At 62.9% G+C, this 55079-nt stretch carries 50 protein-coding genes (1 of these 50 only partly in view); 27 read left to right on the top strand and 23 right to left on the bottom strand.

The features are described 5' to 3' along the window. Nucleotides 1–362: 362 nt before the first annotated feature. Both C8K61_RS25565 and C8K61_RS25560 read right to left on the bottom strand, forming a co-directional pair. Complete coding sequence (locus C8K61_RS25565; RefSeq protein WP_108099664.1) at nucleotides 363–1799, bottom strand: SulP family inorganic anion transporter; 1437 nt, start codon at nucleotides 1797–1799, stop codon at nucleotides 363–365. A 105-nt stretch (nucleotides 1800–1904) separates the two neighbouring features. Then, nucleotides 1905–3035: a lactonase family protein gene (locus C8K61_RS25560; protein WP_108099662.1), complete on the bottom strand. Its 1131-nt coding sequence runs from the start codon at nucleotides 3033–3035 to the stop codon at nucleotides 1905–1907. A gap of 238 nt (nucleotides 3036–3273) precedes the next feature. Here C8K61_RS25560 and C8K61_RS25555 point away from each other — a divergent pair, with 238 nt between their 5' ends. From C8K61_RS25555 to C8K61_RS25530, 5 genes are all read left to right on the top strand, one after another. Further along, nucleotides 3274–4899 (top strand): methyl-accepting chemotaxis protein, encoded by a 1626-nt coding sequence (locus C8K61_RS25555; protein ID WP_108099660.1) that lies wholly within the window; start codon nucleotides 3274–3276, stop codon nucleotides 4897–4899. Nucleotides 4900–4987: 88 nt separating this feature from the next. After that, on the top strand, nucleotides 4988–5788 hold the full coding sequence (locus tag C8K61_RS25550) for an AraC family transcriptional regulator (protein WP_108099658.1): 801 nt from the start codon (nucleotides 4988–4990) through the stop codon (nucleotides 5786–5788). Nucleotides 5789–5877: 89 nt separating this feature from the next. After that, nucleotides 5878–6249 (top strand): cupin domain-containing protein, encoded by a 372-nt coding sequence (locus C8K61_RS25545; protein ID WP_371920028.1) that lies wholly within the window; start codon nucleotides 5878–5880, stop codon nucleotides 6247–6249. 274 nt (nucleotides 6250–6523) lie between these two features. Continuing rightward, nucleotides 6524–8788, top strand: a complete 2265-nt coding sequence (gene katG, locus C8K61_RS25540) for a catalase/peroxidase HPI (RefSeq protein WP_108099656.1) — start codon at nucleotides 6524–6526, stop codon at nucleotides 8786–8788. 304 nt (nucleotides 8789–9092) lie between these two features. Continuing rightward, the gene (locus tag C8K61_RS25530) at nucleotides 9093–9497 is read left to right on the top strand and encodes a transcriptional regulator (protein WP_256589555.1); all 405 of its coding nucleotides are present in this window, start codon (nucleotides 9093–9095) and stop codon (nucleotides 9495–9497) included. Here C8K61_RS25530 and C8K61_RS25525 read toward each other — a convergent pair. Continuing rightward, the gene (locus C8K61_RS25525) at nucleotides 9409–11148 is read right to left on the bottom strand and encodes an amidohydrolase family protein (protein ID WP_108099654.1); all 1740 of its coding nucleotides are present in this window, start codon (nucleotides 11146–11148) and stop codon (nucleotides 9409–9411) included. The two genes, C8K61_RS25530 and C8K61_RS25525, sit on opposite strands and share 89 nt — an antisense overlap. Before the next feature lie 109 nt (nucleotides 11149–11257). On the opposite strand from C8K61_RS25525, the gene C8K61_RS25520 reads away from it, so the two are divergent. Further along, nucleotides 11258–12289 carry an AraC family transcriptional regulator gene (locus tag C8K61_RS25520; RefSeq protein ID WP_108099652.1) on the top strand — a complete coding sequence of 344 codons (1032 nt, stop codon included), beginning with the start codon at nucleotides 11258–11260 and terminating at the stop codon, nucleotides 12287–12289. Nucleotides 12290–12351: 62 nt separating this feature from the next. Then, nucleotides 12352–13209, top strand: a complete 858-nt coding sequence (locus C8K61_RS25515) for a LysR substrate-binding domain-containing protein (protein ID WP_108099650.1) — start codon at nucleotides 12352–12354, stop codon at nucleotides 13207–13209. A gap of 27 nt (nucleotides 13210–13236) precedes the next feature. On the opposite strand, the gene C8K61_RS25510 is transcribed toward C8K61_RS25515, so the two are convergent. Then, nucleotides 13237–14073 (bottom strand): EamA family transporter, encoded by an 837-nt coding sequence (locus C8K61_RS25510; RefSeq protein WP_108099649.1) that lies wholly within the window; start codon nucleotides 14071–14073, stop codon nucleotides 13237–13239. A 507-nt stretch (nucleotides 14074–14580) separates the two neighbouring features. Between C8K61_RS25510 and C8K61_RS25505 the strand changes: the two genes are divergently transcribed. The 3 genes from C8K61_RS25505 to C8K61_RS25495 are packed head-to-tail and all read left to right on the top strand — an operon-like array spanning nucleotide 14581 to nucleotide 18451. Beyond that, nucleotides 14581–15666, top strand: a complete 1086-nt coding sequence (locus C8K61_RS25505; protein ID WP_108099647.1) for a putative 2-aminoethylphosphonate ABC transporter ATP-binding protein — start codon at nucleotides 14581–14583, stop codon at nucleotides 15664–15666. Next, nucleotides 15663–17375: a putative 2-aminoethylphosphonate ABC transporter permease subunit gene (locus C8K61_RS25500; RefSeq protein ID WP_371920027.1), complete on the top strand. Its 1713-nt coding sequence runs from the start codon at nucleotides 15663–15665 to the stop codon at nucleotides 17373–17375. The genes C8K61_RS25505 and C8K61_RS25500 overlap by 4 nt, the downstream gene beginning before the upstream one ends. Nucleotides 17376–17431: 56 nt before the next feature. Further along, nucleotides 17432–18451 (top strand): putative 2-aminoethylphosphonate ABC transporter substrate-binding protein, encoded by a 1020-nt coding sequence (locus C8K61_RS25495; RefSeq protein ID WP_108099645.1) that lies wholly within the window; start codon nucleotides 17432–17434, stop codon nucleotides 18449–18451. Nucleotides 18452–18497: 46 nt separating this feature from the next. On the opposite strand, the gene C8K61_RS25490 is transcribed toward C8K61_RS25495, so the two are convergent. Next, on the bottom strand, nucleotides 18498–18794 hold the full coding sequence (locus C8K61_RS25490; RefSeq protein WP_108099643.1) for a hypothetical protein: 297 nt from the start codon (nucleotides 18792–18794) through the stop codon (nucleotides 18498–18500). 227 nt (nucleotides 18795–19021) lie between these two features. After that, nucleotides 19022–20194: a hydroxymethylglutaryl-CoA reductase gene (locus tag C8K61_RS25485; protein WP_108099641.1), complete on the bottom strand. Its 1173-nt coding sequence runs from the start codon at nucleotides 20192–20194 to the stop codon at nucleotides 19022–19024. A 242-nt stretch (nucleotides 20195–20436) separates the two neighbouring features. On the opposite strand from C8K61_RS25485, the gene C8K61_RS25480 reads away from it, so the two are divergent. The 3 genes from C8K61_RS25480 to C8K61_RS25470 all read left to right on the top strand — a co-directional run bounded on the left by C8K61_RS25480 (nucleotide 20437) and on the right by C8K61_RS25470 (nucleotide 23354). Then, the gene (locus C8K61_RS25480; RefSeq protein ID WP_108099638.1) at nucleotides 20437–21231 is read left to right on the top strand and encodes an SDR family NAD(P)-dependent oxidoreductase; all 795 of its coding nucleotides are present in this window, start codon (nucleotides 20437–20439) and stop codon (nucleotides 21229–21231) included. Nucleotides 21232–21519: 288 nt separating this feature from the next. Further along, complete coding sequence (locus tag C8K61_RS25475; RefSeq protein ID WP_108099636.1) at nucleotides 21520–22908, top strand: ATPase domain-containing protein; 1389 nt, start codon at nucleotides 21520–21522, stop codon at nucleotides 22906–22908. 80 nt (nucleotides 22909–22988) lie between these two features. Further along, nucleotides 22989–23354 carry a response regulator gene (locus C8K61_RS25470; protein ID WP_108099634.1) on the top strand — a complete coding sequence of 122 codons (366 nt, stop codon included), beginning with the start codon at nucleotides 22989–22991 and terminating at the stop codon, nucleotides 23352–23354. A 23-nt stretch (nucleotides 23355–23377) separates the two neighbouring features. Here C8K61_RS25470 and C8K61_RS25465 read toward each other — a convergent pair whose 3' ends face one another. After that, complete coding sequence (locus C8K61_RS25465) at nucleotides 23378–23689, bottom strand: DNA-binding transcriptional regulator (protein WP_108099632.1); 312 nt, start codon at nucleotides 23687–23689, stop codon at nucleotides 23378–23380. A 180-nt stretch (nucleotides 23690–23869) separates the two neighbouring features. Further along, complete coding sequence (locus C8K61_RS25460; protein ID WP_108099630.1) at nucleotides 23870–24730, bottom strand: LysR substrate-binding domain-containing protein; 861 nt, start codon at nucleotides 24728–24730, stop codon at nucleotides 23870–23872. A 101-nt stretch (nucleotides 24731–24831) separates the two neighbouring features. On the opposite strand from C8K61_RS25460, the gene C8K61_RS25455 reads away from it, so the two are divergent. The 7 genes from C8K61_RS25455 (at nucleotide 24832) to C8K61_RS25425 (ending at nucleotide 34556) form a co-directional block, all read left to right on the top strand. Further along, entirely contained in the window at nucleotides 24832–25935 is a 1104-nt protein-coding gene (locus tag C8K61_RS25455; RefSeq protein WP_108099680.1) for a 2-aminoethylphosphonate--pyruvate transaminase, read from the top strand. Between the two features lie 26 nt (nucleotides 25936–25961). Further along, nucleotides 25962–26789 (top strand): phosphonoacetaldehyde hydrolase, encoded by an 828-nt coding sequence (phnX, locus tag C8K61_RS25450; RefSeq protein WP_108099628.1) that lies wholly within the window; start codon nucleotides 25962–25964, stop codon nucleotides 26787–26789. 207 nt (nucleotides 26790–26996) lie between these two features. After that, on the top strand, nucleotides 26997–28349 hold the full coding sequence (locus C8K61_RS25445) for an SWIM zinc finger domain-containing protein (RefSeq protein WP_108099626.1): 1353 nt from the start codon (nucleotides 26997–26999) through the stop codon (nucleotides 28347–28349). Next, entirely contained in the window at nucleotides 28349–29962 is a 1614-nt protein-coding gene (locus C8K61_RS25440) for a DUF5691 domain-containing protein (protein WP_108099624.1), read from the top strand. Before C8K61_RS25445 ends, C8K61_RS25440 begins: the two co-directional genes overlap by 1 nt. A 13-nt stretch (nucleotides 29963–29975) precedes the next feature. Then, nucleotides 29976–31061, top strand: coding sequence for an AAA family ATPase (locus tag C8K61_RS25435; RefSeq protein ID WP_108099622.1), 1086 nt, complete (start codon nucleotides 29976–29978; stop codon nucleotides 31059–31061). Between the two features lie 7 nt (nucleotides 31062–31068). Then, a complete protein-coding gene (locus C8K61_RS25430) occupies nucleotides 31069–33357 on the top strand; it encodes a DUF5682 family protein (protein WP_108099620.1) in 2289 nt (762 codons plus the stop codon). Continuing rightward, nucleotides 33354–34556, top strand: a complete 1203-nt coding sequence (locus C8K61_RS25425) for a VWA domain-containing protein (RefSeq protein ID WP_108099618.1) — start codon at nucleotides 33354–33356, stop codon at nucleotides 34554–34556. The genes C8K61_RS25430 and C8K61_RS25425 overlap by 4 nt, the downstream gene beginning before the upstream one ends. Before the next feature lie 21 nt (nucleotides 34557–34577). On the opposite strand, the gene C8K61_RS25420 is transcribed toward C8K61_RS25425, so the two are convergent. Then, the gene (locus tag C8K61_RS25420; RefSeq protein ID WP_108099616.1) at nucleotides 34578–35459 is read right to left on the bottom strand and encodes a LysR substrate-binding domain-containing protein; all 882 of its coding nucleotides are present in this window, start codon (nucleotides 35457–35459) and stop codon (nucleotides 34578–34580) included. Nucleotides 35460–35570: 111 nt separating this feature from the next. On the opposite strand from C8K61_RS25420, the gene phnD reads away from it, so the two are divergent. The 5 genes from phnD (at nucleotide 35571) to phnX (C8K61_RS25395) (ending at nucleotide 40080) form a co-directional block, all read left to right on the top strand. Continuing rightward, complete coding sequence (gene phnD / locus C8K61_RS25415) at nucleotides 35571–36440, top strand: phosphonate ABC transporter substrate-binding protein (protein ID WP_108099614.1); 870 nt, start codon at nucleotides 35571–35573, stop codon at nucleotides 36438–36440. Beyond that, nucleotides 36437–37222, top strand: coding sequence for a phosphonate ABC transporter ATP-binding protein (phnC, locus tag C8K61_RS25410; RefSeq protein ID WP_108099612.1), 786 nt, complete (start codon nucleotides 36437–36439; stop codon nucleotides 37220–37222). Before phnD ends, phnC begins: the two co-directional genes overlap by 4 nt. A 13-nt stretch (nucleotides 37223–37235) precedes the next feature. After that, nucleotides 37236–38054, top strand: a complete 819-nt coding sequence (gene phnE / locus C8K61_RS25405) for a phosphonate ABC transporter, permease protein PhnE (RefSeq protein WP_108099610.1) — start codon at nucleotides 37236–37238, stop codon at nucleotides 38052–38054. 66 nt (nucleotides 38055–38120) lie between these two features. Next, nucleotides 38121–39218: an iron-containing alcohol dehydrogenase PsrA gene (gene psrA, locus C8K61_RS25400; RefSeq protein WP_108099608.1), complete on the top strand. Its 1098-nt coding sequence runs from the start codon at nucleotides 38121–38123 to the stop codon at nucleotides 39216–39218. Nucleotides 39219–39252: 34 nt separating this feature from the next. After that, nucleotides 39253–40080, top strand: a complete 828-nt coding sequence (phnX, locus tag C8K61_RS25395) for a phosphonoacetaldehyde hydrolase (protein WP_108099606.1) — start codon at nucleotides 39253–39255, stop codon at nucleotides 40078–40080. 88 nt (nucleotides 40081–40168) lie between these two features. Here phnX (C8K61_RS25395) and C8K61_RS25390 read toward each other — a convergent pair whose 3' ends face one another. After that, on the bottom strand, nucleotides 40169–40765 hold the full coding sequence (locus tag C8K61_RS25390) for an NADPH-dependent FMN reductase (protein ID WP_108099604.1): 597 nt from the start codon (nucleotides 40763–40765) through the stop codon (nucleotides 40169–40171). Continuing rightward, a complete protein-coding gene (locus C8K61_RS25385; RefSeq protein WP_108099474.1) occupies nucleotides 40762–41616 on the bottom strand; it encodes a sterol desaturase family protein in 855 nt (284 codons plus the stop codon). Before C8K61_RS25385 ends, C8K61_RS25390 begins: the two co-directional genes overlap by 4 nt. 68 nt (nucleotides 41617–41684) lie before the next feature. Between C8K61_RS25385 and C8K61_RS25380 the strand changes: the two genes are divergently transcribed. Next, a complete protein-coding gene (locus C8K61_RS25380; RefSeq protein ID WP_108099678.1) occupies nucleotides 41685–42644 on the top strand; it encodes an AraC family transcriptional regulator ligand-binding domain-containing protein in 960 nt (319 codons plus the stop codon). 146 nt (nucleotides 42645–42790) lie between these two features. Here the strand turns inward: C8K61_RS25380 and C8K61_RS25375 are convergent, their stop codons facing one another. After that, nucleotides 42791–44131 (bottom strand): aminotransferase class V-fold PLP-dependent enzyme, encoded by a 1341-nt coding sequence (locus C8K61_RS25375; RefSeq protein ID WP_108099472.1) that lies wholly within the window; start codon nucleotides 44129–44131, stop codon nucleotides 42791–42793. A gap of 220 nt (nucleotides 44132–44351) precedes the next feature. On the opposite strand from C8K61_RS25375, the gene C8K61_RS25370 reads away from it, so the two are divergent. Further along, nucleotides 44352–45347 (top strand): alpha/beta fold hydrolase, encoded by a 996-nt coding sequence (locus C8K61_RS25370; RefSeq protein WP_108099470.1) that lies wholly within the window; start codon nucleotides 44352–44354, stop codon nucleotides 45345–45347. A gap of 138 nt (nucleotides 45348–45485) precedes the next feature. Here C8K61_RS25370 and C8K61_RS25365 read toward each other — a convergent pair whose 3' ends face one another. The 11 genes from C8K61_RS25365 to C8K61_RS25315 all read right to left on the bottom strand — a co-directional run. Beyond that, nucleotides 45486–46052 carry a phosphonate degradation HD-domain oxygenase gene (locus tag C8K61_RS25365; protein WP_108099676.1) on the bottom strand — a complete coding sequence of 189 codons (567 nt, stop codon included), beginning with the start codon at nucleotides 46050–46052 and terminating at the stop codon, nucleotides 45486–45488. Next, complete coding sequence (locus C8K61_RS25360; RefSeq protein WP_108099468.1) at nucleotides 46049–47200, bottom strand: TIGR03364 family FAD-dependent oxidoreductase; 1152 nt, start codon at nucleotides 47198–47200, stop codon at nucleotides 46049–46051. The genes C8K61_RS25365 and C8K61_RS25360 overlap by 4 nt, the downstream gene beginning before the upstream one ends. A gap of 73 nt (nucleotides 47201–47273) precedes the next feature. Continuing rightward, on the bottom strand, nucleotides 47274–48293 hold the full coding sequence (locus tag C8K61_RS25355) for a putative 2-aminoethylphosphonate ABC transporter substrate-binding protein (RefSeq protein WP_108099466.1): 1020 nt from the start codon (nucleotides 48291–48293) through the stop codon (nucleotides 47274–47276). Nucleotides 48294–48340: 47 nt separating this feature from the next. Then, complete coding sequence (locus tag C8K61_RS25350) at nucleotides 48341–50110, bottom strand: putative 2-aminoethylphosphonate ABC transporter permease subunit (RefSeq protein WP_108099464.1); 1770 nt, start codon at nucleotides 50108–50110, stop codon at nucleotides 48341–48343. Continuing rightward, the gene (locus tag C8K61_RS25345) at nucleotides 50110–51165 is read right to left on the bottom strand and encodes a putative 2-aminoethylphosphonate ABC transporter ATP-binding protein (protein WP_256589554.1); all 1056 of its coding nucleotides are present in this window, start codon (nucleotides 51163–51165) and stop codon (nucleotides 50110–50112) included. Before C8K61_RS25345 ends, C8K61_RS25350 begins: the two co-directional genes overlap by 1 nt. Before the next feature lie 123 nt (nucleotides 51166–51288). Continuing rightward, nucleotides 51289–52152, bottom strand: a complete 864-nt coding sequence (locus tag C8K61_RS25340) for a LysR family transcriptional regulator (protein ID WP_108099462.1) — start codon at nucleotides 52150–52152, stop codon at nucleotides 51289–51291. Nucleotides 52153–52240: 88 nt separating this feature from the next. Continuing rightward, complete coding sequence (locus tag C8K61_RS25335) at nucleotides 52241–52546, bottom strand: DUF6482 family protein (protein WP_108099460.1); 306 nt, start codon at nucleotides 52544–52546, stop codon at nucleotides 52241–52243. A gap of 159 nt (nucleotides 52547–52705) precedes the next feature. Beyond that, nucleotides 52706–53224 carry a GNAT family N-acetyltransferase gene (locus tag C8K61_RS25330; protein WP_108099458.1) on the bottom strand — a complete coding sequence of 173 codons (519 nt, stop codon included), beginning with the start codon at nucleotides 53222–53224 and terminating at the stop codon, nucleotides 52706–52708. 134 nt (nucleotides 53225–53358) lie between these two features. Next, a complete protein-coding gene (locus C8K61_RS25325) occupies nucleotides 53359–53670 on the bottom strand; it encodes a HigA family addiction module antitoxin (RefSeq protein ID WP_108099456.1) in 312 nt (103 codons plus the stop codon). Nucleotides 53671–53685: 15 nt separating this feature from the next. Beyond that, nucleotides 53686–53964: a type II toxin-antitoxin system RelE/ParE family toxin gene (locus tag C8K61_RS25320; protein WP_108099454.1), complete on the bottom strand. Its 279-nt coding sequence runs from the start codon at nucleotides 53962–53964 to the stop codon at nucleotides 53686–53688. Between the two features lie 189 nt (nucleotides 53965–54153). Beyond that, nucleotides 54154–55079 carry the 3' portion of an AraC family transcriptional regulator gene (locus C8K61_RS25315; protein WP_108099452.1) on the bottom strand. Its footprint extends 109 nt past the window's final position, so only the last 926 of its 1035 coding nucleotides appear in the window; its start codon lies beyond the right edge, outside the window; its stop codon occupies nucleotides 54154–54156.

The following is a 55079-nucleotide window of genomic DNA, read 5'->3' as shown; positions in this document are numbered from 1 at the left end:
GCGGTAACGGCAGACAGCTTGAATTGTGTTGTGTACTTGCTCATGAAAAACGCCCCAGAGGTTGGATTGGTGTCCAACTTCTGGGGCGCACTTCAATCCCTTGTGGGAGAGGCGTCAGCCTCGATAAATTGCAGCGTCAATGTGCTGGGTTGACGATCAAAAACTCGCGGCTAAAGCCCCTCCCACAGGGGCATGCGATCCCTTGTGGAAGAGGCTTCAGCCTCGATAAATTGCAGCGTCTACGTGCTGGGTTGACGATCAAAAACTCGCGGTTAAAGCCCCTCCCACAGGGACATGAGATCCCTTGTGGGAGGGGCTTTAGCCGCGATAATTTTCAGCGCCACCGGCGAATTTGAATCGAGCTATTCCCCCGCGCGCTTCAGCAGCTTCTTGCAGCGCTCGCTCAAGTGCACCACGCGCAGATGTTTGCCCGTCTTGCTGTAGCGCTCGCGCAAGGTTTTCAACGCGGCAATTGCCGAGTAGTCGACAAAGCTCAGGTGCGCGCAATCCAGGGTTACCTGTTCAGGGTCGGCGGCGGGGTCGAACTGATTCAGAAACGGTGTCACCGAGGCAAAGAACAGCGTGCCATGCACCTGGTACAACTTGCTGCCATCGGCTTGCACATGGGCGTCGGCGTACAGCTCACGGGCATGCTGCCAGGCGAAGTTCAGCGCGGCGATGATGATGCCCAGCAGCACCGCAGTGGCGAGGTCGGTGAAAACGGTGATGATGGTCACCGCCAGAATCACCAGCATGTCGTTCACCGGCACCTTGTGCAGCACCCGTAGCGAGGCCCAGGCGAAGGTCTGCTGCGAGACCACGAACATCACCCCCACCAGCGCCGCCAGCGGAATGCGCTCGATCAGCGGCGACAGAAACAGCACGAACAGCAGAATCATCACCCCGGCCACCACCCCCGACAGCCGCCCACGGCCGCCGGAGCTGAGGTTGATCACGGTCTGGCCGATCATTGCGCAGCCACCCATGCCACCGAAGGCGCCCGAGACCATATTCGCTGCGCCCAGGGCTACGCATTCGCGGTCCGGGTAGCCGCGACTTTCGGTGACTTCGTCGGTGAGGTTGAGGGTCAGCAGGGTTTCCAGCAGGCCGACCATGGCCATCAAAAACGCATAGGGGGCGATGATCCGCAGGGTTTCCACGGTCCAGGGCAAGTCGGGCAGGGCAAAGGTCGGCAGGCCGCCGGCGATGTGCGCCATGTCGCCGAGGGTGCGGGTTGGCAGGTTGAGCAGGTACACCGCCAGGCCCACCGAGAGAATCGCCACCAACGCTGGCGGCACCGCGCGGGTCAGGCGGGGCAGCAGGTAGACGATGGCCATGGTCAGCGCCACCAGGCCGAGCATCAATGCCAGCGGCGTGCCGCTCAGCCACTGTTCACCGCTCTTGAAGTGTTCCAGCTGGGCCAGGGCAATGATGATCGCCAGGCCATTCACAAACCCCAGCATTACGGGGTGCGGCACCATGCGCACCAGCTTGCCGAGGCGCAGCAGGCCGAACAGCACCATGATCACCCCACCCAATAGCACCGTGGCCAGCAGGTACTGCACGCCGTGCTGCACCACCAGCGCGACGATCACCACTGCCATCGAGCCGGCAGCCCCGGACACCATCCCCGGCCGCCCTCCGAACAGCGCGGTGAGGGTGCAGATGATGAACGCGCCATACAGCCCCATCAGCGGGTTGAGGTGCGCCACCAGGGCAAAAGCGATGCACTCAGGCACCAGGGCGAACGAGGTGGTGAGGCCAGCAAGAAGATCGGCGCGAAGGCGAGCGGGTTTCATGGCAATGACTGCAGGACGGCAAACGGGGCTGCGGATGTTACGGAATCCGCGCCAGGGCGGCCATGCCCAATCCCGCGATCAAGCCAGCCGCCCCGCGTGCAGCGGTTATTTGGCCGGTGGCCAGATTTCGATCCACAAGGCGCCATCGCCCGACGGCGCTTCGCCCACCCGTTTCAGACTGCCGTCTTTGCCGATGGCGTAGCTGCCGATGGTCTGGCTTTTCTCGCCGGTGACCAACAGCCATTTGCCGCTAGGGAAGAAGGCGATATTGCGCGGTTGTTTTTCCGCCACCTTGAAGTTGCCGCTGTACGTCAGGGCGCCGCTGGCCGGGTCGACCTTGAAGGCCGACACGCTGCTGCTGGTGCGCTCGGTGGTGTACAGCAGCGTGCCGTCCGGCGACAGGCGAATGTCCGCAGCCCAGATGCGCGGCGTCGGGTCGTCCTTGAGGTCGTTGTTGGCGGCGTTGCGGATAAGCCCCTGCTGCAGTTTCAGGCCGGCGGGTACGCTCTCGGCCTGGGTGACCTGGCTGAGGGCGCCGGTTTTACCGTCGATGGCATAGCCGACCACGGTGCCGCTCAGCTCGCCCACCACATACAGAAACTTGCCGTTGGGCGAGAACACGATATGGCGGGGGCCCATCTTCGCCGGGGTAGGGGCCGCGCCCGAGCCAATCGGCGTCAGTGCGCCGGTGGTTTTGTTCAGGCCGAACTGCAGCACGCTGTCGGTGCCCAGGTTGCCGACGTAGGCAAAACGGTCGCTGCGGTCGGTGCGAATGGAGTGGGCGATGGGGCCGGTCTTGTACACCTGAATTTGCTCGGAAACCCGGTGCTCGGCGTCAATCGCCTGCACGCTGAGCAGGCTGGCGCCATAGGACGCCCCGAGCAGAAAGTGCCCGCTGCGGTCGGTGGCGATGTACGCCAGGCTGTCAGCCAGCGGTGCCTGGCCGAGTTTTTCCAGGTGGCCGCTGTGTGGGTCAATGCGGTAACTCACCACGCTGAAGGGCGCTACCCGCAGGGCGGCATACAGCGTCGAGCCGTCCGGGCTGATGGCGATCGGGTTGACCTTGCTGCCGGCCGGCGTCTGTTCCACCAGGCGCGGAACGCCGGTGTTGTCGTTCAATTCGTATTGTGAAATCAGCCCGTCATTGGGGCTGGAAATGTAGGCGTAGGTCGCCGCAAGCGAGGGCAGCGATAACGCACTGGCGAGGGCGGCAGCCAGCAGGTGCAGTTTGGTCATGGGGCGGGGTTCCTTGTTGTTGTGATTGTCGTCAGTCATCATACGACTGCGCTGAAGCAATCAGCAATACACGACCCAAACCAGTGGCCTGACGGGCGATTACCGCACAGGAAATGGCGTTCTAGAGGCTCGCTCGTGTTAGCTCAGCGGTCGTGCGGCTAAAGTCGCGATTGCCCATGCCGACAAGGTTGTCAGATAACAAGACCTATACCTTTCCTACGGATGAGCGAGAAATTTCATGCTGCTACGCAATTGGAACATTGCCCGCCGGGCCGCCATCGGCTTCGCCCTGATCGCCTTGGCGGTCGCCTTTCTCGGGGTGTTTTCCCTCGGCCAGATGTCGAGCATCCGTGACCGCGCCACAGCCATTGAGCGCGATTGGGTGCCGAGCATTCGCATCGTCGACGCCATCCGCGAAAACATGCTGCGCATCCGCACCATCTCCCTGCGCATGGCGCTGGACCCCGACACCAAGAACATCGACACCTACGTCGGCCAGTACGAAGCGCGCAACAAGTTGCTGATGCAGACCATCAACGACTACGAGGCGTTTATCGACTCGCCGGACGAGCAACGTCTCTACGACCAGTTCAAGAAAGACTTCGCCAGCTACCAGCGCGGCATGGGCGACTCTTTCACCCTGGCCCGCAGTGGTAACCGTGAGGCGTTGAACAAGCTCTTGCTGGTGGACATGAAGCCGGTGGTCGATGGCACCGGCGCGCAGCTCGCCGAACTGGGCGACATCTACGGCAAAGGCATTGAGCGCGAAGGCAAGGCGTCGGCCGATTACTACGCCGACTCGCGTCTGATCGTGATCGCCGTGATCGTGCTGGCCGCCTTGGGCACGGTACTGCTGGCCTGGCTGCTGACCCAGAGCATCGTTCGCCCGCTGCGCGATGCGGTGCAGGCCGCGCAGTTTGTCGCGGCTGGCGACCTGACCAAACCGATTGCCGTGAGCGGCCACGATGAAGTCAGCCAATTGCAGGACGCCCTCGGGCGCATGCAGCAGAACCTGCGGGAAACCCTGGCGCAGATTTCCGGCTCGTCGACCCAATTGGCTGCAGCGGCCGAAGAGCTCAACGCCGTGACCGAAGAAGCCAGCCGCGGTTTGCTGCGCCAGAACGATGAAATCGAGCAGGCCGCCACCGCGGTCAACGAAATGAGCACCGCGGTGGATGAAGTGGCGCGCAACGCGGTGTCCACCTCGGAAGCCTCCAAAGCCTCCAACCAATCGGCGCAGGTGGGGCAGAACCGCGTCAGCGACACCATCAATGCCATCACCGATTTGTCCGGCGACATGCAGTCCACCGCTAGCCAGGTACGCCAGGTGGCGGAGCAGTCGCAGGACATTGGCAAGGTGCTGGATGTGATTCGCGCCATCGCCGAGCAGACCAATCTGCTGGCCTTGAACGCGGCCATTGAAGCGGCGCGGGCCGGTGAGTCCGGCCGTGGTTTTGCCGTGGTCGCCGATGAGGTGCGCGCCTTGGCCCACCGCACGCAGAACTCCACCCAGGAAATCGAACAGATGGTCGCCAGCATGCGCACCGGCGCCAGCCAGGCACTGACCGCCATGCAAAGCAGCAGCGCCCGCGCGCAGTCCACCCGCACCCTGGCCGAGAGTGCGGGTGAGGCGCTGGAGCAGATCACCACGGCGATTGGCGAAATGTACGAACGCAACCTGGTGATCGCCAGCGCGGCAGAAGAGCAGGCGGCGGTAGCCCGCGAGGTTGACCGCAACCTGGTGAACATTCGCGACCTGTCCGTGCAATCGGCCACCGGCGCCCACCAGACCAGCGCGTCCAGCCATGAACTGTCGCGTCTGGCGGCGGACCTCAATGTGTTGGTCAATCGCTTTCACCTGTAATCGGCAGAGCGGCGGGTAGGCGGCGGGGCAGCGTTTCTGGCGTGAAGTCTGATAACGTGCCAGCCATCTTCCTGCCGTTCACCCTGCCATGTCCGAGCCTCTTCACGACTGGGTCAAATACTCCCCCACGCTGCGCAAACTGGAGCGCATCGAGGCGTTTTTCAGCGGCCACGGTTTTTCCCCCCATCGCCATGACACCTATGCCATCGGCATCACCCTGGCTGGCGTGCAGAGCTTTCGTTACCGCCACGCCCAGCGCCACAGCCTGCCTGGCAACGTGCTGGTGCTGCACCCGGATGAGCTGCACGACGGCGAGGCGGGCACCGATGCGGGTTTTCGCTACCAGATGCTGTATGTGCAACCGGCGCTGATCCAGCAGGTGCTAGGTGGCAAGGCACTGCCCTTTGTCGAGGGCGGCATCAGTGCCGATCCCAGGCTGTACCGCGCGACACAGATGGCCCTGAGCAATCTCGACGCCAGCCTGGAACCCCTCGAAGAGGACGACAACATCTACGACCTGGCGCGGGTGTTGGCCGAGGTCGCGGGCCAGCGCACCCGCCGCAAGGCGGTGGACTTCATCGCCGCCGAGCGCGCCCGGGAGTTCATTCACTCGGCGCTGGACCGGGTGGTGACGCTGGATGAACTGAGCGAGGCCAGCGGCCGCGACCGCTGGAGCCTCAGCCGTGATTTTCGCGCCCTGTACGGCACCAGCCCCTACCGCTACATGACCCACCGCCGTCTCGACCTGGCCCGGGCGTTGTTGCTCGATGGCCACTCCCTGGCGCAAGCCGCGATCTCGGCCGGGTTTTTCGACCAGAGCCATATGACCCGCCTGTTCCAACAGGCCTATGGCGTTTCCCCCGGCCGTTGGCTGAAGCGGCTCAGCTAACGCGTTGCGCTTGCACAATCGTGCAATACAGCCTTTGAGCGGCGGCCCTAAAGTCGGGCTTCCGATTGATCGCAGCCGAGCACCTGTCCATGTCCATGACTTACACCGCCATCAACTTCAGCGAGAAATACACCCTGTTCAGCGAGCAATGGGCGCCCAAGGTGGTCGCGCAAATGAACGACTACCAATTCAAGATCGTGAGACTTGAGGGCGACTTCATCTGGCACAGACACGCCGAAACCGATGAGACCTTTATCGTCCTCGACGGTGAGCTGCGCCTGGATTTTCGCGATGGTTTCGTACTGATTGGCGCCGGTGAAATGTACGTGGTGCCCAAGGGCGTCGAGCACAAACCCTTTGCCGCGAAAGAAGTTCGCCTGTTGCTGGTGGAGCCCTGCGGCGTGCTGAACACCGGTGCCGAAGGGGGCGAGCGCACTGCCGTCAACGACGTGTGGATATAGCTGGCGATGTGACACTTTTCATACCCTGAGAGAGTCTGGCTATCAACACAGCACATCCGCTCTATTAGAACTCTTCCCATAGGCGTCTAGTCTTGCTCAGGCGTCGATCCCTATCGGCGCCGTGCAACCTGATGAGGGGACACAGAGCCTCGCCCACCGCACTGCTGCGGTAACGATCCCAGGCCCGCCCCGATTGCCGTCGAACTCACTCATCGGTGTTCGCAGCCCACTGGGGGCTGGAGAGCTGGATGAAGCGACCTTAAGGAAGAACAACATGTCGACTGAATCGAAATGCCCGTTCAATCACGCCGCTGGCGGTGGGACCACCAACCGTGACTGGTGGCCCAACCAACTGAACCTGAAAATTCTCCACCAACACTCCTCCAAGTCCGACCCGCTGGGTGACGACTTCGATTACACCAAGGCCTACAAGAGCCTCGACTTCGCTGCGGTCAAACGCGACCTCGAAGCGCTGATGACCAATTCCCAGGACTGGTGGCCGGCCGACTTCGGCCACTACGGCCCACTGTTCGTGCGCATGGCCTGGCACAGCGCTGGCACTTACCGCACCGGCGATGGCCGTGGCGGCGCCGGCTCCGGCCAACAGCGTTTCGCGCCGCTCAACAGCTGGCCCGACAACGTCAGCCTGGACAAGGCGCGGCGGTTGATCTGGCCGATCAAACAGAAATACGGCAACGCCATTTCCTGGGCCGATCTGATCGTGCTCACCGGCAACGTGGCGCTGGAGTCCATGGGCTTCAAGACCTTCGGCTTCTCCGGCGGCCGCCCGGATGTGTGGGAACCAGACGAAGACGTGTACTGGGGCACTGAAACCGTGTGGCTCGGTGGCGACAAGCGCTACGGCAAGGCCAACAAGGAAATGGAAGAGCCGGGCCAAGGCGACCTGGTCGCTGAGCCGGCCAAACGTCCGGAACAGGAAGGCCGCGAGCTCGAGCGCAACCTGGAAAACCCCCTGGCTGCCGTGCAGATGGGCCTGATTTACGTGAACCCGGAAGGCCCGGAAGGCAACCCCGACCCATTGGCCTCGGCCAAAGACATTCGCGAAACCTTCGGCCGCATGGCCATGAACGACGAAGAAACCGTGGCGCTGATCGCCGGCGGCCACGCCTTCGGTAAAACCCACGGCGCCGGCCCTGCCGACAACGTCGGCCCGGAACCGGAAGCCGCGGGCCTGGAAGAGCAGGGCCTGGGCTGGCGCAACAAGTTCGGCAGCGGTAAAGGCGGCGACACCATCACCAGCGGCCTGGAAGTGACCTGGACCTCGACGCCCACTCGCTGGAGCAACGAGTACTTCGAAAACCTCTTCGGCTTCGAATGGGAACTGACCAAGAGTCCGGCCGGCGCCCATCAATGGCAACCCAAAGGTGGCGCCGGGGCCGGCAAGATTCCCGACGCCCACGACCCGAGCAAACGCCGCGCGCCGTCCATGCTCACCTCCGACCTGGCACTGCGCTTCGATCCGATCTACGAAAAGATCTCGCGGCGCTTTCTGCAGAATCCGGCCGAGCTGGCTGACGCTTTTGCCCGCGCCTGGTTCAAACTGACCCACCGCGACATGGGCCCGCTGACCCGCTACCTGGGCCCGGAAACCCCGAGCGAAGAACTGCTCTGGCAGGACCCGATTCCGGATGTGAACCACCCGCTGGTGGATGACAGCGACGTGGCGGCGCTCAAGGCCAAGGTGCTGGCATCCGGCCTTAGCGTGGCGCAGTTGGTGTCCACTGCCTGGGCGGCTGCCTCGACGTTCCGTGGCTCGGACAAACGTGGCGGTGCCAATGGCGGCCGTCTGCGCCTGGAACCGCAAAAGTCCTGGGAAGCCAACCAGCCCGCGCAACTGGCCCAGGTGCTGAGCACCCTGGAGCGCATCCAGGGCGAGTTCAACGGCGGTCAGGCGGGCGGCAAGAAAATCTCCTTGGCGGACCTGATCGTGCTGGCCGGTAACGCCGGTGTCGAACAGGCGGCAAAAACAGCCGGACAAACCGTCAGCGTGCCCTTCGCGCCTGGGCGCATGGACGCTTCGCAAGAGCAAACGGATGTCGAGTCGTTCGGCTTCCTTGAGCCGATTGCCGACGGTTTCCGCAACTACCAGAAAGGCCGCTACACCGTGTCGGCTGAAACGCTGTTGGTGGACAAGGCCCAGTTGCTGACCCTCAGCGCGCCGGAACTGACCGTGCTGGTGGGCGGCCTGCGAGTGCTCGGCGCCAACGTCGGTGACTCCAAACACGGCGTGTTCACCACCCGGCCCGGCGCGCTGACCAACGACTTCTTCACCCACCTGCTGGACATGGGCGTGGAGTGGAAGCCGGCATCCGCCGACACCTACGAGGCGCGTGAGCGCAAGACGGGCCAAGTGAAATGGACCGGCACCCGCGTCGACCTGGTATTCGGCTCCAACGCGCAACTGCGCGCCTTGGCCGAGGTGTATGCCAGCAGCGATGCCCAGGCCAAGTTCGTCAACGACTTCGTCGCCGCCTGGACCAAAGTGATGAACCTCGACCGCTTCGACCTACGCAACTGAAAACGGCCTAGGCCGTAAGAGCAGAACGCCTCCTTCGGGAGGCGTTTTGTTTTGTCGAAGCCATGGACGCACAGCTTGAGGTGATCGCACGTTTTCCAGAGGGGACAGTGAAGATCAGCAACGTTGTCGATCTCGATGAGGAGGCCCAGCAAGCGTAAACCTCCGTCTGTACCGATATTTCGCAGGCTGTTCATACAGCACAAGGGCTGCATTCCTACCCGCATCCAATCCTTTTGCGCTCATGTGCATTCGGGACCATCCGCTAGGCTCGTCGCTCCTTTCATTCCGCTACGAGCCCATACCGATGACCAGCCGCTTTACCACTCGCAGGGCTAAGGCCGTTCCTCTTTCTCAGGCACGTGCCGAGGCCAGGGCCAAGGTCATGCTCGCCATTGGCCAGACCCACGTGGCGCTTGCCGATGCGCTTCAGGTTTCACCGTTGGTCATCGGCAAAATGGAGCGCCACACCGACATTTACATCGCTACCCTGCGCCAGCATGTCGAGGCCATGGGCGGCCAGTTGCAGGTGATCGTGAGCTTCCCCGACGGCGCGGTGAAGCTCAGCAATTTTATCGACCTGGATAATGACGGCCTCCCGGCCGACGAACCCCGCGTAGCGCTTAACGGGCAGCCAGGAAGCGACCAAACCCCTGCGCTTGGCCGAGCTCTGGCACTACCTGTTCATCGTCCACCGCCAAGCGGCCATTGATCAGCACGTGCGACACGCACCCGGGGTTGCGGCAGACCATGCGCGGGATGTCGAAGCCTTGCATGGTGTCCCAGTTTTCCCGCTCCAGATCCTGCTGCAAGCCGCGTGGGTCGAGCACCACAATGTCGGCGCGATCACCTTCGCGAATACGCCCGGCGTCGATCCCGAGCCAGTCTGCCTGCTCGCCGGTGAGGCGGTGGATAGCCTGTTCGATGGGCATGATCGGCCGTCCTTCGCCGTGGCTTTCCTGCACCAGTTTGAGCAGGCGCAGCGGCAGGTTGTAGAAGGCCATGTTGCGCAGGTGGGCGCCGGCGTCGGAGAAGGTGATCAGGGTGTTGGGGTTGCACACCATCTTGCGCAACACGTCTTTGCGGTGGTTGCCGATCACCGTGAACCAGCGCAGCTGGGTGCCGTGGGCCACCACCATGTCGAGGAACAGGTCGACCACATGCAACCCGCGCTCCAGCGCCACGTCGGCGAAGTTGCGACCGATCAGCTGTTGCTCCGGGCAACCGAGAATCACGGCGTCGCCGAAGTCGCGCTGCCATACCCGTGGTGAGAGTTTTTGCGCATAGAACTTACGGAAGGTGCGCCGGTAGTTTTCATCTTTGAGCAGGGCATTGCGCGCCACTGCGTCCTTGAGGTCGAGGGCCATTTCACCGGCGCCGAATTCTTCGAACAGCACCACGTCGATGCCGTCGGCGTAAATCATGAAAGGGGTGGGCAGCAGCTGCCAGCGGAAGTCGCCGCCGAGCAGGTTGGTGAACCAGGCCGACAACCGCGCCATTGGCGCAATGGTGCGGTTGCCCTTGAGGTCGAGCATGGAAATCAGGGTGGTCTTCAGTGGCTTGCGCAGCACGCCCATGGCCTGGCCGAGGTACTGCAGCACCTGCAGCGGGTTGGCCGCGTTCGGCGCGCCCTGGTGCACCCGCCCGCGTTTGCGCAGCAGGTTGTTCAGGCGACGCACCTCGCCCCAGCGCGCATAGGTGCTGGGCAGGCTTTTTGACCACTCGCGGTCGCCGTCGATCTTGTCCCACTTCAGGCACATGGTCGACAGGCCGAGGAAACCGGCGTCCAGCGCCTGCTCCATGACGTTTTCCATCGCCTGCATTTCCGCTGCACTGGGCTGCACATTGCGGTCGGTGGCGCGGTGCAGGCCCATCACGCCCACACGCAAGTCGCTGTGGCCGAGAAAGCTCACCACGTTCGGGCCCATCGGCTGCTGGCGGATAAAGTCCACCCACTGTTGCGGCGTGTTCCAGGTTTTATGCTGGCGCAGAATCGGCAGCACCTTGTCCCGCGGCACGGTTTCCACCCGGGTGAAAATGTCCGAGGCATCTTCCGGCTCGGAGCAGACCATGCTCAACGAGCAACTGCCCACCAGCACGGTGGTCACCCCATGGCGTACCGACTCACTGAGGCTGGGGGCGACGATCAGTTCGGCGTCGTAGTGGGTGTGGCTGTCGATAAAGCCCGGCGTCACCCATTTGCCATGGGCCTGAATCACGCGGTTGGCCAGGCCTTCATCAATGGGCGTGGCGCTGACCAGCGCGACCTTGCCGTCCTTTACCGCCAGGCTGCGGATGGCCGCTGGCGCACCGGTGCCGTCGAAGTAACGGCCACCCTGAATCACGATGTCGTACGTAGCCATGGTCCACCTCATCTTGTTTTTGTCGGACAAGAGTAGGCCGCTGAAACCGGGCGGGCTTGTCATAACACGACAATGGCGGCATCGTCTTGTGGGTGCAGAGGAGTTCGCCATGAGCATTCGCTACGAGATACGCAGCGCCAGCTTGATCGGCTTCGAACAGGAAGTAACCCGCCTGGGCGGTGACCTGGCGGCGTTGCTGGCAGAGGTCGGCCTGAGCCAGGCGCAATTGCGCGACGCCGATTACCTGCTGGGCAGCCACCAGGTCATCCAGCTATTGGCCAACGCTGCCGAGCGCCTGGCTTGCCCGGACCTCGGCATGCGGGTGGCCGGCCACCAGGGCATTGAAATGCTCGGCTTGCTCGGCACTTTGTTGTGCGCCGAGCCCGATCTGCATGCAGCCTTCGCGGCCGCCCAACGTTATATGGCGCTGCACAACAAAGCCGAACACTGGCGCCTGCACCAGCAGGGTGGGCGGGTGTACGTGCGCCGCATCGAACACTTTTACGGCGCCGAACAGGCCCAGCAATACCGTGAGATGGCGGTGGCGGCGTGCGCGCGCCTGGCCCGGGAAATCTGCGGGGGAGGCGATATGCGCCCGCAGCGGGTGGAGTTCAGCCACAGCCCGTTGGCCAGCGAGAAAACCTACCGCCAGCATTTTGGCTGCGAGGTGCTGTTCAATCAGGAGCACGATTGCCTGGTGTATGCCGACGGCGTCATGGCGCGGCCGGTAAAGCCGCTGTCGTTCAAAGCCCAGACCCGCATCGACAGCTACCTGCGCGAGCTGTTGGCCAGCCTGCACGACAGCCTGGAACTGCAAGTGCGCACCCTGATCACGCAAACCCTCGGCCTGCACCAACACAGCCTGGAACACATCGCCCAACTGCTCGGCCTGCATCCGCGCACTCTGCAGCGTCGCCTGCTGGCCGAGGGCCTGAGGTTCAAACCGCTGGTGCTGGAAGTGAAAATGCAGCTTGCCAGCTGGCACCTGCATGCCTCCGCCATGGACCTCACGCGCTTGGCCGATGCCCTGGGTTACAACGACCTGGCGGCGTTCTCCCGCGCGTTCAAAAACTACCACGGCGTCGCTCCTTCGCAGTGGCGCGAGCAGCACCGGGCCAAGGCGGCAATTACCGCTATTTAGTGGCATGCATATTCCAGGGTGAGCCTTTAAGATGGCCTGCGCCCAGGCTAAGCGAGGACACCATGCTGGAATCGGAACTCAAGGCTTTCTACATGGTTGCCCAGTTGGGCAGCGTTACTTTGGCTGCGAAAAAACTGGGCTTGAGTCAGCCCACCGTGACCAATCAGATTCGCCAATTGGAAAGCCAGTTCGCCCTGGAGCTGTTCTACCGCGGGGGGCGCCGCCTCACCCTCAGCGAAACCGGCACGCGCCTGCTGCCGCTGATCAAGCCGATGCTGTCGCATAGCCTGAATATCGAGTTCTTCCTGAATAACGCCGGCGCCAATGCCGGCAAGCTGCGCATCGGCGCCACTGCGCCGTATTACATCCTCGACCTGGTCAAAGGTTTTCGTGAGCAGCACGGCGGGCAGATCAGCCTGGAACTGGGTAACTCGCAGCAAATGATCGAGGCCCTGGACGAATACCGGCTCGACCTGGTGACCTCGTCGCAACGCCTCACCGACGCGCGTTTGTTTTGCCTGCCCCTGGGCCAAGACCCGCTGGTGCTGGTGGTGCACCGCAGCCACCCGCTGGCCAACCAGAGCCGCATTCAGCTGAGCGCCATCGCAGGGCATTGCGTGCTGATGCGCGAGCAGGGGTCGCATACCCGCCAACTCACCGAAGACATGCTCAACCGCGCCCAGCTCAAGCTGGAAAACGTGATTGAAATCGGTAGCCGCGAGGCCATTCGTGAAGCGGTGCTGCGCAACATCGGGGTGAGCATCATCGCCCGTCATGAAGTGCCGGACAGCCAGGAGCTGCGCATTGTCACCATCCACCAGGCGACCCTGCTCGACGAGTTCCTGTACTGCCTGAAAGAGCGGCGTGGTGCGCGGCTTATCGATGCGTTCCTGCAAGTGGCGCAACAACGTTTCGGCTAACAGCAACCGGGTTGTTGCCGGGCTTGTTCAGTTCGCCCACTTGATCAGGACAATGCCCGTGGTCACCGCGGCGGCGGCGATCAAACGCCGCCGACCGAAAGGCTCCTTGAACAGCAGCGCGGCAATCACCGCGCCGATGATCACGCTGCTTTCACGCAGCGCCGCGATCTTGGCGACGTTGTCCATGGTCATCGCCCACAACACCAGGCCATAGGCTGCACAGTAGGTCAGCCCGCCAAACACCGACACGCCGCCATACTGGCGAACATGTCGGCGCAGCGCCGGGCCGCGCTGCCAGGCGGCGAACAACGGAATCGGCACGCTGAGCACCAAGGTGAAATACACCAGGTACCGCAACACGCCCTCGGCACTGCGCACGCCATGGGCGTCGATCACCGTGTACAAGGCCACGCACACACCGGCCGCCAAGGCATTGCGCGGTGCCCGCCACGCTTGAGTGACCTGCAACAAACTCAGCACCCCCAGCGACAACACCACCACGCCGGCAATGCCCAGCCACGGCAACCACTCGCCCAGCCAGAGCGCAGCAAACACCACCACCAGCAACGGCGGCAAACCACGCACCAGGGGGTACACCTGGCCGAAGTCGCCGAACTGATAGGCGCGAAGCAGAAAGTAGCGATAGAACAGGTTGACCACAGTGGACAGGGCGATCACCCCCCACACCTCCAGGGTCGGCAACGGCACCAGCGGCAGGGCGGCAAGGGCGACCAGAAAGGCCACCCCATCGACTACCGCCATCGACGACACTCGGTCGCTACTGGACTTCACCACCGCATTCCAACTGGCGTGCATAAACGCCGAAATCAATACCAGCAGGGTGGCCAGGTTGGCATCCGACATAAGCGCGCTCGCATCAAGAAGGTGGCCAGCATGCCAAGCAACCTGTCATCAATCCAATCGGTTATAGGGTTCGCTGGTATCAGCCGAACTTATTCATGCGTCTTGCCAGCGCGACCTGCAAAACACCTCTGCTACAACGTCAATTGCGCTGCAAGCAAACAAAACCCTATGGATTCATAGCCATTTTTGCGCAGTCGATTCGAACGCCATTTGCAGCGGTTTTAGCTATCTAATTAGTTGTTTATAAAAGTAAAAATTGAAAAATAGGACGCCGATGAGTATTCCGGAAAATCCCTGTTCAGGTGTTTTTTCACAATTTTCCGGTTTTTGTTTTGCCGGTGCTTTTCTTGCGTGTTACATCAAAAACCCAGCGAGGTTCACCGCCTACAACGCCGTTAGAGCGTCAGTGCTCGCTGTTTCCTGTCTGCCCAGTAAAACGTTCGCTTTTTACCGTTTACACCGCGTCGCCGATTGCTTCTGGCGACAGGCACTGCATAGGAATAGCTCATGGCTTCTACAACCGGTCCCATTTCGCCCCTGCCGCTTTCGGTGCATGGCATTGGTAAATCCTTTGGCAACATCGGCGTGCTCGACGATGTGTCGCTTAACGTCGAAGCAGGGGAGTTGGTGTGTTTGCTCGGGCCCTCCGGCTGCGGCAAAACCACCTTGCTGCGCATCATCGCCGGCCTGGAAAAACAGGACAGCGGCCGTTTGCAGCTCGGCCAGCGGGACATTTCCAAGGCCCATCCGCAAGAGCGTGACTACGGCATTCTGTTTCAGTCCTATGCGCTATTTCCCAACCTCACTGTTGCCCAGAACATCGGCTATGGCCTGAGTACCCGTAGCCTGTTGCGCTCGCAGATTCGTCAGCGGGTCGAGCAGATGCTCGAGCTGGTCGGCCTCACCGCAATTGCCGACAAATACCCGGGGCAACTGTCTGGGGGGCAGCAGCAGCGCGTCGGCCTGGCCCGCGCGCTGGCGCCGTCACCGTCGATGTTGCTGCTCGATGAACCGATGTCGGCACTGGATGCCAAGGTACGCGAACACCTGCGCCACGAGCTGCGCGCGCTGCAAAAGCAGTTGGGCATCACCACCGTGATGGTCACCCACGACCAGGACGAAGCCATGGTCATGGCCGACCGCATTGCCGTGATGAACCAGGGCCGCATTGAGCAGTTCGACACCCCCGAAGCCATCTACCGTTACCCGGCCACGCCCTTTGTCGCCAACTTCATCGGCCAGGCCAACTGGCTCGACTACCAGAGCGTCAGCGACGGCCAGGTGCACCTCGGGCCGATATCGCTGCAACTGCACAACGTCTCCGCGGGAGGGCCTGGCCGCCTGTTCTGTCGGCCCGAAGCGCTGCGCGTCGATCATCACGCGCAGGCCGCCAACAGCGTCGCGGCGCAGATCAAAGAGAAGCTGTTTCTCGGTAACCGCTACCGCCTGACCATGGAGCTTGACCAGCTTCAAGGCCAGTCGCTGGTCGCCGATATCAGCGCGGATCTGATGGCCGCGCCGCTGGACGCCGAGCGCGTCTGGCTGACCTTTCCGGCCCACAGCCTGCAGGCGTTTCCAGGAGCGGGGCTATGACCAGCATGCCCATTGCACGCCCTGCTCACGAGGCCGCCAAGACTGAGCCCCGCGGCCCGCAAGCGGCCATGCTCGACCTGCTGTTTACCCGCGGCGTGAAACTGCTGATGGGCCTGTTGCTGGTGCTGGGGCTGGCACTGCCGCTGCTGGCCATGTTGAGCAAAGTGGTGGGTGTGGAAAATGGCCTGGCCGGTGTCTGGGCCTATCTGTCCAGCGCGCGCTTCCTGTGGCTATTGGGCAACAGCGTGAAGGTGTCCCTGAGCACCGTGGCACTGGTGGTGCCGCTGGCCTACGTATTCGCCTACGCCTTGCAACGCAGCTGGATTCCCGGCAAACGCGTGCTGCGCAGTATTTCGCTGCTGCCGTTGATGGCGCCGTCGATGCTGTCGGCCATTGCCTTGATCTACCTGTTCGGCAACCAGGGCCTGCTGAAGTCCTGGTTCGCCGAGGGCATCTATGGCTTTTCCGGCATCTTGCTCGGCCAGGCGTTTTACAACTTTCCCATGGCCTTGATGATTCTGGTGTCGGCCCTCGGTATGGCGGATGCGCGCCTCTATGACGCCTCCATCAGCATGGGCGCCAACCACTGGAAAACCTTCGTCAACGTCACCTGGCCCGGCACCCGCTACGCGGTGTTCGCCGCCTGCTGCCTGGTGTTCACCCAGACCATCACCAACTTCGGTATTCCCGTGGTCATCGGCGGCGACTATCAGGTGTTGGCCATGGAGGCCTACAAGTCGGTGGTCGGCCAACAGAAGTTCTCCGAAGGCGCATTGATCGGCAGCATTCTGCTGGTGCCTGCGCTGATCAGCTTTGCCGTCGACGCCTGGATGCGCCGCCTGCGCGGCAGCCAGGTGAGCAGCCAGGCCGCCACCTATGTCGCCCCGCGCAACCGTTCCCGCGATGCCCTGTTGCTGGTTATCGCCGGCACCATCGGCCTGGCGTTGCTGAGCCTGGTGGTGGTGGCCGTGGCGGCGTCGTTGATCAACTTCTGGCCCTATGACCTGTCGTTGTCCCTGCGCCATTACGACTTCGAAGCCAGTGGCGACGTGGGCTGGTTGGCCTACCGCAACAGCCTGACCCTGGCCAGCCTCACCGCCCTGATCGGCACCCCGGTGATTTTCACCTGCGCCTACCTGATGGAGAAAACCCGCGGCGGCTGGCTGGACGGCGTGCTGCGCCTGCTGTGCCTGCTGCCGATGGCCGTGCCCGGTTTGGTGATGGGCCTGGGCTATGTGTTTTTCTTCAACCATCCCGGCAACCCGTTGGGCGGCCTGTACGGTGGCATCGCCCTGATGGTGGTGTGCTGCGTGGTGCGCTTTCTCACCCCGGCGCAGATGACCGCCACCACCGCACTGCGCCAGCTGAACGATGAAATCGAAGCCGCCTCGCTGTCGCTGAAAGTGCCGCTGCTGACCACCTTCGGCCGGGTCACCGTGCCCATCTGCCTGCCGGCGTTGATCGAGGTATTCCGCTACCTGTTCGTCTCCTCGATGACCTCGGTGTCGGCGCTGATATTCCTCTACAGCCCCGACACCGTGCTGGCCGCCGTCGCGGTGCTGAACCTGGATGACTCCGGCAACGTCGGCGCGGCGGCCGCTCTGGCCAGCCTGATTCTGCTGACCTCCGCCTGTGTGTCATTGCTGCTGTACCTGCTGTCCCGTGGCTTGCTCAAGCACACCCAGCACTGGCGATCCGCCCCTGTTTAAAACTGCCGTTGCGCCCGACCTACACCAACATTCACTTCAATTGCATGAGGCAACCGATGACCAACGCCTGGAAAACCCTCGCCGCCGCTGTGTTCAGCTTCGGTGTCGTCAGCAGTGTGTTCGCCAACACCGAACTGACCGTGTACACCGCCATGGAAAACGAACAACTGGCTGGCTACAAAAAAGCCTTCGAAGCCAAATACCCGGACATCGAAATCAAATGGGTACGTGACTCCACCGGCATCATCACTGCCAAGCTGCTGGCTGAAAAAGACAACCCACGGGCCGACGTGATCTGGGGCCTGTATGCCTCCAGCGTGGCGCTGATGGGTAAAGAAGGCATGCTGGAAGCCTACGCACCGGCCGGGCTGGACAAAGTCGACAGCAAATTCCGCGACACCCGCAACCCGCCGCTGTGGGTCGGTAACGGGGTAGAGGCAACCGCCATCTGCGTAAACGCCGCCGAGGCGAAAAAGCAGAACCTGCCGATTCCCACCAGTTGGGAAGACCTGACCAAGCCCGTGTACAAAGGCAAGATCGTGATGCCCAACCCGGCGTCATCGGGCACCGGCTATTCCGCCGTCAATGCCTGGCTGCAGATCATGGGTGAGGACAAGGGCTGGGCGTTCATGGACAAGCTGCACGTGAACATCGGCCAGTACACCCACTCTGGCTCCAAGCCGTGCACCCAGGCGGCCATGGGCGAATACCCGATCGGCATTTCCCTCGACTTCCGCGCCGTTACCCTCAAGCGCCAAGGAGCGCCGTTGGAAATCGTACTGCCCACCGAAGGCCTGGGGCTGGACATCAACTCGGTCGCCTTGATCAAAGGCAGCAAGAACCTGGACGCCGCGAAAAAGCTCGAAGACTTTGCCGTCAGCGACCAAGCCTTCCTGCTCTATCAGCCCAACGCCGCTGCGCTGGCGCGCCCGGAGTTCAACGTCAAACTGAAGGAAATGCCAGACGCCTACTACGACCGTCTGATTACCGTGGACTTCGACAAAGCCGGCGCCCAGCGCGCTGCCGTGCTGGAGAAGTGGCGCGCGCGTTATGACGGAAAATCGGAACAGAAATAACGCCTGAACGGGGTAGGGCGGCGCGGCTGCCGCTCTACCTGCCAGGTCAGGTGTTCAGCACCTTGAACCACCGATAAGCGCAATACAGCCCGGCAGGGCCAAGGGTCCAGAACAGGCTGACGCCGAACGAACAGCCGAACAGATAGAACAGCACCAGGAACCCGGCGACTGCCGCCAGCATCACGGCCGGGGTCACCACCCAGTCCACATAGGCCACCTCTGCGGCGTCCTTTTGCCACGAATTCTCCGGCCGTTTATTTTTTGCCCGCACCCTGCGGCGCAACCAGACGTCGGTGACAAAGTCCGCGATTGCTTCCAGTAATCCGCCGAGAAATACCCACATGTTTGCCCCTCGAATTCACCGCCAGTTGACCGCCAACAGTCGCTACACCCTCAGCCAGCCTGTTGAGCTGCGCAGACAGTAAAGCAATCTGCGCCGGCAGACGGTAACCCGGTCGCAAATGCGTGCGGCAATGCTTGGGCAAAAGTGTGTCAGGGCGTGGCCAGCGGGCACTGACGCAGGAGGGGCGAGGGACCGGCCGAGCGGCAGCGCAGTCCCCTCGCTAACAATCAGCGATTACGCCCCAAGGCTTCATGGCTGCTGACCCAGTCGCCGGCCAGAATCGCCGAGGTCAGCGACACATCCCCCGCCAGCACCACGGCGGCGATGATTTCCGCCAGCTTGTCGGCCTTGCCATCGCCATAACAGCCGAGCATTTCCAGGCATTCGCGCTGGGTCGGCAGGCTGGTGCCGCCGCCGTGGGTAGCGCAGATAACCGCGGGCAGGGTGACCGACCAGTAGTAATCGCCGTTATCCAGCAGTTGCCCGTAGGTGATGCCGCCATGGCTTTCGGCGACGTTGGCGGCGTCCTGGCCGGTGGCGATAAACATCGCCGCCAAACCGTTGGCCGAGTGCGCACCGCTGTAGGCGGCGCCGGCCTGAATCGCGCCCACGGCCGCAATCTGGCGGTAGCGGTAGAGGTTGGCGGGGTCGACGCGCAGCAGCTCGTGGGCCACTTCGCGCTTGAGGGTGAACTCGGCGATTACCCGTTTGCCACGGGTTTGAATCATGTTCATGGCCGAGTGTTTTTTGTCGGTGTCGATGGCGCCAGACAGAATGTAGCGCGGCTGTAACGGGTGATTGGCCTTGATCCATTCACAGGCAGCGTAAGTGGCCTTGCTGGTCATGTTCTGCCCGGCGGCATCGCCGGTGGTGTAGCAGAAACGGGTGTAGAGCATGTTGGCCACCGGGTACTGCTCGATCTCGAACAGCTTGCCGCTGCGGGTGGTGGTTTCGCTCACTGCCTTGATCGTCTCGAACTCACTCACCAGCCAGGCGCCGAATTCGCGGGCCTGCAGCGCATCGGCAAACATGAATACCGGCGCGCGCTGCATGGAGTGTTTGACCACCGTGGTCTTCACCCCACCCGACGCACTGATGGCGCGCATACCGCGGCTGTAGCTGGCCAGCAGGGTGCCTTCGGTGGTGGCCATCGGAATATAGAAGTCGCCCTGCGCATGCTCGCCCTCAATGCGAATGGGGCCAGCCAAGCCCAGCGGCATCTGCACCACGCCAATGAAATTCTCGATATTGCCGCGGGTGATCTCGGGGTCGATGGCGTACTTGCCGACCGTCTCCAGCGAAGCGCCGGTTTGCGCCTTGATGAACTCGCGGCGCACGCTGGCCTGCTCGTCGGAGTAGTCGTTGGAAGTGTTGCGGGGAATCGGGGCGCCTCGGGACATCATGCTCTCCTGCATCGTCGGTCGGATTAGCCTAGGTGAAAATCCGCTACCCGGAGTGTGCCCAAGGGCATCGGTGTCGGCTTGCCCGACCACGCCAATCAGGTGATCCAGCACGTCAATGTGTAGCTGAGGCAGGTTGGCTTGGCGTGCACAAATAGTCAGCGGCCGGCAATGGGCCGACTACGCTTTTCTGCGATCAATCCAGCCTGCCGGGCACACCCGGCCCTAAAAGAGGATTCACCATGCAGATCAATCTGGCCGGCAAAACCGCACTGGTTACCGCCTCTACCGGCGGTATCGGCTTTGCCATCGCACAGGGCCTGGCACTCACCGGTGCCACAGTGATCGTCAACGGCCGCAGCGACAGCTCGGTGCAAAAGGCCCTGGCACGCCTGCGCGAGGTGGCGCCGCAGGCCAGCTTGAGCGGCATCGCCGCCGACCTCGGCGATGCCGCCGGCGCCAACACCCTTCTCGCCGCGTTGCCGGCGGTGGATATTCTGGTGAACAACGCTGGCATCTATGGCCTGGTCGACTTCTTCGACACCGACGACGCTACCTGGGAAGACTACTGGCAGACCAACGTGATGTCCGGCGTGCGCCTCAGCCGCGCCCTGGTGCCGGCCATGGTCGAGCGCGGGTGGGGCCGGGTGCTGTTCATCTCCTCCGAGTCGGGCCGCAACATTCCGGCCGACATGGTCCACTACGGCGTCAGCAAAACCGCGCAACTGGCCCTCTCGCGCGGCCTGGCCAAACGGGTGGCCGGCAGTGGCGTGACCGTCAACAGCGTGCTGCCGGGGCCAACCCTGTCCGACGGCTTGGCCGCCATGCTCGAAGGCGAACGGGCCAAATCGGGCAAAACCCTGGAGGCGGTCGCCGCTGAATTTGTCATGGCGCACCGGCCGACCTCACTGATCCAGCGTGCTGCCACGGTGGAGGAGGTGGCCAATATGGTGATCTATCTCTGCTCGACCCAGGCCTCGGCCACCAGCGGCGCGGCGCTGCGGGTGGATGGTGGGGTGGTGGACGATATTCTCTGAGGTTTGGCAACCGGGGAGCGGTGTCCGCAGTGCCTGGGTGTGAACATAAAGAAGGGGACGCCGGTCCCCTTCATTTTCCAGATGAATTGTCTTGCCCCGATGCAATCAGATCAGAACGCGGTAGCCAATTGCGGCGAGGCTACATCGTCGAGTGGTGGCAGCGGTTTTTGGGTTTGGCCGCTGTGCGCAAGGTTGCAATCGTTAAGCAATGGGTAGAAACAGAGGCCTGGACCGGCAACAATGTCGTCCTAAACGGGTTCGCCGTTGTGATCAGCAGAGGATTTTGGTTTGCATCAGTTAGAACGCCTCAACACTGGAATCGCTGGCCTGGATACGCTACTGAAGGGCGGCCTGGTTTCAGGTGCGTCTTACATCATTCAGGGGCGTCCTGGCTCTGGGAAAACCATTCTGGCGAACCAGATCGGCTTCAATCACGTCCACAGCGGCGGGCGCGTGCTGTTCGCCACCCTGTTGGCGGAGCCCCATGATCGGCTGTTCAGCTTTCTGTCGACGTTGAGCTTTTTCGACAAAACCCAAATCGGCGAAAACATCCAGTTTGTCAGTGCGTTCGACACCCTTGAAAACGAAGGGCTCGACGATGTGGTCAAGCTGTTGCGTCGAGAAATCAGCCGGCAGAAAGCCACCATCATGATTCTTGATGGCCTGTTGAATGCGCGTTCGAAAGCCGAACTGCCTATCGACACGAAAAAATTCATCTCGGAACTTCAGGGCCACGCCGCGTTTGCCGGCTGCACGGTGCTGTTTCTTACCAGCTCGCAGCTGGACGACGGCAGTCCGGAGCACACCATGGTGGATGGGGTGATCGAGATTGGTGAAGAGTCTGTTGGCCCGCGAACCGTACGACGCATAAAGCTGAGAAAAACCCGTGGTAGCGGCGCCTTGTCGGGCGTGCACGAGTTTGAAATCAACGACGGCGGGATTGCCGTGTACCCACGTATGGAAAGTTTCTTCGCCCGGCCATCACAGCCAGACAGTGATCGGCTGACTCGGTTGAGCAGCGGTATCGAATCGCTCGACAGTTACGTTGGCGGCGGGTTGACAGCTTCCTCTGTGACACTGGTCGCCGGCCCGTCGGGTGCCGGGAAAACCTCCATTGGCATGCAGTTTATGGCGCAGTGCAGCGCCACCGAGCCGGGGCTGTACGTTGGTTTCTATGAGTCGCCGCAACGGCTGCGCCTGAAAGCGGCGTCTCTGGGGCACGATTTCACTGCCCTGGAGGCCAGCGGCGCCTTGCATATCGCCTGGAACCCGACGACGGCGGGGCTCATCGATCGGTTGGGTTACGAACTGCTGGAGCGGGTGGAGAAGCATCAGATCAAGCGCGTATTCATCGATAGCCTGGGTGGCATGGCCCGGGTCGCCGCCGACAAAACCCGCGTTCTGGATTTTTTCTCCGCGCTGATGGGTGAGCTTCGCGCCCGAGGCGTAACCGTGTTGGTGACCTGGGAGATCCAAAGCTTGCTGGGCAGCCAGGTCGACGCGCCGGCCCCTGACCTGTCCAGCATTGTCGATAACCTGTTGCTCGTCCGCTTTGAGCAAAAAGGATCTGAACTTCAACGTCAGCTATCCATTCTGAAAATCAGAGATAGCGCGTTTGACCCCTCATTATTGGAAGTTGTCATGGGTGGCCCCGGAATATCAGTGAAGAAGGTCTGAGGTATGCGCTGGGCGAAAAAAACCAACAGCGGGACAACGGCGTCCTGGCTGGCACACGTGCTCCCCTTGGCAGGCGCGCTATGAGCACCGTGCTGATTCTTGACGACGAGTATTTGGTCGCGGATATCTTGAGCTTCGCCCTTGAAGACGAAGGCATCCTCACGGTCACCACCGGGCGGGGGCAAAAAGCCTTGGAGATTCTTGATCGGGAAAGGCCCGATCTGATCGTCACCGATTTCATGATGCCCGGCATGACCGGGCTTGAATTCGCCGAAGCAGTACGCACCCGTGAAGCGCACCGCGACACCCCGATCATACTCATGAGCGGCGCCCATGCTTACCTCGGCACCAATCGCCCAGATCTGTTTATCGACGTGCTGGAAAAGCCGTTCGAGATTGCCGTATTCATCAGCAAGGTGAAGGCTGTTTTAAAGCTGGAGGGCTAAAGCAGCGGCTCGTTGTTGAAAAGCTACTGCGTCAATACATCCCGAAAAACATCGGGTCTGGAAGCGGCGATATGAAGCAACGAGCGCGCGGCTCCTGACGGTGTTCTGCGCCCCTGTTCCCACTCCTGCAATGTGCGGATCGAAACGCCCAACAGTTCGGCAAACTTCGCTTGGGAAAGACCTGTCTTATTGCGCGCCTCTGCGGCTTCGGTTAACTCGATCGTGCGAGTGGCGCCACGTCGGCCGGCTTTGACATCGCGAATGGACTGGAGAAGTTCCTCGCCAATGTTTCGTTTGGCGTCCCGCTCCATCAGTTTTTTTTCAGTGAGGGCCATGGTTCAGCTCCTTGGCGATTTTGCGCAGTAGGCTCGCGGGGATGTCGCACAGCCGAGGTTACTCACTCCACTCCAAGCCTCTATCGTTGCGTTCCTTTTCGCCGTCGCGCGTTTTCAGTCAAACCGTAACGTCATTTCCCTCGCCGCCGGGACTCAGCAGTATTCCCGTACCGCTGCGCCTCAATCCCCATCCCCCGCCATCCCCATAAACGCTGCAATCAACCGCGACTCTGTCCTGCGTTCCAGACACCCCAGCATATGCCGGTTGGTCAACCCATCGCCTACCAGCGGCACCGCCACCACCCGTGGGTCGTGGCTCAGCTCCACCGACGAGACAATGCCAATCCCCAGGTCCGCCGCCACCGCTTCGGTCACGGCCTCGCGGCTATCCAGTTCGAGCAACACCCGCGGCTGCACGCCGGCCTGTTCGCACGCCTGGTTGAACGTGCGGCGGGTGATGGAGCTGGGTTCGCGCAGCACCATGATCTGTTGATCGAGTTGCTTGAGGTCGATGCGTTTGCCGGCCAGGGGGTGGCCGGTGGGCACCAGGGCGCAGATTTGCGAGGGGGGCATTTCCTGCAGGTGCAGGCCTTTGCGCGGTTCGACTTCGGTCATCACCGCGACGTCGGCGTGTTCGGAGAGCAGGGCCGCGAGGGTTTCCTGGGCGTTGCCCAGGCGCAGGTTGACCACCACGCCGGGGTATTTGGCCCGTAGGCGGGCAATCATCGGCATGACCCGGTGTGGGCCGTCGGCGGCCACTTCCAGGCGGCCGGTGAGCAGTTGGCGGTTGGCTTCCAGGAGCACCTGGGCTTCTTCCACCAGGCCGAACATGGCGCGCGTGATGGCGGCCAGGCGGGTGCCTTCTTCGGTGAGTTCGACGCGCCTGGCGGTACGCCGCAGCAGGGTGATCTGGTAGTGCTCTTCGAGCATTTTCACGTGCCCGGTAACCGCCGGCTGGCTGATGAACAGGCGCGCAGCGGCGCGGGTAAAGCTGCCTTCGCGGGCTACGGCGTCGAAGGCGCGGAGCTGGAACAGATTCATATCGGCAGTACTTATAGCTGGGATCAGAACAAGCAATTTGAATGATGGCTGGCGTGATTGCAACCTGTGCTCGCTCCTCCAGCCACCGCCGCGAGAATGTTATGAACCCGACTGCGCCGATCCTGTTGACCCCAGGCCCGCTTACCACCTCCGCCCGTACCCGTCAGGCCATGCTGATGGACTGGGGCTCCTGGGACCGCGATTTCAATCAGATGACCGCCAGCGTGCGGGAACAGTTGCTGGCCATCCTCCATGGTCAGGACAGCCACTACTGCGTGCCGTTGCAGGGCAGCGGCACCTTTGCGGTGGAGGCGGCCATCGGCACCCTGGTGCCGCGCAACGGCAAAGTGCTGGTGCTGGTCAACGGCGCTTACGGCCAACGCCTGGCGAAAATCTGCAGTGTGCTGGGCCGCGCGTTCAGCACCTTTGAAACGGCGGAAGACCAGCCCACCACCGGCGCTGATGTCGACCGTTTGCTGCGTGCCGACAGCGCGATCACCCACGTGGCGCTGATCCATTGCGAAACCAGCACCGGCATTCTCAACCCGCTGCAGGACATCGCGCAGGTGGTGGCCCAGCACGGCAAGCGTCTGATCATTGATGCCATGAGCTCGTTTGGCGCCTTGCCGATTGATGCCCGCGAGGTGCCGTTCGATGCGCTGATCGCCGCTTCCGGTAAATGCCTGGAAGGCGTGCCCGGCATGGGCTTTGTGTTTGCTAGCAAGCAGGCGCTGGACCAGGCCGAAGGTAACAGCCCGTCGCTGGCGATGGATCTGTACGACCAGCATGTGTACATGGCCAAGACCGGCCAGTGGCGTTTCACCCCACCGACCCACGTGGTCGCCGCCCTGCACGAAGCGCTCCAGCAATACGCCGAGGAGGGCGGTTTGGCCGCCCGCCAGCAGCGCTACCAGAACAACTGCCAGACCCTGCTCGAGGGCATGCAGCAACTGGGCTTGCACAGCTTTATTGCGGCAGATATCCAGGCGCCGATCATCGTCACCTTCCATGCCCCCGACAGCCCGCACTACGACTTCAAGACCTTCTACGAGCGGGTCAAGGCCAAGGGTTTCATCCTCTACCCAGGCAAGTTGACCCAGGTCGAAACCTTCCGCGTTGGCTGCATCGGCTGTGTCGACGGCCAGGGCATGCAAGGCGCTGTCGACGCCATTGGCCAAGCGCTGCGCGAGATGAATGCGCTGTAATTTCCCCCTTATTCGGAAGCCTTGTTATGAACTACAACACCCCCAGTAAAACCCAGGCCGTGATCCTCGACTGGGCCGGCACCGTCGTCGATTTCGGCTCGTTTGCGCCGACCCAGATTTTTGTCGAAGCCTTTGCCGAGTTCGACGTACAGGTTTCGATTGAAGAGGCGCGCGGGCCGATGGGCATGGGCAAGTGGGACCACATCCGCACCCTGTGCGACATCCCGGCGATCAGCGAGCGCTACAAAAAAGCCTTTGGCCGGGTGCCCAGCGACGATGACGTGACGGCCATCTACGAGCGCTTTATGCCGCTGCAGATCGAGAAGATCGCGCTGCACTCGGCACTGATTCCCGGCGCCCTGGCGACCATTACCGGCTTGCGTCAGCAGGGGCTGAAAATCGGTTCCTGCTCGGGTTATCCGGCAGTGGTGATGGCCAAGGTGGTGGAGTTGGCCAAGCACAATGGCTATGAGGCTGACCATGTGGTGGCCACCGATGAAGTGCCCAACGGCCGGCCGTATCCGGCGCAGGCACTGGCCAACGTGATTGCCCTGGGCATCAAGGACGTCGCCAGTTGCGTGAAGGTCGATGACACCGTGCCGGGCATTCTCGAAGGCCGCAGCGCCGGGATGTGGACGGTGGCGTTGGTGTGTTCGGGCAATGCCCTGGGGCTGACGTATGAGCAGTATCAGGCGCTCGATCCTGAAACGCTGGCGGCGGAGCGGGTGCGGATTCAGGCGTTGTTTGCCGGGTCGAAGCCGCATTACCTGATCGACACGATTAATGAGTTGCCGCAGGTGATTGCGGATATTGATCGCCGGTTGGCGGCGGGGGAGATGCCGCAGGCGTTCTGAGTTAGTCGCGGGTTAAGTGCAGGGCCGGCATCAACCCGGCTAGCCAAGGCCCACCGGCCAGTGGCAGTATCGCCAGCATTCGAAGACAGGATGTCGTCATGCGTGGTTTACGTTATCGGGTTGCCTTATCCCTGGTTGCTGCGCTGTCTGGCTGCCCACGTGTGGCATGCTTCGCCTCCTTACTGGACGGACTCAAGTAAGCACTTTATGCAGTTTTCCCGCGAACTCATTCTTCAGCAGGCCCCGGACGAGGCGTCAGCCAAAGCCGCCAAAGGCCTGCTCGATGTCAGTAAATGGCAGAACCTCGGCGCCACTGAGCACGCCCTGTGGGGCGAATGCAAAGGCAGTGGCAGCAAGCCGTATCAGGTGCAAATCGATCTGGCCGCCGTGGCCTTCAAGTGCAGTTGCCCCAGCCGTAAATTTCCCTGCAAGCATGGCCTTGCCTTGGCGTTGATTCGCGCCGAGCAGAGCGCCGCCATCACCGCCAGCGATTTGCCCGCCTGGGTGAGCGAGTGGTTGGAAGGCCGTCAGCAACGCGCCGAAAAACAGGAACAGAAAAAAAACGCCGTCAGCGAACGCAAGGTTGCCGACGCGGATGAGCCCGCGGTGTCCGCCAAGCGCTTGCAGCGCATGGGCGCCGGCCTGGATGAATTGGAACGCTGGCTGCAGGACCAGGTGGCCCAAGGCTTGGCCGCGCTGGCCGGCGATGAGAGCAGCCTGCGCACCCTTGCCGCGCGCATGGTGGATGCACAACTGCCCGGTGTGGCGTCGCGTTTACGCGAGCTGAGCCGGGTGCCAGGCAGTGGAGTAGTGGCCGGCGTGGACTGGTCGGCACGCTTGCTTGGCGCCTTTGGCCGGTTGCAGCTGATGATTGATGGGTATCGGCAACTCGCCAGCCTGCCGTTGCCCGAGCAGATGGACCTGACCCAGGCCCTAGGTTTACCACAGAGCAAAGAGGACGTGGCCAGCCAGGGTGATGGGGTGACGGATCAGTGGCGGGTGCTGGGCCAGTTCGTTGATGAGGACGAGCGTCTGTGGCTGCGCCGCGTTTGGCTGCAAGGCCACGTCAGTGGGCGCGTTGCACTCTTGCAGGATTTCGCCCATGGCGCCCGTCGTTTCGATCAGGCTTTTCTGGTCGACTCGGTGATTGTCGCGGAGTTGGCGTTTTATCCGGGGGCGTTTCCCCTGCGGGCCATGTTGCTCGGCGCCCCAACGTTGACGGAACCGATGGCGCTGCCGCCGGCACCTGCCAGTGCCGCGTTCGAGACCATCGCCCAGGCCGTGGCCGCCAATCCGTGGGCAACGCCACAGCCGTTGTGCATTGAGGATGGGGTGCCCGAGTGCGACAGCAGCGGGCAATGGCAGCTGCGTATTCCTGGCGAGGGTCGGGTGCCGCTGCGGCTGGCTGACCGTGAGGGTTGGACGCTGTGCGCGTTGGCCGGTGGTCACCGGCTGCGGGTGTTCGGTGAGTGGCATCAGGGCGTCGAGGGCAGCTACCTGCGCCCGCTAACGGCATGGCAAGACCAGGCGCTGGCCTGGTCGGCACGGGAGGCGGTCTGATGAGCATGCTCGACTCGCTGGCGATTAATGCGTTGCTCGGTACGCGCAAGCAGGCATTTATGGCGTTGCCGATTGAAGGGGCGGTGGGCGCTCTGGTCGATGCCATTGCCTCCACGTCTGCGCCGGATGAGGCACGCTTGCTGCGCGTTGCGGCCGTGCTGGATATCTGTCAGCAGGCGGGCTGGGTGCCGCCGCCGGCCGCTGAGGCTGCGCCACCGGCAGCGGCGCCCGACACCCAAGCGCTGCCGCCGGCCGCGTTGATTCCTGTGTTGGAACAGGTGTTCACCGAAGGTTTTGAACGGTTGGGCCACCTGAGCCTGCTGAAGCTGGCAGGCAAAAACTGGCGGGTGCCGCCGCACCTGCTGGTCGACCTGCTGGAAAAAGCGCGCCGCGATGCGCCGCTGCGCAGCTTGCTGGGGCCGGTATTGGGCGAACGGGGGCGCTGGCTGGCGGCGCAAAACAGCCTTTGGCAAGTGCAGGCCATCGAGCGCTCGCAACTGATCGATAACGACGTTTGGTCCTTCGGCAGCCTGGATGAGCGGGTGGTGTACCTGAGCGCGCTGCGTCAGCGCGACCCCGGTACGGCGCGTTCGCGCTTGAACGCGGCGTTGAAGGAACTGGATGCCCGCGAGCGTGCCGCGCTCACCCGCACCTTTATTGACGGCTTGAGTGCAGACGATGAGCCGCTGCTGGAGGCCCTGTGCGAGGACCGCAGCAAGGAAGTCAGGCGTGCCGCCGTCGACCTGCTGGCCCGCCTTCCCGGTTCGGCGTATGGCCAACGGATGGGCGAACGGCTGGCGCAGTGCGTAAGCATTGCTCAGGCCGCGGGCGAAGCGGGCGGCTTGAAGGGTTTGTTCAAACGCCTGGCAAACGTTGTTGCACCTGAGCAACAGGTACACATCGAGCCGCCGCAAACGTTTTTCGCCGCCGGTAAAGACGACCAGCTGGAAGACGCCGTACCGGGCGGGGAAGGGCTCGGGCAGCGGGCCTGGTGGCTGTTTCAGGTGGTGAGTGCGGCACCGTTGCAGTGGTGGAGCGAACACACCGGGCTTGCACCCGAGGCGCTGGTGCAAGTGGCCAGTCGCAGCGACTGGGACGATGCCCTGCTGCGCGGTTGGTACCAGGCCACGGTGCGCGAAGGCAACGTGCCGTGGGCCACGGCGCTGCTCGAACGCCTGGAGGCCAGTGGTAATCGCCTGGCCCGCACCGTGAACCGCCAGCCGCTTTTTACCCTGTTGCCGCTCGCGGAGCAGGAGCGTTACTGGCTGGAGATCGCCGCCCATGCCAGCGAGCACAGCGGCCTGGGCATTACCGAGTTACTAGCGCTGGTCAACACCTCGACGCCGCTGGACGGGCAGCCCAGCGCGGCGTTTTGCCGTCGTTTACTGCCTTACCTGCGGGCCTGGCTGGTTAACCCGCGCGCGGCCTACGACGTCAGCCTGGGCGAGGCCATGCGCTCCTTCGCAGTAGTGCTGCCGCTGGAACTCTTTTCTGAAGCCCGCGAAGGCTGGCCCGACAGCGAAGCCCTGAACAACCGCCACCCTCGCGAAGCACTCGCCGCGTGGCGGCAGACCCTGACCCTGCGTGAAACCCTGCAGCCTCTATTCGATTAAAACGGACGTAATCATGGAAAACAGCCCGGTACTGCGCCAACACGCCGAAGAGCAATTCGCCGAAGAGCTCGATGAGCTGCAAAAGCAGGATAAACGCCAGCGCCCCGGCAATTGGGTGATGTCGCCCTGGGCGGTGGTGACGTATCTGCTTGGTGGCACGCTGGAGAATGGCTTTGCCGTCAGCGCCAAATACATTGGCAGTCGGCGTCTGATCGAAACCGCCGTGGCCACCCTGGCCACCGACCGTGCCTTGCTGCTTTACGGTGTGCCGGGCACGGCCAAGTCGTGGGTATCCGAGCACTTGGCGGCGGCCATCAGTGGTGACTCCACGTTGATCGTGCAAGGCACCGCCGGCACCAGCGAGGAGCAGATGCGCTACGGCTGGAATTACGCCCAACTGCTGTCCAAAGGACCGTCGCGCGAAGCGTTGGTGGACAGCCCGCTGATTCGCGCCATGGAGCGCGGCAAGATTGCCCGCATCGAAGAATTGACACGCATCCCCGCCGACGTCCAAGACACCCTCATCACCTTGCTGTCGGAAAAGAGCCTGCCAATTCCCGAGCTGGCTAGCGAGGTGCAGGCCGTGCGCGGCTTCAACGTGATTGCCACGGCCAACAACCGCGACAAGGGCGTCAACGAGCTGTCTTCGGCGCTGAAGCGGCGCTTCAACACCGTGATTCTGCCGGTGCCTTCCAGCGAGGCGGAGGAGGTGTCCATCGTCAACAAGCGGGTGGCGGAAATGGGCCGTGCCCTTGAGCTGCCTGCCGAGCCACCGGCGCTGGCCGAAGTGCGGCGGGTGGTGCAGATCTTCCGCGAGCTGCGCAATGGCCTGACCGAAGACGGCAAGACCAAACTCAAGTCGCCCAGCGGCACCTTGTCGACCGCCGAGGCCATTTCGGTGATCAACAGCGGCATGGCCCTGGCCGCACACTTCGGTGATGGCGTGATGCACGCCAACGACGTGGCCGCCAGCTTGACCGGCGCCGTGATCAAAGACCCGGTGCAAGACGCCGTGGTATGGCGCGAGTACCTGGAAACCGTGGTCAAGGAACGCAGCGACTGGAAAGACCTGTACCGCGCCTTCCGCGAGGTGGAGTAAGCGCGCCATGGCCGATGCGATCCATCTGTTCGGCATTCGCCACCACGGCCCCGGTTGTGCGCGCAGCCTGTTGCGCGCCCTGGAGACTTTGCAGCCTGACTGCCTGTTGATCGAGGGGCCGCCGGAAGCCGACAGCCTGCTGCCGTTTGTGCTGCACGAGGATATGCAGCCACCGGTGGCGCTGCTGGTGCATGCGGAAGGTGATCCACGGCAAGCGGCGTTTTCCCCGTTCGCCGAGTTCTCTCCCGAGTGGCAGGCCTTGCGTTACGGCATGGCGCAGGGCATCGAAACGCGTTTTATCGATCTGCCCGTCAGCCACCAGTTTGCGCTGGAAAAAGCCTGGGAAAGCGAGGCGCAAGAACCCGCCGCCAGCGCCCCGGAGGAAGCGCCCTTAGAGCCCGTGACCGATGAGCCGCGCCTGAGCCATGACCCCTTAGGCTGGCTGGGGCAGGCCGCCGGTTATGCCGATGGCGAGGCCTGGTGGAACCACATGGTGGAGGAGCGCTGCGAGGGTGAACAATTGTTTGCCGCCATCGCCGAAGCCATGCACGCCCTGCGCGAGCAAGCGCCCCTCGGTGAGCGTTCGCCGCGCTATCAACAGCGCGAAGCCCTGCGTGAAGCCCATATGCGCAAGTGCTTGCGCCAGGCCCTCAAAGATGGCCATCAGCGTATCGCCGTGGTTTGTGGTGCCTGGCATGTGCCGGCGCTGGCCAGTCTGCCGGCAGCCAAAGGCGACAACGACCTGCTCAAGGGCCTGGGCAAAACCAAAGTGGCCGCCACGTGGGCGCCCTGGACCTACCGCAACCTGAGCAGCGCCAGTGGCTATGGCGCCGGTATCGATGCCCCCGCCTGGTACGCGCACCTCTGGCAACAGCCGGCTCAGCAGCGCGCCGTTACCTGGTTGGCCCGCGCGGCGCGGCTTTTTCGCGACGAGGGGTTGGATTGTTCGTCTGCCCATATCATCGAAGCGGCGCGCCTGGCCGACAGCCTGGCCGCCTTGCGGCAACGGCCGGCGGCGGGCCTTGATGAACTGTGCGAAGCATTGCAAACCACGGTGTGCATGGGTGACGTAGCGCCGATGCGGCTGATCAGCCAACATCTGATCGTTGGTGATCGACTCGGTAGCGTGCCCGCGGACGTACCGGCCGTGCCGCTGCAGAGAGACCTGGAGCAGCAGCAGAAGTCGCTGCGGCTTAAACCTCAAGCCGCGCAGAAAACCGTCGACCTCGACCTGCGCGAAGCCAATGACCTGGCGCGTAGCCACCTGCTGCATCGCCTGAACCTGCTGGGTATCAAGTGGGGCGAGCAGGCCCGTGGCGCGGTGTCGGCCAAGGGCACCTTTCATGAGTTGTGGTCGTTGGAATGGAAGCCCGAATTGGCGGTGGCGCTGATCGAGGCAAGCCAATGGGGAAGCACCGTTGAAGAAGCCGCCAGCGCCTATGCGGTAGACCGGGCGCGCCAGGCCGACTCGCTGCCGCAGCTTGCGCAGTTGGTGGACGACGTACTGCTGGCCAACCTGCCGGCGGCCGTAGAACCGGTGACAAAAGCGCTGGACGCGCTAGCGGCCGTGGCCAGTGATGTGGCGCAGTTGCTCGATGCCTTGCCGCCGCTGGTGCGCGTGGCGCGTTATGGCAACGTGCGCCGTACCGACACCGGTATGGTGCGCCTGGTACTTGATGGCCTGGTTACCCGCGCCGCTATCGGCTTGGGAGCCGCCTGCGCCGCCCTCGATGAAGAGGCCGCCACCGCTATGCGTGAGCGTATTGGCAACGCCAACGCTGCCATCCGCTTGCTCGACGACCCCTTGCGTAGTCAGGACTGGCACCAGGCGCTCAAGCGTCTTGCCGCGTTTGGTGCCAGCCACGGTTTGCTGTGCGGCCTGGCCGCGCGGCTGTTGTTTGACGCGGGCGTCGAAGCCGCCGACAGCAGCGCCGAGCATATGAACCAGGCGCTGTCGCGCAGCGTAGAGCCGGTGATGGCCGCCGCCTGGCTGGAAGGGTTTCTTGACCAGAGTGCGCTGATTCTGATGCACGACCCACGGCTGTGGACGATGGTCGACAGTTGGTTGGCTGAACTGAGTGATGACCACTTCGACCGTACCGTGGCCTTGCTGCGCCGCACCTTCAGCACCTTTTCCGCTGCCGAACGCCGCGAGCTTGGCGAACGTGCCCGCCGTCCCGCAGCCGCGACCGTTGCCGCACCGGCAGCCACGCCGTGGGATCCGCAACGCGCCGCACAACCGGTGGCGCTGTTGCGTCGGCTGTTGGGTTTGCCTACCGATGGAGTGTCTCCATGAGTGATGCCAACGACCTGCCTGTGGACGAGGCCGAGCGTACCCGCCTGCGGCGCTGGCGCCTGGCACTCGGCGAGGCGGCTGCCGAGCCATTGGCCGACTGCAGCCTGGACCGCGCGCAACTGGATATCGACGCCGCCCTGACCGCCTTGTACGACCCCGACGGGCCGGGTGGCCTACGCCGCGGCGGCAGTGGCAAGTCATCACCGAAAGTGGCGCGCTGGTTAGGTGATATCCGCAAATACTTCCCCAGCCAGGTGGTGCAGGTGATGCAGCGCGACGCCCTGGAGCGTCTGAACCTCAAGAGCATGCTGCTGCAACCGGAAATGCTCGAATCCGTGCAGCCCGATGTGCACCTGGTGGCGTCGCTGATCTCGCTGTCCGGGGTGATTCCTGCCGAAACCAAAGACACCGCGCGTCACGTAGTGCGCAAGGTCGTCGATGAGTTGAAAAAGCGCCTGGAAGAACCGATGCGCAGCGCCGTGACCGGGGCGCTCAATCGCGCGGTGCGCAACAACCGCCCGCGGCATGCGGAAATCGATTGGAACCGCACCATTCGCGCCAACCTGCGCCACTGGCAGGAGGAATACCGCAGCATCATTCCGCAAAGGCTGATCGGCTACGGCCGCAAAGCCCAGCGCAGCCAGCGCGACATTATTCTGTGCATCGACCAGAGCGGCTCGATGGCCGCCTCGGTGGTGTATTCAAGCATCTTCGGCGCAGTGATGGCCTCGCTGCCTGCGGTGAAAACGCACCTGGTGGTGTTCGACACGGCGGTGGTGGACATGACCGAGCAACTGGACGACCCGGTCGACCTGTTGTTTGGCGTGCAGCTGGGCGGCGGCACCGATATCAACCGTGCGGTTGGTTACTGTCAGGGGCTGATTCGCGAGCCGGGCAACACCATCATGGTATTGATCTCCGACCTCTACGAAGGTGGGGTGGAAAAAAACCTGCTGCAGCGCGCCGCAGAACTGGTGGAGTCGGGTGTGCAGGTCATCACCTTGCTGGCCCTTAGCGATGAGGGAAGACCGTCCTACGATGCACAACTGGCGGCCAAACTGGCAGCCTTGGGCGTGCCGTCATTCGCCTGCAGCCCAGACCAGTTTCCTGGCCTGATGGCTGCCGCTATCCGCAAGGAAGACATCACCCTATGGGCCGCCCGACAGGGCATCGTCACCGAGCGGGCCAGGGAACGCTAAGCGTTGAGTCACCCGGCAGCGTTATGGCGCAGACGCCAGCCGGGTTGAGCCTTGTGCTATATCAAAAAACGAAGAAATCAACCGACTACTACGTCGCTCCGCCAGGCAGTACAAATACGTTTCCGTATGCACCGGCTCGCCCTCGATCCGAATCGCCCTAAGCCTCGGGTCGGCGATAAATTCGGCTTCGGAGACGGCGCCAATCCCTATCCCGCGCACCACCGCTTCACGCAGCGCTTCGCGGCTACCAATCTCCATGGCTTTGCGCGGGGTTACCCCGGCATCGGCCAGGGCGCGCTCCAGGGCGAGGCGGGTGGTGGAGCCGGTTTCCCGTTGCAGTAGCGGCTGATTTTCCAGCTCTGCCAGGCGCACGCTTTCGCGGTTGGCGAAGGGGTGGTCGGCGTTGGTAAACAGAATGATGGCATGGCGGGCGTAGTGCACGGCGCACAGGCCGGGGTCGTCGTGGCGGCCGGCAAGCACGGCGATGTCGGTGGCGTATTGTTCCAGGTCGGCCAGCACCTGCGCGGAGTTGCCGACCCGAATGGACACATCGATCCGCGGGTAGCGCTGGCGGTAGTGGTCGACCATCTCGATCACATGAAACGGCCCCACCGCGCCGAGTTTCAACTGGCCACTGTCGAGGCGCCCGGAGTCGTGCAGCAGGTTGTTGGCTTCCAGTTCCAGCAGGGCCATGCGTTGGGCAATCGGCAGCAGTTGCTGGCCCACATCGGAAAGCTCGATGCGCCGGCCTTTACGGTGGAACAGCTCCACGTTGTATTGGCGCTCCAGCTGTTGCACCTGGGTGGTCAGCGTTGGCTGGCTCAGGCCCAGGGCGCGAGCGCCGGCGCTGAAACTGCCGTGCCGGGCCACGGCGAGGAAGGCGCGAATGCGGGCGGTCGACATCCATAGGTCCTATCAATAGTTACTCGATAAAACCCATATTGAATTGATCGTATGACTGTCACGTGACGTTTCTAAATTGTGCGTACTCCAACCACAACTGCTGGAAATGCCATGACCTCCATTGCCTCGCTGTTCCGTATTGCCGGTTTCGCGTTGTTGCCGTTGCTCTGCATTGGTAACGCCCAAGCGGCGGATAAATTGCGCATCGGGCTGATCCCGTCCGAAGACTCCCAAGCCATGATCGAGAGCAGCAAGCTGGTGCTCGACGGCCTGGAAAAACAATTGGGCATGCCGGTCGAGCCATTCGTGGCCACCGACTACAACGGCATCATCGAAGCCCTGCGCGCCGGCAAGCTGGACGTTGCCTACCTCGGCCCATTCTCCTACGTGCTGGCCGCCTCGGTCGCCGACGTGGAAGCCTTCGCCGTAGCCGTCACGCAAAAGACCCACCAGAGCGCTTACAAGAGCCTGATCCTGGCGCGCAAAGACAGCGGCATCAAAGACCTCGCCGACCTCAAGGGCCACACCTTCGCCTTCGTTGACCCAAGCTCGGCCTCCGGTCACCTGTTCCCCAAAGCCGGTCTGGAAAAAGCCGGTTATGACCCGCAGGCCCTGTTCTCCCGGGTGATTTTCTCCGGTTCCCACGACGCCAGCATCCTCGCGGTGGCCAACGGCAAGGTCGACGCTGCAGCAGTAGCCGACCGCATTCTGGCTGGCGCCGTCGCCAAGGGCATCGTCAAGCAGGACGACTTCCAGGTGGTCTGGACCTCGCAGCCGATCCCCGAGTCGCCGATGGTCTGGCGCAAGGCGCTGGACCCTGAGCTGAAGAAGAAAATCGCCGCCGCGCTGGCCGGCATGAAAGACGTGCCATGGGGCGACCAAGGCCAGCTCGACGGCTTCCAGAAGACCGACGACGCCGCCTACAACGTGGTGCGTGAGACCGCCAAGGTGCTGAACCTCGACCTCAAAGGCATGAAATGATCAGCGTCCGTCAACTGACCAAGCAGTACGGCAGCAATGCCGTGCTGCGCGGCATCGACCTGGATATCGCGGCGGGTGAATTTGTGGTGATTCTCGGCCAGTCCGGCGCCGGTAAATCCACTTTGCTGCGTTGTATGAATCGCCTGGTGCAGGCCGATGCCGGCACGTTGACGGTCGCCGGCATGGACGCCATCGCCTGCCGCGACACCCGCGCCCTGCGCCAACAAGTGGCGATGATTTTCCAGCACCACAACGTGGTGCCACGCCTGTCGGTGTTGAAGAACGTGCTGACCGGCCGACTCGGCGCGGTCAGTACCCTGGCTTCGGTGCTGCAGCTGTTTCGCCGTGAAGACATCGACCTGGCCATGCAGTGTCTGCAGCGGGTCGAGTTGGCGCACAAGGCCCAGCAACGCACCGACTCATTGTCTGGCGGGCAGATGCAGCGCGTGGGTATCGCCCGCGCTCTGGCCCAAAGGCCAAAGGTGATTCTGGCTGACGAACCGGTGGCCAGCCTCGATCCGAAAACCTCGCGCCTGGTGCTCCAGTACCTGCGCGATGCCACCCGCGAACTGGGCATCACCGTGGTGTGCAACCTGCACCAGGTCGACTACGCCCGCGAATTTGGCGACCGCATTGTCGGCCTGGCCCATGGCCGCATGGTGTACGACGGCGGCCCCGACGGCCTGACCGATGACGTGCTGCACCGTATTTATCCCGGCCAAGACCCCGAGGCAGAAACCGAGCCGGCAACGGCGGGCTTGCAGGTGCGTTATGCCAACTAACAGGAGTGACGCCATGCAGGCGCGTAAATACCTCTGGACCGTCGACACCCCGCAAAGCGCCCGCGGCTGGTTGGGCACTGCGGCGTTGGTACTGGTGGTGGTGATGGTGCTGCACTGGAGCGCCCAGGGCGCGCAGTTGAGCATCGGCGAACTGGCTGCTGGCCTGCCGCAGATCGGCGATTTCCTCAGCCGCACCATGCCGCCGGATCTGAGCATTCTGCCGCGCCTGTGGGGCCCGGCGCTGGAGACCTTGCAGATCGCGTTGTGGGGCACCTTGCTGGGGGTGATCCTGGCGGTGCCGCTGTCGTTTCTGGCGGCACGCAACCTCAGCCGCAACCCGGTGCTGTACCACGGTACCCGGCAGTTTCTGAACATTACCCGCAGCATCAACGAGCTGATTCTGGCGCTGATTTTTGTCTCTGCGGTGGGCTTGGGGCCGTTCCCTGGCGTGCTGGCCTTGGCCATTCATGGCTTGGGCATGCTCGGCAAATTCTTCGCCGAAAGCATCGAAGAAATCGACCAGGGCCCGATCGAGGCGCTGCAAGCCACCGGTGCACGGCCGTTGCAGGTGATTGTGTTTGGCGTATTGCCGCAAGTGATCACGGCCTGGATTGCCGTGGTGCTGTACCGCTTCGAAGTGAACCTGCGTTCGGCCACGGTGCTGGGCATGGTCGGTGCCGGTGGTTTGGGCTTTGAGCTGGTGAGCAGCCTGAAGCTGTTCAAGTACACCGAAACCGCCACCTGCATCATCGTCATCACCTTCATGGTGGTCGCCGCGGACACGATTTCCAGCCGCTTGCGCAATGCCATCCAAAGCGGCAACAGCCACTAGTTTTTTCACCCGTTTGCCCGGCGCAGGCCGGGCAGGGCGGTGCTCGCCCCTGCGTCAGGAGTTGCCATGATTTCCCGCTTTTTTAACCCGGTCGACACCCGCTTTGGTTGGGGCAGCCTTGACCAGCTGGCCAGTCTCACCGAACACCAACGTGTCGCCCTGGTGACCTTTCCCGAAGCCCGCGCCCTGGGCTTGGTCGACCGTATTCAGGCCTTGCTCGGCGAGCGCTTGGTGCATGTGATTGAAGACGTGCAGCCCAACCCCGATGTGGCCCACCTGCGCCGCACCTATGAGCAGTTCTGGCAGCAGGCAGGCGAGTGTGACACGGTGATTGCGGTTGGCGGTGGCAGCGCCATCGACACCGCCAAGGCGTTGATCGTCGGCACCGAGCGCGGCAGTTTTGATGAGCTGCTGGCCTTGCTCGCCAGCGGCAAAGCCTTTCTGCCGGCGCGCTGCAAACGCCTGATCGCCGCGCCGACCACCGCCGGCACCGGCAGCGAAGTCACGCCCTGGGCGACCATCTGGGACACCGAGCAGCAGAAGAAATACTCCCTGCACCTGGACTGCACCTGGCCCAGCGTGGCGCTGATCGACCCCGAATTGATGGTCACCGTGCCGATGGGCGTCACCGTGTCCACCGGCCTGGACGCGCTGTCCCACGCCCTGGAGGCGATCTGGAACCATAACGCCAACCCGATCTCCGACACCTTTGCGGTGTCGGCCATCGAAGACATTCTCGAGTGCCTGCCCAAACTGCAGCACAACCTCGATAGCCGCGAACTGCGCTCGCGCATGGCCTTGGCCGCGCTGAAGGCCGGCATGGCGTTTTCCAACACCAAGACCGCCCTGGCCCATTCGATTTCCTACGAAATGACCCTGCGCCACGGCCTGCCCCACGGCATTGCCTGCTCCTTCACCTTGCCGCTGGTGCTAGGCCTGGCCTGGGGCCAGGACGCCGAGCGTGACCGCATCTTGCAGCGGGTGTTTGGCAGCGACCTCAACCAGGCCCAGGCGTGGCTGCGCACCTTCCTGCACAGCCTTTCGGTAAAAACCGAATTCGCCGACTACGGGGTCAGTGCCGAGCAAGCGCAAACCCTGCTGAATGACGCGATCAAAGGCGCCCGCGGGCAGAACTTTATCGGCTCCGCCAGCGCGTTGCGCTAATCCCTCTTCGATTCACTGCCACAGGAGTTTTGCCATGCACTACCAAGCCCCGCGTCAACTGAAAGCCGCGATCCTCGACTGGGCCGGCACCGTGGTCGACTTCGGCTCGTTCGCGCCGACGCAGATCTTCGTCGAAGCCTTCGCCGAGTTCGGCGTCCAGGTGTCGTTGGAAGAAGCGCGTGGCCCCATGGGCATGGGTAAGTGGGACCACATCCGCACCCTGTGCGACCAACCGGCGATTGCCGAGCGCTTCGTCCGCGCCCTGGGCAAACGCCCCAGCGATGACGACGTCACCGCCATCTATAACCGCTTTATGCCGCTGCAGATCGAAAAGATCGCCGTGCATTCGGCGCTGATTCCCGGTGCTTTGCAGGCCATCGCTGCCGTGCGTGCACAGGGTCTGAAAATCGGTTCCTGCTCCGGTTACCCGGCGGTGGTGATGGCCAAGGTGGTGGAGTTGGCCAAGCACAATGGCTATGTCGCCGACCACGTGGTGGCCACCGATGAAGTTCCCAACGGCCGGCCGTATCCGGCGCAAAGCCTGGCCAACGTGATTGCCCTAGGTATCGACGATGTCGCCGCCTGCGTGAAAGTGGACGACACCTGGCCAGGGATTCTCGAAGGGCGCAGTGCAGGGATGTGGACCGTGGCGCTGACTTGCTCCGGTAACGCGCTGGGGCTGACCTACGAGCAGTACCAGGCGCTGTCGCCCGCGCAGCTGACTGCTGAGCGCCAGCGGATTGGTGAACTGTTTGCCCCCAGCCGCCCGCATTACCTGATCGACACCATTGCCGAATTGCCGGGGGTGGTGGCAGACATCAACCGCCGGTTGGCAGCGGGGGAGATGCCGCAGGCCAGCTAAGCCGTTTGCCGGTCCGGCCAATCACTGCTAAAGCCCCTCCCATAACTAACCCGCGATCCCTGTGGAAGGGGCTTTAGCCGCGATGCTCTTACATGCCGTTGGCAAACTCGGCATTGTCCATGGCAATCAACCCCCGCAGCGGCAACATCGCCTGGGCGTAATGGCCGAGCATTTCCAACGTCCAGTCCGCCCGCTGACGAATACGCAAGTCATCGCTGTTTTGCGATTCGCTGCTGTTCATCACCGTCTCCACGTACCGCACAATCAAATGCTCGGGCAGGTAGCACACGCGGTTGTTCTTGTAGCTGGACGCGCGCAGTTCGCTCAGCGGGTAGGCGCCGCCCTGGCCGGAAGAAATGCCCACCAGCAGCGCGGGCTTGTGCCCCAGCTCTTTGTAGCCGGCGAACATAAACAGGTTCTTCACCGCCGGCGCCGCCATGCCGTGCCATTCCGGGGCCAGTACCACCACGCCGTCGGCTTCGCGCAGCACTTGCGCGTGGTCGGCCCACACGCCGTTGAGGTCGTCCGCCGGCCACAGCGGCAGCGGCGCGCGGCCGAGGTCGATCAGCCGCGGCGCGCTACAGATGTCCAGCGCTTGCAGGCGCTGGCCGAGAAACGCAGCAACCTTGGCAGACTGGCTGTTGGCGCGGCTGGAGCCAGCGATCAGGACGATGTTCAGGCTCATTGGGCTAACTCTTTTTCAGGTGTGGCTTGAGGGGTCGCTTGGGTTTTGCGGATCACCGGCCAGAACAGTTCTTCCTGCCAGCTCACCGGGTTGAGGTCTTCGATGCCGAAGCTTTGCGGGCGGCGACGGGTGATCTTGGCGGTGCCGAAAATCACGTCCCAGAGAAACAGCAGGTTGCCGAAGTTGCCCTTGTAGTGGGTCACGCCGTCGGTGGCATTCAGGCCGTGGTGGGCGGAGTGGGTGGAGGGCGTCGAGATGGTCCGCTCCAACACCCACATCAGCGGGCGCAGCGCCTTGATCTGGTACAGCTTGGCGTCCCAGAGCACGCTGCTGTGGGCGCCGAAAATCACCAGCATCTTGACGATCAGGTAGGGGTAGTAGATCGGCGCCAGGCCCATGTAAATGAGGATGCCGGCAAACCACAGACCCGGCATCAGCAGGTAGTAGAAACTGTTGTTGCGGTACACGATGCGGATGCTCATGTACGGCGCCGAGTGGTGCGCGCGGTGCAAGGCATAGAGGAACGGCACCTTGTGGGTCAGGCGGTGCCACCAGTATTGGGTCATGTCATCGAATAGCAGGAACAGGCCCAGGCCGGCCCACCAGGGCAGGCTCACCAGGCTGTCTTTGAGCTGCGGCGCGGCGTGGTCGAGCAGGGCGTTGGTGAGGAACATCACCAACGGGAAGGTCACGCCCAGCAACAGGCTGGAACCGATGATTTCGATCATCACGTCGCGGCGGCTGCCGCTCGGTTGGCGAAAACAGGCGCAGGCCAGCTCCAGCAGAATGAATCCGAGGAAGATGCTGGCGACGACTACGATAGGGCTATTGGCGATCATTGTTATATCCATGGCAATCTTTCGTCAGGCCCGGTGAGGCCGATGCCCGACTATGAGAAACCATGACTGCCACCAACGACATGCGCGAAGCGGACAGAAACCTGGGAGAACTGGCCAATCCAAAGGTGCCGCGCTTTCATCGCGGGCCGCTAGGCCATGTGCTGCAGCGCTACCTTAGCCACCACGCCCGCCAGGGCCGCGCCGACTACAACGCCCTGGCCCTGGAACAACTGTGGGACCAGGCCGCCGAGCACGACCCGGCCATCGGCCTGCACCTGTTCGCCACCTTCACCCCGCAGGACTGGCACGTGATCGCCCTGGTCGGCCAGTACTGCGACAACGTGCACGAGGCGATGGTCAACTGGGCGCGTTATGCCGGCCTGGCCTCGGACATGGATGCGGTGAGCATCATCGAAGATGCCCACGGCATCGGCGTTGAGCTGAACATCGACGCGCCGATCAACCTGGTGCGTTACCTCACCGAGCATTATTTCGTCATGGCGCTGACCGTATGCGGCCAGGGTTCCGGGCAGACGGTGCAACCGGCCCGCGTGCAGTTGGCGTATCCCAAACCCAGCTACGCCAGCCAATACGCCGAGCGCTTTGGCAGCAACATCAGCTTCGATTGCGCGCACACCCGCCTGTACCTGGACGCCGCCACCCTGCAATTGCCGATGCGCAACCGTCACGCCGGCATGCTTGCCGTGCTGACCCAGGAACTGGACCGCTGCATCGCTCGCCAACAGCGCCTGGCCGGCTGGTCGGCCAAAGTCGCGCAGAGCATTCGCCACAGCTTCGCCCGTGGCCAGGCACCGACCCTGGACAGCCAGGCCGAACTGCTGCACCAGAGCCCGCGCACCTTGCGCCGGCGCCTGGATGATGAAGGCATGAGCTTTCGCCAATTGCTCGACCTGGTACGTGCCGATATCGAGCAATACCTGGAATTGCAAGGCGAAAGCCGCGCCGACATCGCCGGGCAGTTGGGCTACAGCGACCTGACCGCGTATTTGCATGCGCGCAAGCGCTGGCGGACGGAGTAGGGCGTAGCGGCTAACCCTCTCCCCCGGCCCCTCTCCCGCACGCGGGAGAGGGGAGCAAAACCGCGTTCGGTCGAAACTATTTACTCGATTGACCCCCTCGCCCCAGCGGGGAGAGGGTTGGGGAGAGGGGGCGAAGGCGCCTCGGCCTACCCGCGTAGCTCACTCATCAACCCCAACAACGCCTCGATATCTTCATTCTGCGTGCGCCACGACGACACGCTGATGCGCATCGCCGGCCGGCCCTGCCAGACGGTGCCGCCAAACCAGGCTTCACCGGTCGCCTGCAACGCCTCACGCACGGCCACGGTTTGCGCGGCGCTGGCGGCACGGAACAGCACCTGGTTCAGCACCACGCGGTTGAGCACCTCGTAACCTGCTTCGCGCAACCCTTCGGCCACCCGCTGCGCTTGCCGGCAGTGGCGTTCCACTTGTTGTGCCACGCCCTGTTTGCCCAGGCTGCGCAACGCTGCCCACACCGGAATGCCACGGGCCCGGCGGGAGAATTCCAGGGTCAGGTTTTTCTGCGCATCGGCGCTGGCGCTGGAATAGGCGGCGTCGCTGTTCATGGTTGCGGCCAGGGCATCGGCATCCCGGCAGATGGCCATGGCACAGTCATAGGGCGTGTTCAGCCATTTGTGCGCATCGGTGGTCCAGCTGTCGGCCAGCTCGATGCCAGTGGTCAGCGGTGCCAGCGCCGAGGCGCGCGCCCACAGGCCGAAGGCGCCATCCACATGCACCCAGGCGCCGGAGGCGCGGGCCTTGGGGATCAGCTGGGCAAAGGGGTCGAACTCGCCGGTGTTCACCTCGCCGGCTTGCAGGCAGAGGATGCTGTGGTCATCCAGTACCGGCAGCTTTTCCACGTCCACCTGGCCCAAGGCGTTGACCGGTGCATAGATGATTTTCGCCGTGCCAAAACCCAGCACCCGCAGGGCTTTTTTCACCGTGATATGCACCAGCTCCGAGACCACCACCTTGATCTCCGGCGCGCCAATCAGCCCATCGCGATCAAAGTCCCAGCCCTGGCGAGCCAGCAATGCCCGGCGCGCCGCCGCCAGGCAACTGAGGGTGCAGGCGGTGGCGCTGGTGCCAAAACCCACCGCGCTTTGGCGCGGCAGATCCAGCGCCTCCAGCACCCAGCGTGCGGCAGTCGCTTCCACGGTGGCGGCGACGGGTGAGTTGTCGAAGCTCGACGCGCACTGGTCCCAGGCCAGCATCAAACGCTCGGCCGCCGCCGCAGCGGGCAGCGACGCGCCAATAACAAAACCGAAATAGCGCGGGCCGTTGGACACCACGGTGGCCGCTGAGCCGCGTTCATCCAGCAGCTGCAACGTCTGTTCAGCCGCCATGCCTTGCTCCGGCAGCGGCTCATCAAAAGCCGCCAGCCCGGCCAGCGCCCCTGCATCGGGAAACACCCGGCGTGTCGCCACGCCAGCGGTGTAGGTGAGGGCGCGCGCGTCAGCGGCGGCGAGCAGATCGAGTTCGTTCATACAGCCTCCAGATCGGTGATGGCGAAAGTATTCACCGCTATCACCTCGCTATTGCCGTACAGCCGTCGACAACAACAGCGCAGCAGCTTCGTCGGAAAACTCACTGTGTGCAGTACAGTTGTGCGCAGGGAATTCACATTCTGTTGCCATTGCCGAGCTGGAAGTATTGGGCTAGAGCCTTCATGCACGGCTAGGCTGTGGGTTTTGCGGAGGATTCCCCATGCTCAAAAACGCCTGTCTCGCCCTGGTCTGCGCCGTGCCGCTACTGGCGGTGGCCGCGCCTGAATACGGCCAGGAACTGCAAGGTTTCGACTATCCCTATCCGCTGCAGCACTTCAGCTTCGATTCGCAAAACCAGGCCCTGCAAATGGGCTACATGGACGTCGCGCCCACCGGCACTGCCAATGGCCGCACTGCGGTGCTGATGCACGGCAAGAACTTCTGCGGGGCCACCTGGGAAGCCAGCATCAAGGCCTTGAGCGCCGCCGGCTACCGGGTGGTGGTACCTGATCAGATCGGTTTCTGCACCTCGACCAAACCCGAGAACTACCAGTACAGCTTCCATCAGCTGGCGGCTAATACCCATGCCTTGCTGAGCAAGCTCGGTATCAGCAAAGCCAGCATCATCGGCCACTCCACCGGTGGCATGTTGGCCACCCGTTTTGCGTTGCTGTACCCGCAACAGACCGAGAAGCTGGTGATGGTCAACCCCATCGGCCTGGAGGATTGGAAAGCGCTCGGGGTGCCGTGGCGCAGTGTTGATCAGTGGTACCAGCGTGAGCTTAAGGTGAGCGCCGAGGGCATCAAGAAATACGAGTTGAACACCTACTACGTCGGGCGCTGGAAGCCCGAGTACGACCGCTGGGTGGAGATGCTTGCCGGCCTCAGCAACGGCCCCGGCAAACAGCGGGTGGCGTGGAACTCGGCGCTGATCTACGACATGATTTTCACCCAGCCGGTGTACTACGAATTTCCCCAGCTCAAGGTACCGACCGTGCTGATGATCGGCGATGCCGACACCACCGCGATTGGCAGCGACATCGCCCCGCCGGAGCTGAAAGCCAAGCTTGGCCATTACAGCGTGCTGGGCAAGCAGGTGGCGGGGATGATTCCCGGCGCCACACTCATCGAATTCCCGGGGCAGGGGCATGCGCCGCAGATGGAGGACCCCGTGGGGTTTAACCAGAAGTTGGTGGAGGCGTTGAAGGGGAGTTGAAGAGCGGTTTGCAACACGATGAGTGATGGCACGCTGATGGGTGCCTGTCGCCAGATTCTGGATTCCCGCCTGCGCGGGAATGACGGAGTTGGCACTGAAACCTGCGTCGTCCAAGCGCAGGCTGGGACCCGGAATCGCTCAGGAAACGGCGGTCAACAGCCGAGCTGCCGTGGATTGCCACTTCGCTAAATCCGGTAGCGGCTTACCCACCACCTTCGCCGCCTCATCCCAACGCCGCAAACGCAGCGCGTCGGCAAACAACGGTTCACGCTCAAACGCGACCGCCTGCTCCAGGCTCATCGGTCCGCCTTGCCACACTAACGTCTGCCGGCTGGCCGGGCTGAGGGCTTCGAAGTAGCCCGGTTCGCGGGCGCAAAGGTAACGTTTGGCGTCCACATGGCTGGCCACCAAGTCACATAACCGCTGGGGGAAGCCCAGGCTGCGCAGCCAGTGCGCACCGACCTGTTCATGGCCCTGGCGGCCTTTCTCAGCCATGCGGTTGTGGTCCTGCAGCGTTTGGCAGAAGTGGCCGACGTCGTGCAGAAAGGCGGCGAGTACCAGCTCGTCATCAGCGCCTTCGCGCTCAGCCAGTTCGGCGGCTTGCGCCATATGTTCGAGTTGGCTGATGGCTTCGCCAATATAGTCCGCCTCGGCCTGTTGCTGGCACAGGGCGAACAGCTGGCTGACGGCTTGCTCTGCACTCATGCCGTTGGCCATGGACCCTCTCCCAGCAAGGCGGCGACGGTGCGTTCACCCAGGCCCAGGCCGACGCTCATCCCTAGCCCGGTGTGCATCAGTACGGCCGTTACGCCATCGGCGGCGCGGGTGACGCTGAACGGGCCGGGGCCACGCGCGCCATACACGCCTTGCCAGCGCTCGACCACTTCCACCGGCATGCCCAGGGTGTGCTCGGCCAACTCCAGCATCAAATGATCAGTGTGTTCGGCGTTGAACGGCGAGGCGTCGCTGCCGTAGTCGTGGGAGTCGCCGATGATCAGCTCGCCGTAGGGCGTGGGGCTGATCAGCAGGTGAATGCCGAGGGCTTCCAGCTGCGGCTGCTCGCGTCGCACTTGCGCGCGAATGGCCTCGGCTTCCGGCAGGTCGGCGAAGGCGCCGTAATGGGTGCAGCTGAGGCCAGTGAGCAACGAGTGCTGCAAGGCCAATGGCTGGGTCGGACGGGCCCGCAGCATCTGCAAACGGCATACCTGCGGTTGCAGGCGGGCCATCTGCTCGGCGAGCAGGGTTTGATAGTCGTGCCCGGAGCACACCAGGATATGCCGCGCGCTAAAACGGCCGGCGCTGGTCTGGGCGCTGCCCGGCGCAACGTCGCGCACCAGGGTGGAGAAGTGGAACTCCACGCCATGCTTGCGGGCGAGAAACTCAACGATCTGCGGCAGCGCTTCGCGCGAGTACAGCTGCTGGTCGTCAAGGCCATGCAAGGCCGCGCGGTGGTGGCTGAAACGGCCGTCGTACAGCGCATTCAACGCCTCGCCCCGCAGCAGTTCAGTGCGGTAGCCGAGCTCTTCGCCACGGCCGTTGACGAAGGCTTCCAGCAGCGCTTCTTCGGCCTCGGTGCGGGCAAACAGCAGCGAACCTTGCTGGCGCAGATGCAGCCCGGCGCTCTGCCCGAGCTCGGCCCACAAACCCCGCGCTTGGCGTGCGAGGTTGAGCATGGCGCCCGGCGCCTGGCCGCCGACCAGGGCCTGGCCAAAGTTGCGGATCGAGGCGCCCAGCGGCGTGTGGGTGCGTTCGAATACTTTGACCTTTAGGCCGCGTTTGGCCCCGGCCCAGGCATGGGCCAGGCCGAGAATACCGGCGCCGACAATCAGCAGGTCGCAGTCGTGTTCAGACATAAAAAACTCCAGAACCGGGTGAAGAGAAAAAAGGCCCGACCCCCATCACGAGGGTCGGGTGGTAACGCGGTACTTACTGCGGCAGTGGCTCGGACTTGCCGTCATAGCGCTTACGCCACTCGGCGAGGATTTTGTCGCGGTTCTCCGAGGCCCAGTTGAAATCGTTTTTGATCAGGCGCTGCTCGTAGTCGGCGGGCAGTTCCTGGAAGCGCTCGGCAATGCCCGGCTGCGCCAGGACGGCGAAGTTGACTTTGTACAGGTCCATCGCTTCACGGCTGGCGGAGAAGTCGGCGAGCTTCTTGGCGGCGGCCAGGTGCGAGGTGCCTTTGATGATGCCGGTGGCTTCGATTTCCCAGCCCAGGCCTTCTTTGGGCAAGACGATATCCAGCGGTGCGCCTTTGCGTTTCAGCTGCACGGCCGGGTATTCGAAGGAGATGCCGATCGGGAATTCGCCAGCGGCAGCGAGCTTGCAGGGCTTGGAGCCGGAGTGGGTGTACTGGCCGATGTTGGCGTGCAGCTTGTCCATGTAGGCCCAGCCCTGGGCCTGGCCGAAGGTCTGCAGCCAGGCGCTGACGTCGAGGTAGCCGGTGCCGGAGGAGGCCGGGTTGGGCATGACGATCTTGTCTTTGTACACCGGGTTGGTCAGGTCTTCCCATTTGGTCGGCTTCGGCAGACCGAGCTTTTCCGCTTCCACGGTATTGAAGCAGATGGTTGCGGCCCACACGTCCATACCTACCCAGGACGGTGGGTTGGTGGCGTCGCGGTAATTGGCGCCGATCTTGTCGAGGTTGGCTGGGGCGTAGGCTTCGAGCATGCCTTGCTGTTTCAGAATGGCCAGGCTGGAACCGGCCAGGCCCCAGACCACGTCCGCCTGTGGCCGTGCTTTTTCGGCCAGCAGTTTGGCCGTGACGATGCCGGTGGAGTCGCGTACCCACTTGATTTCGATGTCCGGGTTCTGCTTCTCGAAGGCTTCTTTGTAGGCCTTGAGTTGCTCCACTTCGAGGGCGGTGTACACGGTCAGCTCGGTGGCGGCTTGAGCTTGAAATGCGCAAGCAGCGAGAAGGCCGGCGGCCAGGGCGGTGCGTTTGAACATGGATGAAGCTCCTAGTGGTTTTACGTTGGCGTTGGTTATTCGGTGGCTCAGTGCCCCGGCGCTGGCTGACGCCAGGCTTGGGAGCGGCGCAACAGCCCACGGGACAGACCAGCCAGCAGTACCGACACGCCGGCCGAGGTGAGCAGAATCAGGGTGGACATGGCAGCCGCGCCGCCGACGTTGCCGGCGTCGTCCATGTTCAATACGGCCACGGCGGCGAGCACGCTGTCGGGGCTGTAGAGGAAGATCGCCGCCGACACCGTGGTCATCGCCGAGACGAACAGGTAGCGGATGATGTCCAGCAGCGCCGGCAGGCAGATGGGCAGGGTCACCCGCAGAAAGTGGCGCAGCAGCGGCACCTTGAGCGACAGCGCGGCGGCTTCGAATTCGCCATCGAGCTGGCGCAGGGCGGCGGCAGCGGTCATCTGCGCGGTGGTGAAAAAGTGCGCGATGGTGCACAGCACCAGCAGGGTCAGGGTGCCGTACAGGCCGGCCAGCGGGTTGCCCGGCTGGTTGAAGAAAAACACGTAGCCCAGGCCAAACACCAAACCTGGCACCGCCATGGGCACAAAGCTGAGCAGGCGCAGGGTTTGCGTGAGTACGGTCTGACGGGTTTTTTCCATCAGGTAGGCACCGGTGAAAATCACCAGGCTGCCAAACAGCGCGCTGCAGCCGGCCAGCACCAGGCTGTTGCGGTAGGCCAGCCAGCCGCCGGGCAATTCCGAGAAGGCGTAGTGGTCCAGCGACAGCGAGAGGTTGTAGGGCCAGAACTTCACCAGCGAGGAGTAGATGGCCATGCCGAACACGCCGAGCAGGGCCAGGCAAATCAGCACGGTGATGGCCAGAAAACTGCGGTCACGGCCCCTGGCCGGTTTTGGGTGGTAAACCTGGGCGCGGCCACCCATGGCATCGCGCTGCCGGCGACGCAGCCACAGATCCACCGCAAAGCTCAGCAGCGCCGGCAGCAACAGGACCATGCCGATCAACGCGCCACGGCCGAACTGCTGCTGGCCGACCACCGCCTTGTAGGCTTCGAGCGCCAGCACCTGGTAGTCGCCACCGACTACAACCGGTACGCCGAAGTCGGTGATGCACAGGGTGAACACCAGGCACAGCGCGGCGAACACGCCCTGCCGGCTGCCCGACCAGGTGATACTGCGAAATGCCCGCCAGGGTGACGCGCCCATGCTCGAGGCCGCATCGAACAGCCTTGCATCCGCCAGCGCCAGGGCCGAGAGCAGCACCATCAAAGCGTGGGGGAAGGTGTAAATGGCCTGGCCGATGACGATGCCCCAGAAGCCATAGATGTTGTCGGCGATCAGCCCGCGCAACACGCCCTGGTTGCCGAACAGGTAGATCAGGGCAATGCCCGGCAGCATCGACGGCGCCAGCAACGGCAGCAGGGAAATCCCGCGCCACAATGGTTTGGCGGGGATGCAGGTGCGTTGCAGGGCGTAGGCAAAGGCGTAGGCCAACGGCACCACGATGAACGCCACGGTCAGCGACACCTTCAGGCTGTTGCCCAACAACCAGCGAAAGTTGGCGCTGCCAAACAGGGTCGCGGCTGCACTCAGACCACCGCCCTGGCTGGCATCACCAGCCACACCGCGCCAGAGCATCGCCAGCAACGGGAACACCACCGTGAGCATCAGCAGAAGCAACAACAGCCATTGGCCGCCTTGAATGAACAGGCGGTCGGGCAGAAAAGCATCGAGGCTAAAGCCTCTCCCACGGGGGATCGCAAGCCCTTGTGGGAGGGGCTTCAGCCGCGATTGCTCTTCAGCCAAAACGGCAGGCTTGAGCTCTACACCCGCCATCACGCAAACACCTGCAAGCTACGCGGCGGTAACGCCACCCAGATATCGGCACCGCTCAGGCGTGGCATGGCTTCGGGTTCCAGCTCGGCCAGCAGCGAATGGCCGGGTAGGGCATCCAGCTCAAAACGCAGGCGGCAACGGTTACCGAGAAAGGTGACCTCGCGCATTTGCGCGGCGAACAGATTGTCTTCATGCACCGGGGGGTTGATCACCACCGACTCCGGCCGGCAAAACAACCGCCCACGGGCGTCACCGGGCAAGCGTGTCGGCAGGCGCAGGTGCAACTCGCCGACCTGGGCATGGCCATCCAGGCTGCGCTCGAACGGCAGCCAGTTGCCCTGGCCAACGAACTCGGCCACAAAGGGGGTCGCCGGGTGCCGATAGATGTCTTGCGGGCTGGCGTATTGCTCGACGCGGCCGTGGTTGATCACCGCAATGCGGTCGGCCATCAGCATGGCTTCGTCCTGGTTGTGGGTGACCATCAAGGTGGTGATGCCCAAACGTTTTTGCAGCTCACGCAACTCGCCACACAGGTGTTCACGCACCCGCGCATCGAGCGCCGACATCGGTTCATCCAGCAACAACAGCGAGGGCGCCGGCGCCAGTGCACGGGCCAGGGCTACCCGTTGCTGCTGGCCACCCGAGAGCTGGCCGGGGTATTTCTTTTCGCTGCCCAACAGGCCGACCAGCTCGAGCATCTCGCTCACCCGCGCCTTGATGGTGGCGCGGCTGTTGCCGTTGAGGCCGTAGCCGATGTTCTGCTCGACGGTGAGGTTGGGAAACAGCGCATAGGACTGAAACAGAATGCCGTAGTCGCGTGCCTGCGGCGGCAGCTCGGAGACGTCCCGCGAGCCGATCACGATGCTGCCGCTGTCCTGACGTTCCAGCCCGGCGATGCAGCGTAGCAAGGTGGTTTTGCCGCAGCCGGAGGGGCCCAACAGGCACACCAATTCACCCGCCACGATATCCAGCGACACCCCATCCAGGGCCTTGAAGGCACCGAATCCCTTGTGGATGTTGCGAACCTGCATGTTTACCGAGTGGGGCATGGCCATTACAAAACCTCGTGGCGCGATTGGGCTAGACCAGACCCATGCTAAGGAGGTGATGCGAAGGCTTTGTGGCAGCGGGGCAAAAGTTACCGATAGTGGTATTGGCGAATTTTGGGTTCGCCGCAATCAGCCTTCGGCGTTGTGCCGTGCCAGGCTCAGAAAGGCGGCTGGCAAGCGCGCATGTCGGCGCTCTTTGAGGCAGTACAGGTACTCGGCAATCAGGGGCGCACCTTCGAGCTCCACGACTTTCAGCTGCGGGTTATCCGGCACTTCCTGGCGGGCAATGATGCTGATGCCGATATTGCGCAGCACCGCTTCGCGGATCGACTCGCGGCTGCCGATCTCCAGCAGCGAAGCCGGGGCAACGCCTGCCTCAGCCAAGAGTTTCTCGGTGAGTACACGGGTGGTAGACCCGCTTTCACGCATCAGCAGGCAGTGGCCCGCCAAGGCGCTCAAGGGCACGCGGTTATGCACGGCTAACGGATGGCTGCGGTGTACCGCCAACACCAGGGGGTCCTGGCCGAGCACCAGGCGAGTGAGGCGCGCGTCCTCTACCCATTGCGAGGAGGCGGCCAGGTCAACGCGGTAGTCGTCCAGCGCCTCCAGCACTTCCTGCGAATTGCCAATGGTCAGGGTGACTTCGCACTGGGCGAACTGCTCACGAAAACCGCGCACCAGATCCAACACGTAATAGGGCGCGGTGGCGCCGATGCGCAACGCCCCTTGCACCTGGCCACTGTTGCGCAAAAAGAACTCTATATCGGCTTCCTGCTGCAACAGCGTCTGCACCATCGGCAACAGGCGCACGCCTTCGTCACTCAGGGTCAGGCGGCGACCGCCACGGTAGAACAGTTCGACGCCGTACTGGCCTTCCAGATTGCGAATCTGGGTGGTCACCGTGGGCTGGCTGAGGCCGAGTTTTTTCGCCGCCTGAGTAATGCTGCCCAGGCGGGCCACCATGTGGAAGGACTTCAGTTCGGCGCAAAGCATAGGGGGAGTCGTCACCAGGGCAGGGCGCCCGAGGTGGCAACAGTATTAAAAAAACATGACGGCTATGTGACAGTGCCGCGTCGCTTATTTACCCGCGTGAGCGCAGCGCAATCGGCTCGCGAATCGGCTCGTTCACCGTCTGGCAGCCACACATCTCACCGTGCGTCTCGCACTGCACCAAATGAAACGGCACCGGCGTGCGCAACCCTTCCAACAGCTCACGGGCCTGGGTGACCGAACGCAGGCGCAACACGTTGCCATCGTCCATCCTGACCGCGTGCAAGCGGTTCTCCACCTGGGCTTGCAGCAGATAGATACCGCCCTCTATCGACAACAGCTCCAGCCCCTGCAGATCGCCGGCAGCAGCGTACTCGTAGATATCCTGAATGTTCATCCGTGCATCCCTTCGTCGAGTCGGTGTGATGACACGAGGCACTGAAAGCCTCACCACCCACTACCGGTACGCGCTAAACCGGGGTGCATGGGATTAACCCTATGCGAGATTTTTGGTTTGTATAGTTTTTACGCGGTAAAAAAAGCGCATGGAAGGGCTCTAAAACTGAGGTTTCGCTCGATACACCCAACTCGGTGCCTGCCCCGGCACATCGTCGAGCGCATCGATGCGTTGCATGCCGACCTTCTCCAGTACCCGAATCGACGCCGCGTGGGCGGGGCGGACGATGGCAAACACTTCCGGCTTTCGCAGGTCGTCAAAGGCAAAGGCCAACCCTGCGGCGGCCAGCTCGCTGGCGTAGCCCTTGCCCCAGGCCTGCTCGGCAAACCGATAACCGAGGTTCAGGCGTTCGACCTCGCCATACAGGCGCGGAGCGATGCCGCCAAAGCCGATCACCGTCTCGGGTTCATGGTGGGTGGCGATCGCCCATTGGCCATAACCGTAGCGCTGCCAATGCTCCTGCCAGATGGCCAACACCTGCTCGGCGTGCTGGCGGTCGGTCATGGGGCCGGCGGGGTTGAACTGGTTGGTGGCAGGGTCGGCGTGGATGGCGTGGAATACGTCCAGGTCGGCGCAGGTGGGCGGGCGCAGGAGCAGGCGGATGGTGGTTTTGAGCATGGATGGCACGGTCGCAAGGCGTTCGATGCAAAGCACTGTAAAGCTTGCCAAGGTAGTAGCCCAGCGCCGCTTGGGTTGCCGGGTGTTTTGCTTTAATCAGTCCATCGGGGTGGAGCGGGTCAGCTGCGGACTGTTCAACCGATGGCGGAGTGGTTGGGCTGAGTCGGCTCCGTCAGCTTGGCAATGACCGGTTGCGGGCGATGCCGCGCCTGCCAGATGTCGTAGTCAGCTTGGACCGCCAGCCACATACGGGCTGTACTGATTCCTGCTAACTCTAGGCGCACAGCTAGATCGGGACTGATAGGCGCATGGCCATGAAGGATGCGCGATAGCGTCTCTCGGGCGAAACCCAAGTGTTTGGCGAATTCGGTGATGCTGATATTGAGCGCCGGGAGCACATCCTCAAGCAATGTTTCGCCAGGATGGGGAGGGTTGAACATGACCATGTTGGGAGCTCCTATTCAGTGGTAGTCCAGATAATCGACTAACTCGATACCGCCATTGGTGAAGCGAAAAATTAACCGCCAATTGCCGCTGACACTTAGCGACCAGTACTCGGAATACTCACCCTGCAGAGCGTGCATTCGCCGCCCAGCGATATCCAATTCTGCTGGTGTGGTCGCACGATCCATAAAATGCAGCAGACGCGCCAACCGCTTCGCATGATCGGCTCGAATCCCACGGGTGGAACCTGTCTCATGGAATAGACGAAGTCCCTTGTGTTGGAAACTAAGGATCATACGCGAGGAGTGTGATGCGATGCATCACGCCTTGCAAGGTTAGCTTGCTGATGGTGGGCATCCAATTCCATTTCCGCTCCTGTGCATAAGTAAAGGCGCCGCTCGCTGCTGGCCGCGGCGCTCGACTATAGGAGTGGGGAAATATCGCGGTCTGGAAGACGCTGCCTAAGTCGGCAGGGGAAAAAAGCGCTAACCGCGCAGCAACGCCAACAACGCACTCGGTGCCAACCCGGTCCAGCGTTTGAACGAGCGGCGGAAGTTGGTGGCGTCGTGGAAGTGCAGGTGGCTGGCCACTTCGTCGTTGCTGTAGCCCTTGAGTTGGTACAGGTACAGGGCCACCAGCATGCGGATCTGGTCGTGTTGTTCCTGGTAGCTGGTGCCGTGTTTGTGCAGTTTGCGTTTGAGCGTGGCGGGGCTCATGGCGAAGGCCGCGGCGGCGTGTTCGAGGTTGGGGGCCTGGCGTACGTGGCGAAACAGCCAGCGTTGCAGGGTGTCGAGCAGGCTGGCCTGGGCACCGAGGTCGTGCAGTTGCTGGCGGGCGTGTTGGCAGGCGACCTGGGCGGTGCTTTGCACGGTTTGCGGCCAGGGCCGGGTGAGGTATTCGCGCGGCAGGCGCAGCAGGTTGTAGGGGCGGTCGAAGTGCAGGTCTTCGCCGAGGTTCACCCAGTACTGTTCGATGTAGCGCGGCGGCGCCTGGCGGAAGTGGCATTGCCAGGGCAGGTGTTCGCCGCCCAGGCGCCTGCTCATGGCGACCACGGCGGTCATGTTGGCTTCCAGCAAAAAGCCCTGTTGGCTGCCGGCGCCGCAGCTGTCCAGCCAGTACAGGTAAGCGTGCTGGTCATCCAGCAGCAGCCTTGGGCTGAGCAGCGGCGAGAGCAGGGCGCGCAGTTCGCCGAGCAGTTCCAGCGCCTGCTGCAGGTTGTTGGCTAAAGCCAGCGCCTGGCTGGCGGCGCCGTGGTGGCCGGGCAGCAGGCGTTGGCCGAACAGAAAGCTGGAGTCGTCGGCGCCGAGCAGACGCTGGGCGTTGTCGATCAGGGTGAGGAACTGGCCCGGGCTGATCAGGGTGTCGGCTTTGGGCACGTCTTCGATGAACAGGCCGGTGCCACGCAGCAGGC

The organism is Pseudomonas sp. GV071, from assembly GCF_003050835.1.
In the GTDB taxonomy this organism is placed as follows: domain Bacteria; phylum Pseudomonadota; class Gammaproteobacteria; order Pseudomonadales; family Pseudomonadaceae; genus Aquipseudomonas.
This window is presented reverse-complemented; position numbering and strand designations above follow the sequence as displayed.

Bases quoted from the DNA above. Each gene is read 5' to 3' on its own strand.
- C8K61_RS25565 (WP_108099664.1), bottom strand. From the start codon at position 1,799: ATGAAACCCGCTCGCCTTCGCGCCGATCTTCTTGCTGGCCTCACCACC.
- C8K61_RS25560 (WP_108099662.1), bottom strand. From the start codon at position 3,035: ATGACCAAACTGCACCTGCTGGCTGCCGCCCTCGCCAGTGCGTTATCG.
- C8K61_RS25555 (WP_108099660.1), top strand. From the start codon at position 3,274: ATGCTGCTACGCAATTGGAACATTGCCCGCCGGGCCGCCATCGGCTTC.
- C8K61_RS25550 (WP_108099658.1), top strand. From the start codon at position 4,988: ATGTCCGAGCCTCTTCACGACTGGGTCAAATACTCCCCCACGCTGCGC.
- C8K61_RS25545 (WP_371920028.1), top strand. From the start codon at position 5,878: ATGTCCATGACTTACACCGCCATCAACTTCAGCGAGAAATACACCCTG.
- katG (WP_108099656.1), top strand. From the start codon at position 6,524: ATGTCGACTGAATCGAAATGCCCGTTCAATCACGCCGCTGGCGGTGGG.
- C8K61_RS25530 (WP_256589555.1), top strand. From the start codon at position 9,093: ATGACCAGCCGCTTTACCACTCGCAGGGCTAAGGCCGTTCCTCTTTCT.
- C8K61_RS25525 (WP_108099654.1), bottom strand. From the start codon at position 11,148: ATGGCTACGTACGACATCGTGATTCAGGGTGGCCGTTACTTCGACGGC.
- C8K61_RS25520 (WP_108099652.1), top strand. From the start codon at position 11,258: ATGAGCATTCGCTACGAGATACGCAGCGCCAGCTTGATCGGCTTCGAA.
- C8K61_RS25515 (WP_108099650.1), top strand. From the start codon at position 12,352: ATGCTGGAATCGGAACTCAAGGCTTTCTACATGGTTGCCCAGTTGGGC.
- C8K61_RS25510 (WP_108099649.1), bottom strand. From the start codon at position 14,073: ATGTCGGATGCCAACCTGGCCACCCTGCTGGTATTGATTTCGGCGTTT.
- C8K61_RS25505 (WP_108099647.1), top strand. From the start codon at position 14,581: ATGGCTTCTACAACCGGTCCCATTTCGCCCCTGCCGCTTTCGGTGCAT.
- C8K61_RS25500 (WP_371920027.1), top strand. From the start codon at position 15,663: ATGACCAGCATGCCCATTGCACGCCCTGCTCACGAGGCCGCCAAGACT.
- C8K61_RS25495 (WP_108099645.1), top strand. From the start codon at position 17,432: ATGACCAACGCCTGGAAAACCCTCGCCGCCGCTGTGTTCAGCTTCGGT.
- C8K61_RS25490 (WP_108099643.1), bottom strand. From the start codon at position 18,794: ATGTGGGTATTTCTCGGCGGATTACTGGAAGCAATCGCGGACTTTGTC.
- C8K61_RS25485 (WP_108099641.1), bottom strand. From the start codon at position 20,194: ATGTCCCGAGGCGCCCCGATTCCCCGCAACACTTCCAACGACTACTCC.
- C8K61_RS25480 (WP_108099638.1), top strand. From the start codon at position 20,437: ATGCAGATCAATCTGGCCGGCAAAACCGCACTGGTTACCGCCTCTACC.
- C8K61_RS25470 (WP_108099634.1), top strand. From the start codon at position 22,989: ATGAGCACCGTGCTGATTCTTGACGACGAGTATTTGGTCGCGGATATC.
- C8K61_RS25465 (WP_108099632.1), bottom strand. From the start codon at position 23,689: ATGGCCCTCACTGAAAAAAAACTGATGGAGCGGGACGCCAAACGAAAC.
- C8K61_RS25460 (WP_108099630.1), bottom strand. From the start codon at position 24,730: ATGAATCTGTTCCAGCTCCGCGCCTTCGACGCCGTAGCCCGCGAAGGC.
- C8K61_RS25455 (WP_108099680.1), top strand. From the start codon at position 24,832: ATGAACCCGACTGCGCCGATCCTGTTGACCCCAGGCCCGCTTACCACC.
- phnX (WP_108099628.1), top strand. From the start codon at position 25,962: ATGAACTACAACACCCCCAGTAAAACCCAGGCCGTGATCCTCGACTGG.
- C8K61_RS25445 (WP_108099626.1), top strand. From the start codon at position 26,997: ATGCAGTTTTCCCGCGAACTCATTCTTCAGCAGGCCCCGGACGAGGCG.
- C8K61_RS25440 (WP_108099624.1), top strand. From the start codon at position 28,349: ATGAGCATGCTCGACTCGCTGGCGATTAATGCGTTGCTCGGTACGCGC.
- C8K61_RS25435 (WP_108099622.1), top strand. From the start codon at position 29,976: ATGGAAAACAGCCCGGTACTGCGCCAACACGCCGAAGAGCAATTCGCC.
- C8K61_RS25430 (WP_108099620.1), top strand. From the start codon at position 31,069: ATGGCCGATGCGATCCATCTGTTCGGCATTCGCCACCACGGCCCCGGT.
- C8K61_RS25425 (WP_108099618.1), top strand. From the start codon at position 33,354: ATGAGTGATGCCAACGACCTGCCTGTGGACGAGGCCGAGCGTACCCGC.
- C8K61_RS25420 (WP_108099616.1), bottom strand. From the start codon at position 35,459: ATGTCGACCGCCCGCATTCGCGCCTTCCTCGCCGTGGCCCGGCACGGC.
- phnD (WP_108099614.1), top strand. From the start codon at position 35,571: ATGACCTCCATTGCCTCGCTGTTCCGTATTGCCGGTTTCGCGTTGTTG.
- phnC (WP_108099612.1), top strand. From the start codon at position 36,437: ATGATCAGCGTCCGTCAACTGACCAAGCAGTACGGCAGCAATGCCGTG.
- phnE (WP_108099610.1), top strand. From the start codon at position 37,236: ATGCAGGCGCGTAAATACCTCTGGACCGTCGACACCCCGCAAAGCGCC.
- psrA (WP_108099608.1), top strand. From the start codon at position 38,121: ATGATTTCCCGCTTTTTTAACCCGGTCGACACCCGCTTTGGTTGGGGC.
- phnX (WP_108099606.1), top strand. From the start codon at position 39,253: ATGCACTACCAAGCCCCGCGTCAACTGAAAGCCGCGATCCTCGACTGG.
- C8K61_RS25390 (WP_108099604.1), bottom strand. From the start codon at position 40,765: ATGAGCCTGAACATCGTCCTGATCGCTGGCTCCAGCCGCGCCAACAGC.
- C8K61_RS25385 (WP_108099474.1), bottom strand. From the start codon at position 41,616: ATGGATATAACAATGATCGCCAATAGCCCTATCGTAGTCGTCGCCAGC.
- C8K61_RS25380 (WP_108099678.1), top strand. From the start codon at position 41,685: ATGCGCGAAGCGGACAGAAACCTGGGAGAACTGGCCAATCCAAAGGTG.
- C8K61_RS25375 (WP_108099472.1), bottom strand. From the start codon at position 44,131: ATGAACGAACTCGATCTGCTCGCCGCCGCTGACGCGCGCGCCCTCACC.
- C8K61_RS25370 (WP_108099470.1), top strand. From the start codon at position 44,352: ATGCTCAAAAACGCCTGTCTCGCCCTGGTCTGCGCCGTGCCGCTACTG.
- C8K61_RS25365 (WP_108099676.1), bottom strand. From the start codon at position 46,052: ATGAGTGCAGAGCAAGCCGTCAGCCAGCTGTTCGCCCTGTGCCAGCAA.
- C8K61_RS25360 (WP_108099468.1), bottom strand. From the start codon at position 47,200: ATGTCTGAACACGACTGCGACCTGCTGATTGTCGGCGCCGGTATTCTC.
- C8K61_RS25355 (WP_108099466.1), bottom strand. From the start codon at position 48,293: ATGTTCAAACGCACCGCCCTGGCCGCCGGCCTTCTCGCTGCTTGCGCA.
- C8K61_RS25350 (WP_108099464.1), bottom strand. From the start codon at position 50,110: ATGGCGGGTGTAGAGCTCAAGCCTGCCGTTTTGGCTGAAGAGCAATCG.
- C8K61_RS25345 (WP_256589554.1), bottom strand. From the start codon at position 51,165: ATGGCCATGCCCCACTCGGTAAACATGCAGGTTCGCAACATCCACAAG.
- C8K61_RS25340 (WP_108099462.1), bottom strand. From the start codon at position 52,152: ATGCTTTGCGCCGAACTGAAGTCCTTCCACATGGTGGCCCGCCTGGGC.
- C8K61_RS25335 (WP_108099460.1), bottom strand. From the start codon at position 52,546: ATGAACATTCAGGATATCTACGAGTACGCTGCTGCCGGCGATCTGCAG.
- C8K61_RS25330 (WP_108099458.1), bottom strand. From the start codon at position 53,224: ATGCTCAAAACCACCATCCGCCTGCTCCTGCGCCCGCCCACCTGCGCC.
- C8K61_RS25325 (WP_108099456.1), bottom strand. From the start codon at position 53,670: ATGGTCATGTTCAACCCTCCCCATCCTGGCGAAACATTGCTTGAGGAT.
- C8K61_RS25320 (WP_108099454.1), bottom strand. From the start codon at position 53,964: ATGATCCTTAGTTTCCAACACAAGGGACTTCGTCTATTCCATGAGACA.